This window comes from Streptomyces corchorusii (genome assembly GCF_001514055.1).
In the GTDB taxonomy this organism is placed as follows: Bacteria; Actinomycetota; Actinomycetes; order Streptomycetales; family Streptomycetaceae; genus Streptomyces; species Streptomyces olivaceoviridis.
In genome coordinates, this window is the sequence record NZ_KQ948358.1 from 361,501 (window position 1) to 419,171 (window position 57,671).

Sequence of the window (57,671 nt, forward strand, 5' to 3'; positions counted from 1 at the left end):
GCAGGAGCTCACCGAGTACCTGACGGAGCTGTCGGGCGAGGCCGCGGCCTGGATGCGGCCCAACTTCTTCGCCAACACCCCCGACATCCTGCACGCCTACCTCCAGCACGGCGGACGCCCCGCCTTCGAGGTCCGCGCCGTGCTCGCCGCCACCCTCTCCCCCGCGTGGGGCATCTACTCCGGCTACGAACTGTGCGAGAACACCCCGCTCACACAGGGCGGCGAGGAATACCTGGACTCCGAGAAGTACCAGCTCAAACCCCGCGACTGGGAGGCCGCCGCACGCGAGGGACGGACCATCGCACCGCTCATCACCAAGCTCAACACCATCCGACGGCAGCAGCCGGCCCTGCGACAACTGCGCGATCTGCACTTCCACCACGCCGACAAGGACGCGGTGATCGTCTACTCGAAGCGGAGCGGATCGAACACGGTTCTGGTGGTCGTGAACCTCGACCCGCACCACACCCAGGAGGCCACGGTCTCGTTGGACATGCCGCAACTCGGCCTGGACTGGCACGAGTCCGTGCCGGTGCGCGACGAGCTCACCGGCGAGACCTACTACTGGGGCAGGGCCAACTATGTGCGCCTCGAACCGGGTCACAGGCCCGCGCATGTCTTCACCGTCCTGCGACCGTCCATCCCGCAGACCGGAGGGTCACCCACCATATGATCGTCAATGAGCCTGTTCCGGACACCTTCGAGGACACTCCCGCCAAGGACCGGGACCCGGAGTGGTTCAAACGCGCCGTCTTCTACGAGGTCCTGGTCCGCTCCTTCCAGGACAGCAACGGCGACGGTGTCGGCGACCTGAAGGGCCTGACCGCCAAACTGGACTACCTCCAGTGGCTCGGCGTGGACTGCCTGTGGCTGCCGCCGTTCTTCAAGTCGCCGCTGCGCGACGGCGGTTACGACGTCTCGGACTACACCGCCGTGCTCCCGGAGTTCGGTGACCTCGCCGACTTCGTGGAGTTCGTGGACGCCGCCCACCAGCGCGGCATGCGCGTGATCATCGACTTCGTCATGAACCACACCAGCGACCAGCACCCGTGGTTCCAGGAGTCGAGGCGGGACCCGGACGGTCCGTACGGGGACTACTACGTCTGGGCCGACGACGACAAGCAGTACCAGGACGCCCGGATCATCTTCGTCGACACCGAGGTCTCCAACTGGACGTACGACCCGGTACGCAAGCAGTACTACTGGCACCGCTTCTTCTCGCACCAGCCGGACCTGAACTACGAGAACCCGGCCGTGCAGGAGGAGATCATCTCCGCGCTGAAGTTCTGGCTGGATCTCGGCATCGACGGGTTGCGGCTGGACGCGGTGCCGTACCTGTACCAGCAGGAGGGCACCAACTGCGAGAACCTGCCGGCGACCCACGAGTTCCTGAAGCGGGTGCGCAAGGAGATCGACGCCCAGTACCCCGACAAGGTGCTCCTCGCCGAGGCCAACCAGTGGCCCGAGGACGTCGTCGACTACTTCGGCGACTACCAGGTCGGCGGCGACGAATGCCACATGGCCTTCCACTTCCCCGTCATGCCGCGCATCTTCATGGCCGTACGCCGGGAATCCCGCTACCCGGTCTCCGAGATCCTCGCCAAGACCCCGGCCATCCCCTCGAACTGCCAGTGGGGCATCTTCCTGCGCAACCACGACGAGCTCACCCTCGAAATGGTCACCGACGAGGAACGCGACTACATGTGGGCCGAGTATGCCAAGGACCCGCGGATGCGCGCCAACATCGGCATCCGCCGCCGCCTCGCCCCCCTGCTCGACAACGACCGCAACCAGATCGAGCTGTTCACCGCCCTGCTGCTCTCCCTGCCCGGCTCGCCGATCCTCTACTACGGCGACGAGATCGGCATGGGCGACAACATCTGGCTCGGCGACCGCGACGCCGTGCGCACCCCCATGCAGTGGACCCCCGACCGCAACGCCGGATTCTCGTCCTGTGACCCGGGACGCCTGTTCCTGCCCGCGATCATGGACCCGGTCTACGGCTTCCAGGTCACCAATGTCGAGGCGTCCATGGCCTCACCCTCCAGCCTGCTGCACTGGACCCGCCGCATGATCGAGATCCGCAAGCAGAATCCTGCCTTCGGACTGGGGTCCTACACCGAGCTGCCGTCGTCGAACCCGGCGGTGCTCGCCTTCCTGCGGGAGTACGAGGACGACCTCGTGCTGTGCGTCCACAACTTCTCCCGCTTCGCCCAGCCCACGGAGCTGGACCTGAGCCGGTTCGGCGGGCGGCACCCCGTCGAGCTGTTCGGCGGGGTCCGGTTCCCGGCGATCGGCGAACTGCCGTACCTGCTCACCCTCGCGGGACACGGCTTCTACTGGTTCCGGCTGCGCCGGGAACCCGTATAGCGCGGGCCCGGTTGGGGCGGTGCGGCGTTTCCACCGTCCCACCCGGGGCACGCATCAGTAACACCCCGACGCCCCCCGGGGAAAGGACGTGACGCCCATGGCGGAAACGGTCACCTCTTCCGGCACCACCGGTTCACTCCTCGCCTCGCTCGATCCCCTGCTGCGCGCCTGGCTGCCCCGGCAGCGCTGGTTCGCGGGCAAGGGCCGCCCGGTCACCGGGTTCACCCCCGTGTCCGTCACCGAACTGCTGCCGCCCGACGGCCGGCTGGGCCTCTACCACCTGCTGGTACGCGTCCACCAGCCCACCGTGCCCGGCGCCCCGCCGCACCCCGGCGACTGCTACCAGCTCCTCATAGGCGTGCGCGAGGCGCTGCCGCCCCGGCTGGCGCCCGCGCTGATCGGACATGTGACCGAGGGCCCGCTCGCCGGACGCACGGTGTACGAGGCCCTGTACGACACCCGGCCCGCCGACGTGCTCCTGGAGGCCCTGCGCACCCAGGCCCGCATCGGCGGGCTGCGCTTCGAGCGGGACCCGGCGCAGGAGATCCGGGCCGGGCTCGTGCCCCGGCTGATGACCGCCGAGCAGTCCAACTCGTCCGTCGTCTATGGAGATACGTTCATCCTCAAGCTGTTGCGCCGGGTGGTGCCCGGCGTCAACCCCGATCTGGAGCTCCCCCTCGCCCTGGCCCGCGAGGGCTGCCCGAGGGTGCCCGCGCCGACGGCCTGGCTGCACGCCGAGGTGGCGGCGGACGCCTACGTCCTGGCCGTGCTCCAGCCGTATGTGAGCGGCGCCGCCGACGGCTGGGAGCTGGCGCTGCGCGAACTGGCCAAGGGCGAGGACTTCGCCGCCGAGGCCCGCGCGCTGGGCCGGGCCACCGCCGAGGTCCACACCGCGCTGGCCCGGGCCCTGCCGACGGTCACCCTCGGCCACGCCCAGCTGGAGCTGCTGGTCGACGGCATGACCGAGCGGCTGGCGGCGGCCGCGCAGGCGGTGCCGGCGCTGCGGCCGTACGAGCGCGGGCTGCGCTCGGCGTACGAGGCGCTCGGCACGCTCGCCGCCGAGGGCCGCACCTGGACCGCCCAGCGCGTCCACGGCGATCTGCACCTCGGCCAGTGCCTGCGCTCGCCGTCCGGCGCCTGGTCGCTGATCGACTTCGAGGGCGAACCGGCCCGGCCGCTGGCCGAGCGGCGCATGCCGCAGCCGCCGGTGCGGGACATCGCGGGAATGCTCCGCTCCTTCGACTACGCGGCCCACTCGGCGACCCCGCCCGCCCCCGACTGGGCGCACACCTGCCGGGCCGCCTACTGCTCCGGATACGCGGAGGTCGCCGGCCGCGATCCGCGTACCGACCCGGTGCTGCTGCGGGCCTACGAGACCGACAAGGCGGTCTACGAGGTCGTCTACGAGGCCCGGCACCGGCCCGACTGGCTCCCCGTACCGCTGAACGCGGTGCGCCGCCTCGCCCTGCCCGACCAGGAGGCTCGTCCGTGACCCCCAAGGGACACAAGGAATCCAAGGCCAAGAAGGAAGCAGCGGCCAGGAGGAAGACCGCCGCCCGGAAGCCGCCGGCGCAGGAGGTCCCCGCACAGGCGCCGCCCGCCGCTGACGTCCCGCCGCGGGCACCGGCGCCCGCCGCGCCGGTCCCCGCGCAGGCGGCGGTCCCCCGTGCGGAGGTCGCCGTGTCCCCGGCCGTCGACGCCGGGGACCGCGCACGGCTGCTGCACGGCACCCACCACGATCCGCACTCCGTGCTGGGCGCGCACCCGGTGCCGGGCGGGGTCGCCTTCCGCGCGTTCCGCCCGTACGCGCGGGCGGTCACCGTGGTCTCGGGCGAGCTGCGGGCGGAGCTGCACGACGACGGCGACGGCTTCTTCTCCGCCCTGCTCCCGCTCACCGAGGTCCCCGTCTACCGGCTGCTGGTGACGTACGACGGCGCCGTGCACGAGACCGAGGACGCCTACCGCTTCCTGCCCACCCTCGGCGAGCTGGACCTGCACCTGATCGGCGAGGGCCGGCACGAACAGCTCTGGCAGGCGCTCGGCGCGCACGTCACCACCCACCAGGGCGTCACCGGCACCCGGTTCGCGGTGTGGGCGCCGAACGCGCGGGGCGTGCGGGTCACGGGCGGGTTCAACTTCTGGGACGGCACCGGTTTCCCGATGCGCTCGCTCGGCGGCACCGGGGTCTGGGAGCTGTTCGTGCCGGGGATCGGCGACGGCGAGCTGTACAAGTTCGAGATCACCCGCCCGGACGGCTCGCGCACCCTGCGCGCCGACCCGCTGGCCCGCCGTACCGAGGTCCCGCCCGCCACCTCCTCGATCGTGCACGCCTCGCACCACGAGTGGGGTGACGCGGAGTGGCTGGCGCACCGGGCGGACACCCCGGTGCACGAGGCCCCCTTCTCGGTCTACGAGGTGCACCTGCCGTCCTGGCGGCCGGGGCTGACGTACCGCCGGCTGGCCGAGCAGCTCCCGGCCTATGTCAAGGAGATGGGCTTCACCCACGTCGAGCTGATGCCGGTCGCCGAGCACCCCTTCGGCGGCTCCTGGGGCTACCAGGTCACCGGGTTCTACGCGCCGACGGCCCGGCTCGGCACCCCCGACGACTTCAAGTACCTGGTGGACAAGCTGCACCAGGCGGGCATCGGGGTGCTGATGGACTGGGTGCCGGCGCACTTCCCGCGCGACGAGTGGGCGCTCGCGGAGTTCGACGGGCGTCCGCTGTACGAGCACCACGACCCGCTGCGGGCCGCCCATCCCGACTGGGGCACGCTGGAGTTCGACTTCGGCCGGCGCGAGGTGCGCAACTTCCTCGTCGCGAACGCCGTGTACTGGTGCGAGGAGTTCCACATCGACGGGCTGCGCGTGGACGCCGTCGCCTCGATGCTCTACCTGGACTACTCGCGCGAGCCGGGCCAGTGGACGCCGAACGAGCACGGCGGCCGGGAGAACCTGGACGCGGTGGCCTTCCTCCAGGAGATGAACGCCACCGTGTACCGGCGCTGCCCGGGCGTGGTGACCGTCGCCGAGGAGTCCACGGCCTGGGACGGCGTCACCCGGCCCACCCACCACAAGGGGCCGAGCGGCTTCGGCGGGCTGGGTTTCGGCATGAAGTGGAACATGGGCTGGATGCACGACTCGCTCCAGTACATGAGCCACGATCCCGTGCACCGCGCCTACCACCACCACGAGATGACGTTCTCGATGGTGTACGCGTACAGCGAGAACTACGTCCTGCCGATCTCCCACGACGAGGTCGTCCACGGCAAGCGGTCCCTGGTGTCGAAGATGCCCGGCGACTGGTGGCAGCAACGCGCCAACCTGCGCGCCTACCTGGGCTTCATGTGGGCCCACCCCGGCAAGCAACTCCTGTTCATGGGGCAGGAGTTCGCCCAGGGCGCCGAGTGGTCCGAGGCGCACGGCCCCGACTGGTGGCTGCTGGACCCGGCGTACGGCGCCGAGGCGGACCACCGTGGTGTGCGGGACCTCGTCCGGGACCTGAACGGGGTGTACCGGGCGACCCCGGCGCTGTGGCAGCGGGACACCGACCCGGCGGGCTTCGAGTGGATCACGGGGGACGCGGCGGACGACAACGTCTTCGCGTTCCTGCGCCGCGACGCCGAGGGCACCCCGCTGCTCGCGGTCTCCCACCTGGCTCCGGTGGTCCGCCACGACTACCGCCTCGGGGTGCCGGAGGAGGTGCCGGCCTGGGTGGAGGTCCTCAACACCGACGCGGCCCGCTACGGCGGCGGCGACCTCACCCACCCGGACGTCGTCAAGCCCGAGCCCCAGCCCTGGCACGGCCGCCCGGCGAGCATCCGGCTGACCCTGCCCCCGCTGGCGACGGTGTGGCTGCGCCCGGCCTGACCGGGTGGTGCACGCCCTATAGTGGCCGCACGTCTTCGGCGGAGCACGGGGGGACTGAGGTACGTGCGGCACCACAGAGCACTGACGGCCCTGCTGTGTGCCGTGGCCGTTCTCCTGCTGGGCGGCTGCGGCACCCAGGTGGCGGGGCGGGGCAAAGGAGCGTCCCCCTCGGCGACCGGGCCGGTCCCGTGGACCCTCGGGGAGCCCTCCCGGGTCACCGCCGCCCGGATCGGCGCCGACCACCGCACGCTGAGCATCGACGTGGACGTGCCCAGCGGGGAGCACCCCTGCGTGCGGGACCTGAAGGCGGTCGACACCGACGCCGAGTACGGCGCCGTGCCGGGCAGCGTCCATGTGCAGGTCACCTTCACCTCCCCGTCCGGCGACCGGCGTTCCGGGTGCGTCGAGGAGACGACGGCCACGGCCCGGGTACGGCTGCCCGAGCCGCTGGGCGGGCGGAAGCTGGTGGTCGACAACGGCACGGTCTTCACCGCCGACGGCGCGAAGCCGCCCGCCCTGCGGATGTGCGGGCGGCTCGGCTGCCACCCGCCGGCCACCGGCTGCACCCCCGCCTCCTACGACCAGGCGCTGATCGCGGCCGGCGCGCCCATGCACACCTACCGGGACGCCGAGCACTGCGACGGCAGGTGGCTGGTCCTGGACTTCTCCTGGCGCACCGGCCCGGCGTGCGGCTCCGACGACGGCGACCCCGCCTGCTCCTCCCGGCTGGGCGACCGCTGGTTCTTCCGGGCGGAACCCTCCGGCTGGAAGCCGGTCTTCGAGAGCGCTGCCGGAGGCTGCGGGGCGGTCCGCCGCCAGGTCCCGGAATTCCCGGTCGCCCTGTGCGCGGAGCTGGCCCCCTTGTCCGCCGCGCTGCACCCGAGCCACCCACCGGCGTCGGCGCCGCCGACGGCCGGTGGCAGCTCCGCCCCGACCGCTACGGCGCGGTGACGCCCGTGGCGAGCGCCGTCGGGAGCTCGTCCGTGTAGAGCACCCCGAGCCGCTGGGTGGCCCGGGTCAGGGCGACGTACAGGTCGCTCGTGCCGTAGGCGCCCGGCTCGACCACCAGGACGGAGTCGAATTCCAGGCCCTTGGACTGCCGGGGGTCGAGCAGGACGACCGTGTGCGTCAGGTCGGGCTCGGCGCCGGCCGTGACGCCGTCCAGGCGGGCGGCCAGGGCACGGTGCAGGCCGCGCGGGGCGATCACCGCGAGCCGCCCCTCCGCCGGGGTCAGCTCGGCGACCGCCTTGGCGACCGCGCCGGGCAGGTCGTCGGTCACCCGCCGCACCCAGGGGCGTTCGCCGGTGGAGCGGACGGAGCTCGGCGGTGCGAAGTCCGGGTTCTCGGCGCGGACCACGGCCGCCGCCAGGTCCATGATCTCGGCGGGGGTGCGGTAGTTGACGCCCAGGCGGGTGTGCTCCCAGCGGTCCTCGACGTAGGGCGTGAGGATGTCCGCCCAGGAGCCGACGCCGGCCGCCTCCGCGGTCTGGGCGGGGTCGCCGACCAGGGTCATCGAGCGGGTCGGGCTGCGCCGCATCAGCAGCCGCCAGGCCATCGGCGACAGTTCCTGCGCCTCGTCCACGATGATGTGCCCGAACGCCCAGGTGCGGTCGGCGGCGGCCCGCTCGGCGGCGCTGCGGTGGTCGGCCTCCTCGTGCCGCTCGGCGAACCGCTCGGCGTCGATGATGTGGTGCGCGGCCAGGACCTCGGAGGCGTCCGGGTCGTCGTCCTCCTTGTCCTCGAACTCATAGGTCCGCGAGGCGTAGGAGACGTCCAGGACGCCCTGGGCGTAGGCCACCTGCGTCTCGCGTTCGCGTTCGGCGCGGGCGCGCACCACCCGGTCGTCCTCGCCGAGCAGCTCGGCGGCCTCGTCCAGCAGCGGGACGTCGGCGACGGTCCAGGCGCGGGTCACCGGGCGGCGGATCGCGTCGGCGTCCTCCTTCGGCAGGTGGCCGTCGGGCTCGGCGAGGAAGTCGGCGACCAGCCGCTGCGGGGTGATCCGGGGCCAGAGCCGGTCGATGGCGTCCCAGACCTCGGGGTTCTCGGCGAGTTCGTCGCGGATCTGGGTGATGTCGGAGGCGTCGAGCAGGCTGCTGCCGTCGTAGGGGTCGGTGCCCACGCGCTCGGCGTACAGCTCGGTGAGCGTGTTGAGGATGTGCCCCTCGAAGTACTCGCGGGCGACGTTGTGGGGCAGCTTGGCGGCGCGGGTGCGCTCGCGGGCGACGTTCACCAGGCCGTCGTCCAGCATGAGCACCTCGCGGTCGTGCTCGATCGCGATGACCGGGTCGGGCAGGGCCTGCCGGTCGCGTACGACGGCGGCGAGCACGTCGGCCATGCCGGCGCGGCCCTTGACGGCGGCGGCCTCGGGCGTGTCGGCGGCGGTGGCCTTCACGCCGGGGAACAGCTCGCCGACCGTGGCCAGCAGCACCCCGGTCTCGCCGAGGGAGGGCAGCACCTCGCCGATGTAGCCGAGGAAGGCCGGGTTCGGGCCGACGATGAGGACCGCGCGGCGGGCCAGCAGCTCGCGGTGCTCGTACAGCAGGTAGGCCGCGCGGTGCAGGGCGACCGCGGTCTTGCCGGTGCCGGGGCCGCCCTCCACGACCAGCACGCCCCGGTGCGGTGCCCGGATGATGCGGTCCTGGTCGGCCTGGATGGTCTGCACGATGTCGCTCATCCGGCCGGTGCGGGCCGAGTTCAGCGCGGCCAGCAGGACGGCGTCGCCGCTCGGGTCCTCGTGTCCGGTGCGGGTGGCGTCGCCGAGGTCGAGGATCTCGTCGTGCAGGGAGGTGACGGTCCGGCCCTCGGAGGCGATGTGCCGGCGGCGGCGCAGGCCCATCGGGGTGTGGCCGGTGGCCAGGTAGAAGGGGCGGGCGACGTCGGCCCGCCAGTCGATGAGGACCGGCGTGCGCTCGGCGTCGTCCTCGCGCAGCCCGATGCGGCCGATGTGGTGCTCGGTGCCGTCGGCGAGGTCGATCCGGCCGAAGCAGAGCGAGCCGTCCACGGCGTTCAGCGCGGCGAGCAGCCCGGAGCGCTCGGCGACCAGGATGTCCCGCTCCAGCCGGGCCTGCATGGGCTTGTCGCCCTGGGCGAGCGCGTCGGCGACGGAGGTCTCGGTCTCGCCGCGCAGCACGTCCACGCGCGCGTACAGTCCGTCGATGAATTCCTGCTCGTGCCGGATTTCATCGTCAGGAAAGTCGGTGTTTGACAATTCCGCTCCCGCCCGGATATACTGTGCTCAGTTAATTGCTTCGCGACTCTCCGAAATACAGTACGAATCGAAGTCGCGAATCATTGAATATACGCACAGCAATCCCCCGGGCGCAATTGCTCAGGGGATTTTTGCTGGGCGGGGCCGGTCTACAGCGGTGCGTGCGCCACGCCCGCCGACTCCTCCACCTCCAGCAGCGAGGCGCTGTGCCGTTCCTCGTCGAACTTCCGGCGTCCGCCGCGCAGCCCGAAGAGCCGCTTGGTCAGGGCGATGTAGAGGACCGCGAGGATGTTCAGCACGAGCGTGGCGATCTTCAGCCAGCTGATGTGCTCGGTGAGTTCGTAGATCTCCAGCGGCAGGAAAGCGGCCGTCGCGACCACCGTCAGGTACTCCGCCCAGCGCTTGGCGTACCAGAGGCCGACCGCCTCGACCAGCTCGATCAGCGCGTAGGCCAGCAGCAGCCCGGCGACCAGCACCAGGGTGGAGTGCCGGTAACCGAACGCCTTCTGCACGGAACCGACGACCGGCGAGTGGTCCAGGTCGTAGTGGAAGTGCCGGAAGACCGGCCGGAAGACGTCCAGGTACTCGTCGAACAGGCGGCGCACCGCGTCCTGGCTGTTGCTGAACTTCCACACCGCGACCGCGACCAGCACGATGAACACCCCGCGCACGGCCCGCTCGACGGCGAGGAAACGCAGGACGAACAGGTCCCGGAGCACCTTGCCGCGCGGCACCAGCGGCGCCTCGGCGGCCGGCCCCGAGCCGTGCGGCTCGCCGAGCACGAAGTCACCGCAGCGCAGACACCGCCAGGCCTCCCCGAGCGCGGTCCGCGCGTGCAGCCGGATCCGCAGCCGGGGGTCGTCCGGCGCGTAGGTCACATGGCCCTTGCGCGCGCAGGTCCGCCGGTCCCAGTCGATCTTCATCCCCCATGCCTCCGCACTCGTATGGACACCACCCGTACGGACGCCGTACACGAACGTGCCGTTCCGGTTGATCCGGAACGGCACGGACGGGACAGGAGCCGGTCAGCGGGCCGCGCTGTCCACCAGCTCCTCCTCCTCGGTCGCGGCCTCCGGCGCGCCGGCCTCGCGGCGCGGCAGCAGGACGGCCACCAGGACGGTGCCGATACCGAGGATCACCGCGCCGACCATACTGGTGTGGGCGACCGCGTCGGAGAAGGCGGAGCCCACCGCGTCGGCCATCTGCCGGGCACCGGCGGCCAGCTCACCGGCCTGCTGCTTGAGCTGCGCGGCCTGCTGCGGGTCGCTCGCCTGCTGGGCCCGCGCGGCGGCCTGCTGCGCCTTCTCGCCGATGCCCTGGGCGACGGCGTACCCGGCGCCGACCGAGTCCTGTGCGGTGTCCAGGGCGCTCGCCGGGAGCTTGCTGCCGGCGGTGGCGTCGCTCAGGTGGTCGCCGTAGGAGGTGGCGAGCAGGGAGCCGAGGATCGCGATGCCGAGCGAGCCGCCCAGCTCCAGCGAGGTGTCGTTGACGGCGCCGCCGACGCCCAGCTCGGACTCCGGGAACGCGCCCATGATGGCGTCGGTGCAGGGCGAGAGGGCGAGGCCGATGGCGAGGCCCAGGATGATCAGGGGCGCCACGAAGTCGCCGTAGGCGGAGTTCGCGTCCACCCGGGTGAGCAGGGCGAGGGCGGTCGTACCGCCGACCATGCCCGCGCTCACGGTCCACTTCATGCCGACGCGCGGGGTGAGCCAGCCGGTCAGGGCCGAGCCGACGAAGACGGCGCCGGCGAGCGGCAGCATGCGCACACCGGTCTGAAGGGCGTCGTAGCCGAGGACGAACTGGAGGTGCTGGGTGAGGTAGTAGAAGGCGCCGAAGACGGCGAGGAAGAACAGGGCGACGGCGAGGTTGGAGCCGGCGAACCGGCGGCCGGTGAAGCGGCGCACGTCCAGGATGGGGCGCGGGTGGCGCAGCTCCCACAGCACGAAGGCGACCAGGCCGGTGCCCGCGACCACCGCCGCCGCGACGGCCTTGGTGCCCCAGCCGAAGTGCGGGCCCTCGATGATCATGTAGACGAGCGCGCCGGTCCAGAGCACCGACAGCAGCCCGCCGACGTAGTCGATGCGGTCGTGGTGGCCGGCCCGGGACGGCGGGACGAGGACGAAGGCGGCGACGATCGCGACGGCCGCGACGGGCACGTTGATCAGGAAGGTCGAGGACCAGCCGTGGTCGCGCAGCAGGGCGCCGGCGACGACCGGTCCGGCGGCGATGGCGAGCCCGGCGGTGGCGGTCCACAGCGTGATCGCCTTGGCCCGCTCGGCGCGCGGGAAGGTCGCGGCCAGCAGGGAGAGCGTGGCCGGCATGATCAGCGCGGCGCCGACGCCCATCACGGCGCGGGCCGCGATGACGGTCGCCGCGCTGTCGGCGAGGTACCCGAAGACGGCCCCGCCGCCGAACACCAGCAGACCGAGGACGAGCGCCCCGCGCCGGCTGTACTTGTCGCCGATCGCGCCGAGCAGCAGCATCAGCGCCGCGTAGGGGACGGTGTAGCCGTCGATCACCCACTGGAGGTCGGCGCTGGAGAGCCCCAGGTCCCGGGTCATGTCGGGCGCCGCGACCGTGAGGGCGGTGTTCGCCATCACGATGATCAGCAGGCTGAGGCAGAGCACCAGCAGCGCCCACCACCGCCGGGCGTAGGGGCGGTCCGTCCTCTCGACCGGTTCGGTCATGACGAGTCGCATGGCAGGGGTCGCCTTCCTCGGGTACGCGACAGGACTTGCACAGTGGCGTGCAATTGCACAACCATGTGCAATGTACGACGCTGCACAGCACTGTGCAAGTCGACCGGAAAACGCCCGGCAAACCTCCGGGGAGGCACAATGACCGCTATGACCACGGGTAACACCAGCCGTGCCGATGCCAACCGGCGCCGCATCCTCGACGTCGCCCTCGCCGAACTGCTGCGCGATCCGGACGCCTCGATGGACCAGATCGCGCGCGCGGCAGGGGTCGTACGACGGACGGTCTACGGCCACTTCCCCAGCCGCGAGGCGCTCATCAGCACCCTGGTCGACGGAGCCGTGGAGGCGCTGGCGGACGCGGACGCCCGGGCCGGCGCCCACGTGAGCGACCCGGCGGAGACGGTGGCCCGCTCGGTGCTCGCGCTGTGGCCGGTCGCCGACCGCTACCGGCTGCTGATCGCCCTGGCCCAGCGCACGGTCACCGTGCAGGGCATCCGCGAACGCCTCGCACCCCTGCGCGAGAACAAGATCCGCCTCCTCCAGCGCGGCCTGGACGAAGGCGTCTTCAGCTCCCCGCTGCCCGCGCCGGCCCTCGCGTACGTGCACGAGCAGATGCTGTTCGCGGTGATGGAGGCGGTGAACGACGGACTCCTGGCAGCGCAGGAGGCGGGCCGCTCCGCCACGGTCGCCGTTCTGACCGCGGCGGGCGTACCCGCCTCACGGGCCACCGAGCTGGTGGCCGGGGTGTCCTAGCGAAGAGGGAGTACCGCGGGAAAAGGAGCCGGGCGGCTGAGGCACGGGGGAGCCTCAGCCGCCCGGCGGCGGTACCCGGACGCCCGGCCCCGGTTCAGGCGGGGCCGGACGTCCGGAACTTCGGAGTGGATCAGGCCTTGGCGAGTTCCTTCTCGCCGTCCTCCCGAGGCTCGGGAACCTCCTTCACCCCGGCCCCGCCCTCGTCCAGCAGCGTGGTCTCGTCGAACGGCAGCTCCCCGGCCAGCACCCGCCGTACCCGGACCGTGTCGATCTCCTTGGTCCACGTGCCGACCAGCACCGTCGCGACCGCGTTGCCCGCGAAGTTCGTCAGCGCCCGCGCCTCGCTCATGAACCGGTCGATGCCGACGATCAGCCCGACCCCGTCCACCAGCGCCGGCTTGTGCGACTGGAGACCGCCGGCCAGGGTGGCGAGGCCCGCGCCGCTGACACCGGCCGCGCCCTTCGAGGCCAGCAGCAGGAACAGCAGCAGCGGGATCTGCTCGCCGACCGACATCGGCGTGCCCAGCGCGTCCGCGATGTACAGCGACGCCATGGTCATGTAGATCATCGTGCCGTCGAGGTTGAACGAGTACCCGGTCGGCACGGTGATGCCGACGACCGGCCGGCTGACGCCCAGGTGCTCCATCTTCGCGATCAGCCGCGGCAGCGCGGACTCCGACGACGAGGTCGACAGGATCAGCAGGAACTCGCGGGCAAGGTACTTGAACAGGGAGAAGACGTTCAGACCCGCGACGACCCGGAGCAGCGCGCCCAGCACGACGAAGACGAACAGGAAGCAGGTGACGTAGAAGCCGAGCATCAGCACGGCGAGGCTCTTGAGCGCGTCGACGCCGGCCGAACCGACCACCGCCGCGATGGCACCGAACGCACCGATCGGCGCGGCCCACATCACCATGGACAGGATGCGGAAGACGAGCCGCTGGATGTGCTCGATGCCGCGCAGCACCGGCTGTCCGGCCGAGCCCATGGCCTGGAGCGCGAACCCGGCGAGCAGGGCCACCAGCAGTGTCTGGAGCACCTGGCCCTCGGTGAAGGCGGAGACGAACGTGGTCGGGATGATCGACAGCACGAAGTCGACGGGCGGCAGCGCGTCGGCGGACACCTGGTCGTGTCCGGTCGCCTTGATGGCGTTGGTGAGGTGCAGCCCGTCGCCCGGGTGCAGCACGTTGCCGACCACGAGCCCGATGGCGAGCGCGACGAGCGACATCACGAGGAAGTAGCCGAGGGCGATACCGCCGACGGCGCCGACCTTGGCGGCCTTCCGTACCGATCCGATGCCGAGCACGATCGTGCAGAAGATGATCGGCGAGATCATCATCTTGATCAGGTTCACGAACCCGGTGCCCAGCGGCTTCAGCTCCACCGCGGCATCGGGCCAGATCAGGCCCACGCCGATGCCGAGCGCGACCGCCACGATGACGGCGATGTACAGGTAATGGGTCCGGTCCCGCTTCACGCGGGGTGCGGCAGGTGCCGTATCGGGAGTGCTGGCGGCCACGACTGCCCTCCTTGACGTCTTCGTCGGCGAACTACCGGCGTGCGGCTCACGTCCGGGCGTTTCTGGGGAATGCCGTGACTATCTCCCGGCCTGTGAGGGCGGTCACCCTTCCGTTCATTTAGTTCACGCTTAACCGGGGAGGCACACTGCTGACATGCGCGTCCCCACCCTTCCGCGGCCCCGGAGCCTGGCCGGCCAGCTGTTCGCCATGCAGGCCGTGCTGATAGCGGTGGTCGTGGCCGGGTACGCGCTGTTCACCTACGTCAGCGACCAGCGGCAGGCCGAGGACGCCGCCGCCCGGCAGGCCACGGCGGTGGCCCGGTCGATCGCCGACTCCCCCTCGGTCCGCGAGGCGATCCGCACCCCCGACCCCACGGCCCGGCTGGAGCCGTACGCCCTCCAGGTCATGCGGGACGCCAACGTCGACTTCGTGACGATCATGAACCCGTCCGGCATCCGCTGGACCCACCCCGACCGGAACCAGATCGGCAAACGCTTCCTCGGCAACATCGGCCCCGCCCAGCACGGCCGTACCTTCACCGAGACCTACACCGGCACCCTCGGCGCGTCCGTCCGCGCGGTGACCCCCATCTCGGACAACGGCCGGATCGTCGGCCTGGTGAGCGCCGGCATCAAGGTGGAGACGATCAGCGCCCGGGTCCAGGACCAGGTCGCGGCCCTGCTCGGGGTGGCGGGCGTGGCCCTGCTGCTGGGCGCGGTCGGCACGTACGTGGTCAACGCCCGGCTCCGCCGCCACACCCACGGTATGAACGCCACCGAGCTGAGCCGGATGCACGACTACCACCAGGCGGCGCTGCACGCCGTCCGCGAGGGGCTGCTGATGCTGGACGGCGCCTACCGGGTGGCGCTGATCAACGACGGCGGCCGGGAGCTGCTGGGAGTGGGCCCGGAGGAGGGCGTGGTCGGCCGCTCGGTGGCCGACCTGGGCCTGCCCGCCCCGCTGACGGGCGCCCTGCTGTCCTCGGAGCCCCGCGTGGACGAGGTGCACCTGACGGCGTCCCGGGTGCTGGTCGTGAACACGTCGCCGGTGTCGGGCGGTGAACACCGGGGCACGGTCGTGACACTCCGCGACGTCACCGAACTCCAGTCGCTGATGGGTGAGCTGGACTCGGAGCGGGGCTTCACCCAGGCGCTGCGCTCGCAGGCGCACGAGGCCGCGAACCGCCTGCACACGGTCGTCTCCCTGATCGAACTGGGCCGGGCCGAGGAAGCGGTGGAGTTCGCCACGGCCGAGCTGGAACTGGCGCAGGCCCTGACCGACCAGGTGGTGGCGGCGGTCGGCGAGCCGGTGCTGGCCGCGCTGCTGCTGGGCAAGACCGCGCAGGCGAACGAGCGGGGCGTGGAGCTGGTGGTCTCACCGGACAGCCGGCTGGACGACGGCCTGCTCCCGCAGAGCCTGTCCGCCCGCGACCTGGTGACGATCCTCGGCAACCTGATCGACAACGCCGTGGACGCGGCGCAGGGCAGCGCGCGGGCCCGGGTGACCGTGACGGCGTACGCTACGGCCGCCGAAGTGGTGCTCCGGGTGTCGGACACCGGCCCGGGGGTCGACCCCGCCCATGCCGGCCTGGTGTTCCAGCGGGGGTTCTCCACGAAGCCGGCCGAACCCGGCGGACGGGGGCTCGGGCTGGCCCTGGTCCGGCAGGCGGTGAACCGCCACGAGGGCACGTTGACGGTGGCCGAGGCGGAGGAGGGCGGAGCGGTGTTCGAGGTGCGGTTGCCGTTGCGCACGGCCACGGGCGGTGCCGGATGACCGACGAGCAGCAGCCCATCCGCGTCCTCGTCGTCGAGGACGACCCGGTGGCCGCCGACGCGCACGTGATGTACGTCGGCCGGGTGCCGGGGTTCGTCGCGGTCGGGAAGGCGCACACGGGGGCGGAGGCACGGCGCCTCCTGGACCGCACACCGGTGGACCTCCTGCTGCTGGACCTGCACCTGCCCGACGTCCACGGCCTGCAACTGGCCCGGTCCCTGCGGGCGGCCGGGCACCACGCGGACGTGATAGCGGTGACGTCGGCGCGCGACCTGGCGGTGGTACGGGAAGGCGTCTCCCTGGGCGTCGTCCAGTACGTCCTGAAACCGTTCACGTTCGCCACGTTGCGCGACCGGCTGGTCCGGTACGCCGAGTTCCACGCGGCGGTGGGCGAGGCGAGCGGCCAGGACGAGGTCGACCGCGCCCTGGCGACCCTGCGCGCCCCGACCCCGGCGGCCCTGCCGAAGGGGCTGAGCGGGCCGACGCTGGAACGGGTGACGTCCGCGCTGCGGGAGGCGGCTTCGGAGGGGCTCACGGCGGCCGGGGTCGCCGAGGCGGTGGGCATCTCCCGGATCACCGCACGCCGCTACCTGGAGCACCTGGTGGACGCGGGAAGGGCCGGGCGGAGTCCGCTGTACGGGCAGGTGGGACGACCGGAGCTGGTGTACCGGTGGGTGCCTCAGGGGCGGTGAGGGCGGCGGCTGCGGCGCGGGCTCGGGCGGCTTCTTCGGGGGCGTTGGCTCGGGCGAAGGCGTCGGCGGCCTGGAGGTAGTGGGCGCGGGCCTCGGCTGGGCGGTGGGTCTCGATTCCCAGGTTTTCAAGGGTCGTACGCTTCCATCGCCTGGTCGATCTGGCCTTTCGCTGCCAGTGCGTTGCCGAAGTTGTGCCACGCCTCCGCCTCGCCCCGGCGATCGCCCAGGTCCCGAAGCAGATCGCGTGACCGGACGTGGGCGGCTATGGCCTCGTCGACGCGGCCAGATTCGTGCAGGGCGACGCCGAGGTTGTTCCACGCCATGGCCTGACAACGGCGATTACCGATGGCGTGCGCGGCCTTCTGGGCGGCACTGCCGACGCCGATCGCGTCATCGAAATGGCGACGCCACCGGAGGTAACCGCTCAGGCACAGGGCCAGACGCATGGCCGTATCGACGTGCTTCCCCTCCCGGGCCCGGTGCACGGCGGCCACCAGTCCGGCACGCTCTCTGTCCAGCCACGCGTGCTCAGGCCCCGCACCCAGCGCCCGCAGCAGGGACTGCAACGCCTGGTCCGCCGTGACCGGAGCGTCGTCGTAGCCGTGCAGGTCCACGAAGAGCACGCCCCCCGGGAACCACCCGGCCTCCCGCGCCGCGTACGCCGCCTGCACCGCGAGCGCCGTCTTGCCGATGCCGCCGAGTCCGGAGACGGCGGTGACGAGGACGGCCTGTTCCCCACCGGGGCCGGAGGGATCGAGCGCGGCCCGCAGCCGCCCCAACTCCTCGTCCCGGCCGGTGAATCCGGCAGCCGGCGGCGGCAACGCGTCCAGCGCGGTCGGCGCGGGGCGCCTGCTGCCGGTACTCCGCCTTGCCGATGACCGGCCCGCGGAAGTCCCCGCCCCGGAAGTCGACGACATCGCTCACCCGGCCCCGCCCCCCGCCCCGAACGGCACGGCGTACTGCACCACGCACACCCCCAGCCCCACGACCGCGACCGCCTCCAGCACGGACACGACCACCAGCCCGGCGGGGACGTGACCGCCCACCCAGTACACGACGAGCGCGCTCAACGGCACGACGCAGAAGGCCAGCAGGTCCACCACGCACTGCACGACCTTGCGGGAGACGCGCCGGGCGTCCCCCCGGTGCGCGGTCTCCCAGCGGAAGGCCGCGTCACCCCCGGCCTGCGCCAGCTCCGCGAGCCGGGGTCCCAGGTCCCCCCGCACATACGCCCCGATCGCCGAGATCTTCTGGTCGTTGACGAGGTACGTCCAGCCGAGGACGACGCACACCGGCGGCAGCGCGAGCAGCATCGCCGTCTGTCTGGCCTGGGCCGCCGCGGCGATGACGGCGGCCACCACGGTCAGGGTGACGTACAGCAGGTTGTCCCGGAAGCCGATCCGCGTCTTCTGCTCGTCCTTGACGGTCTGGTACTCGGCGAGCAGCAACTGCCCCACGGTGACGTCTCGTTCCGGCACGTAAGCCCCTTCCCCCGGCAGTACCGGCAGTACCTTATGAGTGTGCAGGAGACTCGACCCACCGTTCTCGTCCTGACCGCGCTGCCCCTCGAATACGCCGCTGTGCGGGCGTACCTCCCGGAGCGGGTCGAACGCGTCCACCCCACGGGAACCCGCGTCGAGACGGGCCGGCTGCCGGACAGCTCCTGGCACCTGGCGATCAGCGAGCTGGGCGTGGGGGCCGAGCGTGCCGCCGCGCTCACGACCCAGCTCATCGACTGGCTGCACCCCGAGGCCGTCCTCTTCGTGGGGGTCGCGGGGAGCCTGAAGGACGGCATCGGGATCGGCGACATCGTGGTGGGCACGCAGATCTACGAGATCCACGGCGGGAAGCAGACGGACGAGGGCTTCAAGGTCCGCCCCAAGGCCCTGCCCAGTTCGCACGCGCTGGAGCAGGCGGCCCGGTCGGCCGCGCGTGACCTGGCGGACGTGCGGGTGCACTTCGCGCCGATCGCCACCGGTGACGTGGTGCTGGCCGACTCCGAGTCCGGCATCGCACGGCACATCGAGAGGCATTACAACGACGCCGGGGCGATCGAGATGGAGGGTTCCGGCGCGGCCAACGCGGCGCACCTCAGCGGGCGTCTGGACGCGCTCGTCGTCCGGGGCGTCAGCGACCGGGCGAACGCGCGCAAGGCCGAGGCGGACGCCGGGGGCTCGCAGCAGCGGGCGGCGGCCCACGCGGCCTCGGTGACGGTGGCGGTGCTGCGCAGACACCTGCCGCGCGGTGGCCGTTCCGCCGACTCCGAGGAGGATCCTCAAGGACGCGGCGGCGGTGACCACATCGACTTCCGGGGCGGCGTCTTCCACGGGACCGTCGTCGGGAAGCGGACCGGAACCCGCTAAGGGACCGGTCCACGGGCCGGCGCCCCGGGCCAGTGCGACCCTCCCGCCCCGCCCCCTCGGCTTCACCGGCCGTACGCAGGCGCTGGACCGCCTGCTGCCGTGTCTCGCGCCCCTCCCGGAGAACGACAGCGCGCCGCCCGTGCTGATCTCCGCCCTGACCGGCATGGGCGGCATCGGCAAGACTGCGCTCGCGCTGGAGGCGGCGCACCGGGCCTGCGCGGCGGGCTGGTTCCCCGGCGGCGCGCTCTTCGTGGATCTGCGCGGGTACGACGACGACCCGGTCACCGCCGACCAGGCGGTGCTGGCGCTGCTGGACGCGCTCGGGGTGCGCGGCCCGGACCTGCCGGCGACGGCGACGGGGCAGTACGACACCTATCGCGCCCTGCTCGCCGCCCGGCGTGAGCGGACGCTGCTGATCCTGGACAACGTCTCGGACCCCGGCCAGTTCCTGCCCCTGCTGCCGGGCACGGACCGCCACCGGGTGCTGGTCACGTCCCGGGAGCGGCCGGACGCGCTGCCGGTGCGGCGGATCGACCTCGACCCGCTCGCCGCGGCGGAGTCCGTCGCCCTGGTGACGCGCGCCCTGCTGGACGCGGACGAACGCGACGACCGTCCGGCCCGGGAGCCGGAGGCGCTGCGTGAGCTGGCGGACCTATGCGGGCACCTGCCCCTGGCCCTTCAGATCGCCGCCGCGATGCTGCGCCGGCGGCACCCGCGCGCCATCGCCTCGCTGGTGCGGGACATCCGGAAGACCACAGACCGCACGCCGCTGCTGGACGGCGGGCCGGTCGGCACCGACCAGTACGGCCGCTCGCTCGTCCTGCGCCCGGTGCTGGAGACGTCGTACCGCCGGCTGCCGCCCGGCCAGGCCCGGTTGCTGCGGCTGCTCGCCCTCGCCCCGGGCACCGAAACGGCCACGTGGACCGTCGCCGCGCTCACCGGTCTCGGCTGGGAGGCCGCGCTGTCCCTGCTGGAGGATCTGGCCGCCACCTGCCTGGTCACCCGGGTCCGCGGCACCGCAGGGGACGCCGACCCCCGGTGGCTGGTGCACGACCTGGTGCGGGCCTTCGCCGCCGGGGTGGTCGCGGCACGTCCGGACCTGCGGGAGGAGGGCGAGGAGGCGCGCGAGCGGGCCCTGGGTTTCTACGTCCTGTGCGCGCACATGGCCGACGCCCGGCTGCGCTGGCTGCCGGGCGAGCCGGAGCCCGAGCTGTTCGCGGACCGGGCCCGGGCTCTGGCCTGGCTGGACCGGGAGCGGACCGCGCTGGTGGCGGCCGTGCGGTGGGCGGCGGAGGACCGGTACGCGCGTCTGTCGGTGCAACTCGCCGAGTATCTGGCGGAGTACCTGGAATGGCGGCGGTACTTCGACGACTGGATCACCGTCGCCAGTGCCGCCCGGGACGCGGCGCACCGCACGGGCGACCGCCGGGCGGAGGGCGTCGGATGGGACTACCTGGGCCTGGCCCTGCGGCACGCGGGCCGTACCGACGAGGCGATCGACGCCCATCTGCGCGCCCTCGGTCTGAGCCGGGCCGAAGGGCACCGCGGCGGTGAGGCGATCCAGTGGGGGCACCTCGCCAACGCGCTGCTCGTCGCGGGCCGCCCCGAGGAGGCGATCGACGCGCACCTGCGGGCCCGCACCCTGCACCAGACCCATGGCCATGCCCAGGCGGAGGCCGACGAGTGGAACAACCTCGCGCTGTCACTGCACGCCGTGGGCCGCACGGAGGAGGCGATCGACGCCCATGTGCGGGCTCGCGACCTCTACCTGGCCCTCGGGGACCGGCACGGCGCGGGCATCGCCTGGAACAACCTCGCCCGCACCTGGGAGGCGGCCGGTCTGACGGCCCAGGCCATCGGGGCGTACGGCAACGCCCTGGAGGTCCAGCGGGAGTTCGGGGACTGGTTCGGCGCCGGCATGACCCTCGGCAACCTGGCCGGTGTCCACGCGGCCACCGGGGACCCGGTCCGGGCCCGCGCCACCTTCCTCGCGGCGGCCGACGCCTACACGCGGGCCGACGCCCCCGCCGAGGCCGCCCGCTGTCAATCCCGCGCAGACACATTGACCTGACTAGACCACTCCTCTTACCTTCACACGGCAGTCATCTCCGCGCCACCCCCACGTGTGCTCAGGAGGTCATGCCCGTGCGCCTCACCGCCGCCCACTCCCACCGCCTCCCCCTCTCCCTCCTCCTCACCGCCGCTCTCGCCGCCACCGCCCTCACCGCCTGCGGCGGCGGTTCCGGCAGCAGTCCGGACACGATCAAGGTGTCGTACAAGCAGTCCACCGACAACTCCGTCAAGGTGATGGACACCTACCTCGCCGGCATCAAGAAGCAGTTCGAGCACAAGTACCCCGGCAAGAAGGTCGAGTTCGTGCCGATCAAGGCCCCGGACTCGGAGTACTACACCAAGCTCCAGCAGATGCTGCGCTCGCCGCGCACCGCCCCGGACCTGGTCTACGAGGACACCTTCCTCATCAACTCCGACATCACCAGCGGGTATCTGAAGCCGCTCGACCCCTACCTCGCCAAGTGGCCGGACTGGGGACAGTTCATCGACACCGCGAAGGCGGCGGCCAAGGGGCAGGACGGGAAGACGTACGGCGTCCCGGACGGGACCGACACCCGCGGGCTCTGGTTCGACAAGCGGGTGTTCGGCAAGGCCGGGCTGCCGACGGACTGGCAGCCGAGGACCTGGGACGACGTCCTCGCCGCCGCCCGCACCATCAAGCGGAAGGTGCCCGGCGTCATCCCGCTCAACGTCTACACCGGCAAGCCGGCCGGTGAGCGGGCCACCATGCAGGGCTTCGAGATGCTGCTGTACGGCACGGGCGACGGTACGCGGGACCCCTTGTACGACAGCGGCAGCAAGAAGTGGATCACGGGATCGCAAGCCTTCAAGGATTCCCTCGGCTTCGTGGAGACGGTCTACAAGGAAAAACTCGGCCCGGACGTCTCCGACGCCCTCGACCCGAACTTCAACACCACCGTCAACGGCGAACTGCTCCCCCAGGGCAAGCTCGGTATCGCCCTCGACGGCTCCTGGCTGCCGTACGCCTGGCTGCCGGGCAGCGGACACGAGTGGCCGGACTGGTCCCGGCGGCTGGGGCTCGCGGCCATGCCGACGCAACACGGGCAGGCGCCCGGCAAGGTGAGCATGTCCGGCGGTTGGACCTGGTCCATCCCGGCCAAGGCGGCCAATCCCGACCTCGCCTTCGACTTCGTCCGGACGATGCAGACGAAGGACAACGCCCGGAAGTGGTACATCGCCAACTCCGGGATCGCCGTCCGCGAGGACGTCGCCGCCGATCCGAAGTACGTCGGCGCCCAGCCCGGCATCAAGTTCTTCACCGACCTGGTGGCGAGCACCCACTACCGGCCCGCGTACCCGGCGTACCCGAAGGTGTCGACCGCCGTGCAGGAGGCCATGGAGGCGGTCACGACCGGTGACCTGTCCGTGGCGAAGGCGGCGGGCGAGTACGACGCCACCGTCGAGGACGTCACCGGCGGCCAAGTGGTCCGCGGGTGAGGCGCCGGAACCCGGCCGTCCGGGTCCTCCCGGTCGCCCCCGCCCTGGTCCTGCTGCTGCTGTTCCTCGCCGGGCCGATCGCCTACTGCGTCTGGATCGCCTTCACCGACCTCCAGCTCACCGGCCAGGCGCACTCCTCCTTCGTGGGCCTCGCCAACTTCCGCCGGGCGTTCCGGGACGACGCGTTCCTGAACGCCGTCCGGCTGACCCTGGTGTTCACGGTGCTGTCCTCGCTCGTCGGGCAGAACACCCTGGGGCTGGCCCTCGCCGCGCTGATGAAGCGTGCGTCGAAGCCCGTCCGCACCCTCACCGGCGCGGTCGTCGTCACCGCCTGGGTGCTGCCGGAGGTCGTCGCCGGGTTCCTGCTCTACGCGTTCTTCCGGCGCGAGGGCACCCTGAACGCGATCCTGGACTGGCTGCACCTGCCCCGGCAGAACTGGCTGTTCACGCTGCCCGTCCTCGCGGTGTCCTTCGCCAACGTCTGGCGCGGGACGGCGTTCTCGATGCTGGTGTACTCCGCCGCGCTGGACGAGATCCCCGCCGAGATCACGGAGGCCGCCGAGGTGGACGGGGCCGGCGGCTGGCGGCGGCTGTGGCACATCACGCTGCCGATGATCCGGCGCTCCATCGGCACCAACCTCATGCTCAACACCCTCCAGACGCTCTCCGTGTTCGGGCTGATCTGGGTGATGACCCGGGGCGGTCCGGGCGACCGGAGCCAGACGCTGCCGCTGTTCATGTACGAACAGGCCTTCCAGAACAGCATGATCGGGTACGGCACCGCGGTCGCCCTGCTCCTGCTGGTCGTCGGCTCCCTGTTCTCCGTCGTCTATCTGCGGCTGCTGCGGACGGAGGTCTGATGGCCCGCGACCGTGCCTCCCGGCGGCTCGTCGCCGATGTCTCGCTGCTGGCGGTGGCCGCCGCCTTCGCGCTGCCCCTCGCCTGGGTGCTGCTGTCCGCCGTGGACCCGCACGCGGGCCTGCGGGTGAAGGTCCCGGGCGGCCTCACCCTGGCCAACTTCCACGCGATCCTGACCCCCGACATCACCTACACCCCGCTGCTGAACAGCCTCGTCCTGTGCGGGGGCGCCACGGCGCTGACCGTAGGCTGCGCCGCCCTCGCCGCGTATCCGCTGTCCCGGTTCCGGTCCCGGCTGAACCGGCCGTTCCTGCTGACGATCCTGTTCGCGACGAGCCTGCCCATCACGGCGATCATGGTGCCGGTGTACGCCCTGTTCGTCCGGGTGAACCTCATCGACACCCTCCAGGGCACGATCCTCTTCTTCGCCGCCTCCCAACTGCCGTTCGCCATCTGGCTGATGAAGAACTTCATGGACGGCGTGCCGACGGAACTGGAGGAGGCGGCCTGGACGGACGGGGCCTCGGCGGCGCAGTCCCTCGTCCGGATCGTGCTGCCGCTGATGGGGCCGGGGCTCGCCGTGGTGACCGTGTTCTCGTTCGTGATGATGTGGGGGAACTTCTTCGTCCCGTTCATGCTGCTGCTCACCCCGGAGCAGATGCCGGCCTCGGTGAGCATCAACGACTTCTTCGGCAACCGGGGCATGGTGGCGTACGGCCAGCTCGCCGCGTTCTCGGTGGTCTACTCGACGCCGGTGGTCCTGCTGTACGTCCTGGTGGCACGGCGGCTGGGCGGCGGCTTCGCGCTCGGCGGCGCGGTCAAGGGGTGAACCGGAAGGGCGGTGCGCCCGTGCCGCCGGCACGGGCGCACCGCTCGTGTCCGCGCACGCCGGACTCGCCGGCCCGCCGCACAGCGCGGTGACCTGAAGGAGCGGACCGCCTAGAAGACCGACTCCGCCTCGTCCATCCGGTCCTTGGGCACCGTCTTCAGCTCGGTGACGGCCTCCGCGAGCGGCACCATCACGATGTCGGTGCCGCGCAGCGCGGTCATCCTGCCGAAATCGCCGCGGTGGGCGGCCTCGACGGCGTGCCAGCCGAAGCGGGTGGCGAGGACGCGGTCGTAGGCGGTGGGGACGCCGCCGCGCTGGACGTGACCGAGGATGACCGGCTTGGCCTCCTTGCCCAGGCGCCGCTCCAGCTCGTACGCCAGCGCGGTGCCGATGCCCTGGAAGCGCTCGTGGCCGTACTGGTCGATGTCGCCCTTGCCGTAGTCCATGGTGCCGTCCATGGGGTGGGCGCCCTCGGCGACGCAGATGACGGCGAACTTCTTGCCGCGGGCGAACCGCTCCTCGACCATTTTGACCAGGTCGGCGGGGTCGAAGGGGCGCTCGGGCAGGCAGATGCCGTGGGCGCCGGCGGCCATGCCGGACTCCAGGGCGATCCAGCCGGCGTGCCGGCCCATGACCTCCACGACCATCACCCGCTGGTGGGACTCGGCCGTGGTCTTCAGGCGGTCCATGGCCTCCGTCGCCACGCCGACGGCCGTGTCGAAGCCGAAGGTGCGGTCGGTGGAGGAGATGTCGTTGTCGATGGTCTTGGGCACGCCGACGACCGGGAGGCCGGCGTCGGAGAGCATCCGGGCCGCGGTCAGGGTGCCCTCGCCGCCGATCGGGATCAGCGCGTCGATGCCGAACTCCTCGACCATGTCGGTGGCCCGCTCGCAGGCCTCGCGCAGCCGGTCGCGCTCCAGCCGGGAGGAGCCGAGGATGGTGCCGCCGCGGGCCAGGATGCCGCTGACCGCGTCCAGGTCGAGGGTGCGGTAGTGGCGGTCGAGGAGACCCCGGTAGCCGTCCTCGAAGCCGATGACCTCGTCGCCGTACTGCGCCACCGCCCGGTGCACGACCGACCGGATCACGGCGTTCAGGCCGGGGCAGTCGCCGCCTGCGGTGAGAACTCCGATGCGCATCGTGCTGTGTCTCCTGCTCGCTGTCGTGTGCCGGTGAGCCGGTGTCGATTGTTTCACGTCCATCGCGCCAATGAGATCCTGACGGGCGCCTTATCCGTCGACAGGGGTATTGTCAAGAGGGTTCTGCTCACCTCGGTGAGCGATTTTTATGCCGAAGTGGCGACGAAGGCGACATGAGGAACGGAGTGGACACGTGACGCGCAGCGTGTACGTGACCGGGATCGACCGCGGTGACGGACGCCAGGTCGTGGAGCTGGGGGTCATGGAACTGCTGACCCGGCAGGTCGACCGGGTGGGCGTGTTCCGTCCGCTCGTCCACGACGGCCCGGATCGCCTGTTCGAGCTACTGCGGGCCCGGTACCGCCTCGCGCAGGACCCGGCGACCGTCTACGGCATGGACTACCACCAGGCGTCCGCGCTCCAGGCCGAGCAGGGCACCGACGAGCTGGTCTCCGCCCTGGTCGACCGCTTCCACCTCGTGGCCCGGGACTACGACGTGGTCCTCGTCCTCGGCACCGACTTCGCCGACACCCAGCTGCCGGACGAGCTGTCGCTGAACGCCCGGCTCGCCAACGAGTTCGGCGCCTCGGTCATCCCGGTGGTCGGGGGCCGCGGGCAGTCCGCCGAGTCCGTGCTGGCCGAGACCCGCAACGCCTACCGCGCCTATGACGGCCTCGGCTGCGACGTGCTCGCCATGGTCGCCAACCGGGTGGCCCGCGAGGACCGCGACGAGATCGCCGAGCGGCTCGCCGACCGGCTGCCGGTGCCGGCGTACGTGGTCCCCGACGAGCCCGCCCTGTCCGCCCCGACGGTCTCCCAGATCGCCCAGGCCCTCGGCGCCAAGGTGCTGCTCGGCGACGACTCCGGGCTCGCCCGGGACGCGCTGGGCTTCGTCTTCGGCGGCGCCATGCTGCCGAACCTCCTCGGCGCCCTGACCCCGGGCTGCCTGGTCATCACCCCCGGCGACCGCGCCGACCTGGTCGTCGGCTCGCTCGCCGCGCACAGCGCCGGCACCCCGCCGATAGCCGGTGTGCTGCTGACCCTGAACGAGGTGCCGAGCGACGAGATCCTCACCCTCGCCGCGCGCCTCGCCCCCGGCACCCCGGTGCTCTCGGTGTCCGGCAACAGCTTCCCCACCGCCGAGCGGCTCTTCTCCCTGGAGGGCAAGCTGAACGCGGCCACCCCGCGCAAGGCGGAGACCGCGCTCGGCCTGTTCGAGCGGTACGCCGACACCGCCGACCTGGCCCGCCGGGTCTCGGCGCCGAGCAGCGACCGGGTCACCCCGATGATGTTCGAGCACAAGCTGCTGGAGCAGGCCCGCTCCGACAAGCGGCGGGTCGTGCTGCCGGAGGGCACCGAGGAGCGGGTGCTGCACGCGGCCGAGGTGCTGCTGCGCCGGGACGTGTGCGACCTGACCCTGCTCGGCCCGGTCGACCAGATCCGCAAGAAGGCCGCCGACCTGGGAATCGACCTCGGCGACACCCAGCTGATCGACCCGGCCACCTCCGAGCTGCGCGACTCCTTCGCCGAGAAGTACGCGGCCCTGCGCGCCCACAAGGGCGTCACGGTGGAGCTGGCCTACGACGTCGTGTCGGACGTGAACTACTTCGGCACCCTGATGGTCGAGGAGGGCCTGGCCGACGGCATGGTGTCGGGCTCGGTGCACTCCACGGCGGCCACCATCCGGCCCGCCTTCGAGATCATCAAGACCAAGCCGGAGGCGTCGATCGTCTCGTCCGTGTTCTTCATGTGCCTGGCCGACAAGGTGCTGGTCTACGGTGACTGCGCGGTCAACCCGGACCCCGACGCCGAGCAGCTCGCGGACATCGCCATCCAGTCGGCGACGACGGCCGCGCGGTTCGGCGTGGAGCCGCGGATCGCGATGCTGTCGTACTCCACGGGCACGTCCGGATCGGGCGCCGACGTCGACAAGGTGCGCGAGGCCACCGAGCTGACCCGCTCGCGCCGGCCCGAGCTGAAGATCGAGGGCCCCATCCAGTACGACGCGGCCGTCGAGCCGTCCGTCGCCGCGACCAAGCTGCCCGGCTCCGAGGTCGCCGGGCAGGCCAGCGTGCTGATCTTCCCCGACCTCAACACCGGCAACAACACCTACAAGGCCGTGCAGCGCTCGGCCGGCGCGATCGCCGTCGGCCCGGTGCTCCAGGGTCTGCGCAAGCCGGTCAACGACCTGTCCCGGGGCGCGCTCGTCCAGGACATCGTCAACACCGTCGCCATCACGGCGATCCAGGCCCAGGGCCCCGCCCGGAACCCCAGCGAGAAGGCGTCCCAGCAGTGACCTCCCCCACCCGTGTCCTCGTCCTCAACTCCGGCTCCTCGTCCCTGAAGTACCAGCTGCTGGACATGCGGGACAGCAGCCGCCTCGCGGTGGGCCTGGTCGAGCGGATCGGCGAGCAGACCTCCCGGATCGAGCACACCTGCCTCACCAGCGGCGACACCCGTGAGCAGACAGGGCCGATCGCCGACCACGACGCCGCCCTCAAGGCGGTCGCCGAGGAGCTGACCCGGGACGGCCTGGGCCTGGACTCCCCCGAGCTGGCCGCGATCGGCCACCGGGTGGTGCACGGCGGGATGTTCTTCACCGAGCCCACCGTCATCGACGACGCGGTGCTCACCGAGATCGAGCGGCTGATCCCGGTCGCCCCGCTGCACAACCCGGCCAATCTCACCGGCATCCGCACCGCGCGGGCACTCCGCCCGGACCTGCCCCAGGTCGCCGTCTTCGACACCGCGTTCCACACGACGATGCCGGAGCGGGCGGCGCGCTACGCGATCGACCCGAAGATCGCCGACCGCCACCGCATCCGCCGCTACGGCTTCCACGGCACCTCGCACGCGTACGTCTCGCGGCAGACCGCGCGGCTGCTGGGCAAGGACCCGTCCGAGGTCAACGTGATCGTGCTGCACCTGGGCAACGGCGCCTCCGCCTCCGCGGTTCAGAAGGGCCGCTGCGTGGACACCTCCATGGGACTGACCCCCTTGGAGGGGCTCGTGATGGGTACGCGATCCGGTGATCTGGATCCGGCCGTCATCTTCCATTTGGCCCGGGTTGGGGATATGTCCATGGACGAGATCGACACTCTTCTCAACAAGAGGAGCGGTCTGTTCGGTCTGTGCGGGGACAACGACATGCGGGAGATCCGCCGCCGGATCGACGAGGGCGACGAAGAGGCCGCGCTCGCCTTCGACATTTACATTCACCGGATCAAGAAGTACATCGGCGCCTATTTCGCCGTGCTCGGCACGGTGGACGCGGTGGCCTTCACCGCCGGGGTCGGCGAGAACGCGGCACCGGTGCGGGAGGCGGCGATCGCGGGGCTGACGGGCCTGGGCCTGGCGGTCGACCCGGAGCGGAACGCCGTACGCGGCGGCGGACCGCGGCTGATTTCGCCGGAGTCCGCCCGGGTGGCGGTCGCGGTGGTGCCGACGGATGAAGAACTGGAGATCGCGACGCAGACCTACGCACTGGTCGGAAAGAACAACTGAATAGCACCTGAGCGGTGTGGCACTCATTTGTATCTTCCGCCAGACGGAATATTCCGTAGCGAAACAAACCGATAGGATCGCCCCATGCGCCGTTCGAAAATCGTCTGTACTCTCGGCCCCGCGGTCGACTCCCACGAGATGCTCGTCGCCATGATCGAGGCGGGCATGAACGTGGCCCGGTTCAACTTCAGCCACGGCACCCACGCCGAGCACCAGGCGCGGTACGACCGCGTCCGGGCCGCCTCCAAGGAGACCGGCCGCCCCATCGGCGTCCTCGCCGACCTCCAGGGCCCGAAGATCCGCCTGGAGACCTTCGCCGAGGGTCCGGTCGAGCTGGAGCGCGGTGACGAGTTCGTCATCACGACCGAGGACGTGCCGGGTGACAAGCACATCTGCGGCACGACGTACAAGGGGCTGCCGGGTGACGTCTCGCGCGGCGACCAGGTCCTGATCAACGACGGCAACGTCGAGCTGAAGGTCCTGGACGTCGAGGGCCCGCGGGTGAAGACGATCGTCATCGAGGGCGGTGTCGTCTCCGACCACAAGGGCATCAACCTGCCCGGCACGGCCGTCAACGTGCCCGCGCTGAGCGAGAAGGACGTCGAGGACCTGCGCTTCGCCCTCCGCATGGGCTGCGACCTGGTCGCGCTGTCCTTCGTCCGGGACGCCAAGGACATCCACGACGTCCACCGCGTCATGGACGAGGAGGGCCGCCGCGTCCCCGTCATCGCCAAGGTGGAGAAGCCGCAGGCGGTGGAGAACATGGAGGACGTCGTGATGGCGTTCGACGGCGTGATGGTCGCCCGCGGTGACCTCGCCGTCGAGTACCCGCTCGAAAAGGTCCCCATGGTGCAGAAGCGCCTGATCGAGCTGTGCCGGCGCAACGCCAAGCCGGTGATCGTCGCGACCCAGATGATGGAGTCGATGATCACCAACTCGCGTCCGACCCGCGCCGAGGCCTCCGACGTCGCCAACGCGATCCTGGACGGCACCGACGCGGTCATGCTGTCGGCCGAGTCCAGCGTGGGCGCGTACCCGGTCGAGACGGTCAAGACCATGTCGAAGATCGTCACCGCGGCCGAGCAGGAGCTGCTCTCCAAGGGCCTCCAGCCCCTCGTCCCCGGCAAGAAGCCACGTACGCAGGGCGGTTCGGTGGCCCGTGCCGCCGCCGAGATCGCCGACTTCCTCGGCGCCAAGGGCCTGGTCGCCTTCACGCAGTCCGGTGACACCGCGCGCCGCCTCTCCCGCTACCGCGCTATCCAGCCGATCATCGCCTTCACCACGGACGAGGGCACCCGCAACCAGCTCACCCTGAGCTGGGGCGTGGAGTCGCACGTCGTGCCGTTCGTGAACACCACCGACGAGATGGTCGACCTGGTGGACCAGGAGGTCGACCGGCTCAGCCGTTTCGAGCGGGGCGACACCCTCATCATCACCGCCGGCTCGCCCCCCGGGGTCCCCGGCACCACCAACATGCTCCGCGTCCACCACCTGGGCACCCAGAGCAACTGACCGATCCGGCAAGGGTCTTGCACGGCACCGAGGGCGCCCCCCGCGACGGGGGGCGCCCTCGGTGTTGTGCGGCTCCCGAACTGGCTTGTACGACCGCTCAGTCGGTCGTGTACACGTGCATGCCGGGCACGTGCAGGTTGCCGCCGAACTGGGCCGCCTGGGTCACCTTGACGTTGGTGAAGTAGATCAGCGGGATGTTCAGCGGGGGCGGGCTGTCGGGGCTGAAGGTCACCGGGATCAGCCCGAACAGGTTGCCCGAGATGCTCTCGGTGTACATCACCGTGTCGCCGCCGGTGATGGTGGACGTCGAGCCCTTGGCCGCCTGGACGTGGTACGTCCTGTTCGCCTGCGTGTCCTTCACGGTCTGGTGCAGGTCACCGATGTCGGTGCCGCCGGAGATGACGTACTTCAGCACCTTCTTGGTGGTGCCGCCCGCCGTCTTCACCTCGACGATGCCCTGGTAGTCGGCGCCCTTGAGGAGCAGGGAGCTGGCGTTCAGGTACCAGGGGTCGTCCGCCACCGGCACCTTGTTGTCGACGCCGCCCTCCTCGTCCGTGGCCACCGGGCAGTCGTCGGCGGAGGCGGACGCGCTCGCGGACGGGTCCGGCGTGGCCGGCCCGGTCGCGTCACCGGCCGCCTCCGTGGCGTCCCCAGCCGTCTTGGAGACGGTGCCGGTGGTGCCGTCGACGGTGTCCTCGACCGTGTCCGTGGTCTTCTTCACCGTGTCCTTGACGGTGTCGGAGGCACCGCCGCCGGAATCCTTGCCACCGCCGGAATCCTTGCCACCGCCGGACGAAGTGCCCGTGGACGAGGTGTCCGTGGTGTCCGTGGTGTCCGCGGCGGACGACTGGGACGCGGACGGTGTCGGGGCCGGCGTCTGCGACGGCGCACCGGAGTCCTTGTCGCCGCCGGTGAGGAGGTCACCGAGCGTGTCGCCGATGGTGTCGAGGACGTTCCCGCCGCCGCTGTGGGGCTGCGACTGCGTCGGCGTGGTGGTGTCGCCGCCGGAGCCCGCACCGGAGTCCGAGCCCGACCCGGAGCCCGACGAGCCGGAATCCGAGGAACCGGAGCCCGACCCGGAGCCGGAGGAACCGGAACCCGAGGAGCCGGAGCCCGGCCCGGAGTCGGAGGACCCCGAGGTCGCGGTCGGCTCGGGCGTGTCCTTGTCGTCGGAACCTGAATCCGACGAAGAGGTACCGCCCGGCTCCTGCGTCTTCCCGCTCCCGGTGGTCTGCGACGGCGACGGTGCGGCCGGCGTGCTCTGGGACGCGGACGGCGACGGTGTGGCCGAGGGGTCCTTGGAGCCGTCGTCCAGCGCCTTCACGCAGTCCTTGTACTCGTCGGCCGTCAGGCTCTTCGCCGACGTCGACGGGGACGGGGACGGGCTGCCGTTGTTGTCGGCGAGGGCGAGCGTGGAGGTGAAGCCCATGCCCATGAGGACCGCCGTGGGCATGGCCACCGAGGCTATCGCCTTGCCGGCCGGCATGTGGAACCTGGTGAACAGCGGCTTTCTGGGGGCCGCGTGGCGGGGCCCGGTTCTCGCGCGGGACCCGTTCGCGTCGGTCCCGCGGGTCACCTCGTCAGCCGGCACTGTGCCTCCCGTTCGCCCCGTTGGCCGGGCTCGTTCCTGACAGGTCGTTCTCCCACGGCGCCTTGTACGGCCCGGCCGGGCCGGCGTCGGCCGCCGGGGTCGTGCCCTGGTGCGGCAGCGGAGCCGTGCCCGGGGCACCGCCCGCGTCCGGGGTGGCCTCGGTCGGCGGCTGCTCCTGCGGAGGCGTACCCGGCGCCCACGCCACGGCCAGCGCCCCGCCGACCAGGGCGAGCAGGAAGCCGATGACGAAGCCGCCGAAGTTGGACACGGGGATGGACACCAGCGCCAGCAGGATCGCGGCGACGCCCGCGAAGGTCCGTACGTGCTTCTGGAACCAGAGGCTGAATCCCAGGACGATGAGCAGCACACCGATGATCAGGGACCCGGCTCCCGCGGTGGTCGCCATGGCCAGCGTCAGGTGTCCGAGCTGCAGGTGGGCGTACGGGAAGTACATGATCGGAAAGCCGCCGAGCATGACGAACAGACCGGCCCAGAACGGCCGCGTGCCCCGCCAGGCGCGGAACTGCAGCCTCCGGCGGGTGAACTGGCCGGGTGCGGCGGCAGGAGTCTCGGCGCTCATGGAAAACAGCTCCCTGGTGCGGCGTTGCTGTGGTGGTGATGTGTGCCGCGTGTGAGGACGCGGCCGGAGTGTGGACGGGCGGGGGCGCCACCGGCCCCCCCGCCCGTCAGCGAGTGCTTAGTAGCACTCCTTGGCACCCGTCGACAGCGACATCTTCAGGCCGCTGAGCTTGAAGGTTCCGGCGGTGGTCGCCCACGCCGTCTGCTTCACGCCGACCAGCGTGGCCTTGTCGGCCTGCTGGGCGAACCCGTACGGGTTGGCCTGCTCGCCGCCGCCCTTCATGCCCGGACCCTTGGAGGCGTCCTTGGCGGCCACACCGATGTCGATGTTCTCGAACGTCGCGTCGGCGTTGAGGTCGGCAACGTCGATGTAGATGTTGTCGGCCTGCACCTTTTCGGCGCCCGCGCCGCCGGCCCGCAGGATCAGGCTGACGTTGCCGAAGATCGGCACGTCGGGCGTGACCACGGACTGGCACAGGTTGGTGATCTCGGCGTGCTTGAACGCCGAGACGGCCACCGGGTGCGCCGTCTTCTTGCCGTCCAGCGTGTAGCCGCTGTCGATGGCGCCGTACTGCGAGAAGCCGGTGCCGACGAGCTCGTCGGCGGACACCTTGAACGACTGGCCGGACACGCTGAACGAGGCGGCGAGAGCGCCCTGCGCGAGCGCGACACCTATACACGCCGTGGCGGCCACGCTGGGCACCATGACCACAGCGAACCGCTTCCATCTGGTCCCGCCACGCACCTGGGACTCCATATTTCCTCCTTCTCGGACGTACATCTCCTGGCCCGGGCTCGCCCCGTATCAGCGGCTCAGCCGGGCAGGGATGGGAGAAGTGCTACGTCCTCGGGAAGGAGAGCGCCCGCGCTCGGCGGCGCGAACAGCGCCCGAATCACCGGCGATCACCCCCGAGCGACAACCACTGGTCGCGCCTGACACGCATCACGCACAACCCTGCTGGACAGGCTTCGCCGGCCGGCGAAGACCCCCCTGCCCTAGACCCGGCGCCACTGCCGCCGGCTCTGCTCGGTGGGGAACCAGAATCTCCCGGTGACCCGACCGGCTGCCGGGGTACGGGAATGGACCGAGCGTCGCCGATCGTGGTGCATTCTCGGCCCGGACACAAGGGGGTTCGTTACTGGCTAGTAACGGCGGGATAACCGGAGAACGACCGACCGGTCTCGGACTGCGACGCTCGGTGGCACCGCAGGGCAGAGCAAAGCCGTTGATCCCTGGACGAATCCAGACAGACCAACGGCCTCGATTTACTCGGAGTAACAGCGGCCGCGATTACCAAGATTTGGTAAAGCGCGGCCGCCGTGACACGTCTCGGCGAACCTTTCACCCCGGCATCACAAGCCGTGGCGTTTAGGGACTGGTCAGAACAGGGCGCGGGCGAGGGCCCTGCGTGCGCCCACCACCCGCGGGTCCTCCTGGCCCACGACCTCGAACAGCTCCAGCAACCGGAGCCGTACCGCCTCGCGGTCGTCACCCGCCGTGCGCTGCACGGTCTCGATGAGCCGCCCGAAGGCGTCCTCGACGTGCCCGCCCACCAGGTCCAGGTCGGCGGCGGCGATCTGCGCCCGCGCGTCCTTCGGCTTCTCGGCGGCTTCCTGACGCACCTTCTGCGGGTCCATGCCCTGCACGCGCTGGAGCAACTCGGCCTGCGCCAGGCCCAGTTTGGCCTCCGGGTGGGCCGGGTCGTCGGCCAGCACGTTCTTGTACGCCTGGACGGCCCCGCCCAGGTCGCCGGCGTCCAGCGCCTGCGCGGCGGCGTTCAGCGCGGCGTCGTACGGCCCTTCGGCCGCCGCGGCCTGCGGGCCACCGCCCGGCTCCGCGTCCGGGTCGACGGTCAGACCGGTCAGCCCGAAGCGCTGCTCCGCGACCGCCACCAACTGGTCGAGGGTCTCCCGGATCTGCTGCTCGCCGGCCACCCCCTGGAAGAGCGGCAGCGCCTGGCCCGCCACGACGGCGAACACGGCCGGGATGCCCTGGATCCCGAACTGCTGCATCAGCATCTGGTTGGCGTCGACGTCGATCTTGGCGAGGAGGAAGCGCCCGTTGTACTCGACGGCCAGCCGCTCCAGGACCGGGCTCAGCTGCTTGCAGGGCTGACACCACTCGGCCCAGAAGTCGATGACGACCGGGACTTCGGCGGAGCGCTGGAGGACATCCCGCTCGAAGCCCGCCTCATCGACGTCGATGACGAGATCGGCCGGGGAGACGGCCCCCGTCCCGCCCTGCCGGGCGGCTTCGGCGCGCGCCTGCTCCGCCTTGGCCTTGGCCTCCTGGGCCGCCTTCACCGCGGCGAGGTCGACGACACCGCTCATGGACATGTTCCGTGGCTGCATGCGTCTATCCTCCCCCGATCCCGCGTCTGATGAAAAAAACGATGTGCGGCGCCGGGTCCCCACCCCACGCCTGGTGGTCGTCGCCCGCGTACGTCCCTCGCGAGCTTTCGCTACGACCCGTAGCGTAATGCCAAGAGGGCACCGCGCGGCACCCCGCCCCGGTGATCTCCCTCACGGCCGCACAGAACCCGCCGGTTATGGTCGGAGGATGCAGAGCCGCACTCCCGCCCGCCGTACCGGGCGCCCGCGCAGCGCCGCCGCGGACACCGCGATCCTGGCCGCGACCCGGGAGGCTCTGGTCGAACTCGGCTGGTCGAAACTCACCCTGGGAGACGTCGCCACGCGGGCCGGGGTTGCGAAGACGACCCTCTACCGCCGCTGGGCGGGCAAGAACGAGCTGGTCGTGGACGCGGTGGCGGAGCTCTTCGACGAGCTGGAGCTGCCCGACCGCGGCAGCCTCGCCGCCGACATCGAGGGCGTCGTCCTCCAGTTCGCGGCCATCCTGGCCCGCCCGGAGGCCAAGAGCGGCCTGATGGCGGTGGTCGCCGAGGCCACCCGCGACGACGCCCTGCGCGAACGCGTCCGCGCCTCCATCGTGGACCGGCAGATGCGGCTGGTCCTGGAGGGCCGCGCCCGTGCCCAGTGCCGCGGCGAGCTCCCCCCGGAACCCGACCCCGGGGAGTCCGCCCGCACGGTGGACCTCATCTTCGACGTGGTCGCGGGCGCGGTGGTCCACCGCACCCTGGTCAGCGGCAAACCGGCGGACGAGGACTGGGTCCGCAGCTTCACGCGGTTGCTGCTGTCGGGCCTCGCGTCCCAGCCCGCCGAGCCGGGTGGCGAGCGGGCGTAGACCGGTGGCCGGGGGGCGCGGAGCCCCCCGGCGGTCGGCCCGGCCAGGGGCGCCTAGAAGCCGGCCGGCTCCGTGTACACCCCCCACTCGTCCCGCAGCACCCCGCAGATCTCCCCCAGCGTCGCCTCGGCCCGCACGGCCTCCAGCATCGGCTCGATCATGTTGGCCCCGGACCGGGCCGCGGCGAGCATCCCGTCCAACGCCCCCCGCACAGCCGCCTCGTCCCGCGCCGCCTTCCGCTCGGCGAGCACCCGCACCTGCTCCCGCTCCACCTCATGGCTGACCCGCAGGATCTCCAGGTCCCCGGTGACGGACCCGGTGTGGACGTTGACGCCGACGACCTTCTTGTCCCCCTTCTCCAGCGCCTGCTGGTACCGGAACGCGGACTCCGCGATCTCCCCGGTGAACCAGCCGTCCTCGATCCCGCGCAGGATGCCGGACGTGATGGGCCCGATCGGGTGCCGCCCGTCCGGGTGAGCCCGCAGCCCCCGCTCCTTGATCTGCTCGAAGATCTTCTCCGCGTCCGCCTCGATCCGGTCCGTCAGCTGCTCGACGTACCAGGAGCCGCCCAGCGGATCGGCCACGTTGGCGACCCCGGTCTCCTCCATCAGCACCTGCTGCGTGCGCAGCGCGATCTCCGCGGCCTGCTCGGAGGGCAGGGCGAGGGTCTCGTCGAGCGCGTTGGTGTGCAGCGAGTTGGTCCCGCCGAGCACGGCCGCCAACGCCTCCACCGCCGTGCGCACCACGTTGTTGTACGGCTGCTGCGCGGTCAGCGAGACACCCGCGGTCTGCGTGTGGAACCGCAGCCACTGCGCCTTCTCGGACTTCGCGCCGTACACGTCCCGCATCCACCGCGCCCAGATCCGGCGCGCCGCCCGGAACTTGGCGATCTCCTCGAAGAAGTCGACGTGCGCGTCGAAGAAGAAGGACAGGCCGGGCGCGAAGACGTCGACGTCGAGACCGCGGCTGAGCCCCAGCTCGACGTACCCGAACCCGTCCGCCAGCGTGTACGCCAGCTCCTGCGCGGCCGTGGACCCGGCCTCCCGGATGTGGTACCCGGAGACGGAGAGCGGCTTGTACGCCGGGATCCCCGCCGCGCAGTGCTCCATCAGGTCGCCGATCAGCCGCAGGTGGGGCTCGGGCTGGAAGAGCCACTCCTTCTGGGCGATGTACTCCTTGAAGATGTCGGTCTGGAGGGTCCCGTTGAGCACGGCCGGGTCGACGCCCTGCCGCTCGGCGGCGACCAGGTACATGCAGAAGACGGGCACGGCGGGCCCGCTGATGGTCATGGAGGTCGTGACGTCCCCCAGCGGGATGTCCTTGAAGAGCACCTCCATGTCGGCGGCCGAGTCGATGGCGACCCCGCAGTGCCCGACCTCGCCGAGGGAGCGGGGGTCGTCGGAGTCCCGCCCCATGAGCGTCGGCATGTCGAAGGCGACGGACAGGCCCCCGCCGCCGGCGGCGAGGATCATCTTGTACCGCTCGTTGGTCTGCTCGGCATTGCCGAACCCGGCGAACTGCCGGATCGTCCAGGTGCGGCCGCGGTAGCCGGTCGGATGGAGCCCGCGCGTGAAGGGGTACTCCCCGGGCCAGCCGATCCGCTCGAATCCCTCGTACGTGTCACCCGGCCGGGGCCCGTACACCGGCTCCACGGGGTCGCCGGAGAGCGTGGTGAAGTCCGCGTCGCGCTTGCGCGCGGCGTCGTAGCGGGCCTGCCAGCGTCGGCGGCCCTCCTCGATGGCGTGAGCGTCCATACCCTCGAATTTACTTGGACGTCCTAGTAAATGTCGATGGCAGACCGCCGCACGGCATCCGTACGGCGGTACCCGCTACGCCTTGGCGACGGCCGGGGTCTCGTCGGCGACCCGGGGCTCCAGCTCGCGGCTGATCTTCCGCTCGACGAAGAACGCTGCGGTCGGGATCGTCCCCGCCAGCAGCACCCAGAGCTGGCGGCCGACCGGCATCTTGGCCTTGGAGCCCAGGTCGAACGCGAAGATCAGGTAGACGACGTACAGCCAGCCGTGGGCGATGGCGACGACCCGGGTGAAGTCGGCGGCACCGTCGACGTCCAGCCCGTACTTCGCGATCATGCTCAGGCAGAGCAGCACCAGCAGCACGCCGGTGGTGTAGGCCATGACGCGGTAGCGGGTCAGCACGCTTTTCTTCATGGAGCGAGCGTAACCACCCGTTCCGGGAGATCTTGCCCCGGGTCACTCGTCGAAGTCGTGTGCCGCGATCCGCAGCGGGCGCAGCAGCGCGAAGATCTCCTGGCACTCCTCGGCGTCGTACACCCCGAGCCCGAAGTCCATGGCCATCAGGTCACGGGTGGCCGCGTCGACCACCTCGCGCCCCTTGTCGGTGATGACGGCCAGCGTGCCGCGCCCGTCGTTGGGGTTGGGCCGCTTGGCGACCAGCCCGGACCTCACCAGCCGGTCCACCGTGTTCGTCACGGACGTGGGGTGCACCATCAACCGCTCACCGATCTTGGACATCGGCAGCTCACCGGCCTTGGAGAAGGTGAGCAGCACCAGCGCCTCGTACCGGGCGAACGTCAGCCCGTACGGCTTGACCACCGCGTCCACCTCGGCGAGCAGGATCTGCTGGGCCCGCATGATCGAGGTGATCGCGGCCATGGACGGCACCTTGCCCCATCGCTGCTTCCAGAGTTCGTCGGCGCGGGCGATGGGGTCGAACGGGAGGCTGAGAGGCTTCGGCACGTCTTCAGACCCTACCGGCCGGTCATATGCCGGTCAGCTCCGTCTCGCCTTTCGGTCCCCTGCCGCTCACGAACGCGTGCCGGCGGCTCCGCGCGGGGCGGCGGACGCGGGGTCACGACAATCCGTCACGCCCGGCGCACCGGTGAGGACACGTCGGCGGGTGAAGCGCACGGGGCGGATGCCAGGGCGGTGCCGGCCGCCGGGGGCGCCGGCGAAGGGGGTGCGGCCTTCGCGGCGGACCCGGTCGAGGCGGAAGGCCCCGCAGTGCGGTTCCGACGGCCCGCAGCCGCGTGTCCCGGACCGGGTACGGGTCGTCTCGGTGCGGGGCGTGGCTGCCGCACACCTGGCGCCCGCGCACCCCGGCCGTCCGAGCGGTCAGCCGCGTCCCCGCCGCCGCAGGTGGTGCCGGACGGCCCGCTGGGCGACCGGGCCCAGGGACTCCACCGCGGCCACGAGCGCGCCGAGCTGCTCCAGGGCGTCCAGCGCCGCGTGCGCCCCCGTCTCGTCCACCCCCTCGTACAGCTCGATGCCGACGAACGACGCGGCCACCGCCCGCGCCAGGCCCGCCGGATCGGCGAACTCGCCGAAGGGGGTCGTCGCCAGCACGCGCCGGAGCACCCGCTCGATCTCGGTGATCCACAGCCGCAGCCCGTCGGCCGTCGCCGGGCCCAGTGCCGCGTGCGTCGGGGCGCCGGCGAGCAGCTGGCCGAGCAGGGCCACATGGCCGCCGGCCCGCTCGTGCTCATGGATCTCGCGGCCGACGGCGAGGAGCTCGGCGAGCGAGTCCACCGCGGCGAGGCGCTCGCGGTACCGGGCCACGGCCTTCTCCGCGCCGTACCGGCAGGCCGCGGCGAGCAGCTCGTCCACCGATCCGAAGTGGTAGAAGACCAGCGCCTGGTTGACCCCGGCCGCCGCCGCCACCGTACGGGCCGACGTCTTGGCGATGCCCTGCTCGGTGAGCGTCCGCAGGGCGCCCTCCAGCAGCTTCGTCTTGGTCTCCTGCGCCTTCGCGGTCTCCGGGCTCACGCGCGCGCCTCCTCCCGCACCGGGCGGAGGCCGGGCCGCACGCCATGGGCGCGGACGTCGGTGTACGACGCCATGAAGGAGCCCTCGTAGCCGAAGAGCGGGCCGAACCAGCGGTTCACCACGCGCACGCGGACGCGGAAGCGGCCGGTCGTCTCGTCGTACGACTCCCGGACCTCGGCCGTCGCGCCGATGAGCTCGGGGACGCGGACGTCCACCGGGCCCTCCCGGAACCGGTGCGCGCCGGAGCGGATGAGCAGGGAGCCGTCGGGCTCGGCGCGGAAGTGCAGGTCGGTCGCCAGGTGCTGGTGGGTGCCGAGGTAGTCGAGGACACGGTCGCCCCGGGGGCCGAGCACCATCTGGGCGTCGAAACGGCGGGCGCGGCCGGGCAGGTGGAAGGTGCGCACGAAGCTCACCGTCTCACGCCCGAAGGTGTCCCTGTAGGGCACGTTCTCGATCACGAAGGGGACGTTCCGGCCGGGTCTCGGGACCAGGATGTTCCGGGTGGCGCCCAGCGCGAGGAACGGTTTCACGAAGGCCGGTCCGTGCCAGATCCGGTCCATCACGCCCCGGCCGGTGCAGGCCTCGCCGCCGGCCAGCCCCACCGAGAAGCGGCGCCGCAGGGCGGGGTGGAGGCGCTGGAACTCCGCTCCCATGGCGGTCTGGAAGATCGAGGTCATCCGTGCTTCTCCAGGGTGCGCAGCAGGCGGGGCGCGCGGGTTCGGGTGGCGGGGGCGCGCAGGCAGCGGCGGGCGGCCGGGGTGCCGGCGAGCGGTGCCTTGAACAGGGCCAGGGAGACGCCGAGCAGGAGCAGGAGCGGGCAGAGGTAGGCCAGCGAGTCCGCGAAGGGGCCGGACGGGCCGGGGAGCGAGCCCCGTCCCAGTCCGGTCAGGCACAGGGCGAGCAGGAGCGCCCGGGCCGTCAGTTCGGCCAGCCAGCGGTACAGGGCCCGCTCGGGGGTGATGCCCCGCTCCAGCCAGAGCCGGAGCCGGTCGAAGGACCAGGCGGTGGCCCAGCCCATGAGCGGGCGGAACAGCAGGCGGTCGGCGAGGGCGCCGGGCGCTCCCCAGCGGGGGCGGTAGTCGTAGCCGGTGAGGAAGCGGACGCCGTGGGCGTCGGGGACGTAGCGCCAGTAGCCGCTGCCCTCGGCGATCAGGGAGAGGGGGTGCGGGGAGGCGAAGCGCAGGGCGGAGGTGCGGGTGCCGTCGGGGCGTTCCTTCTCGCCGGCGGCCACGCCGGTGCCGGAGACCGTGAGGAACGGCAGCACGCGCGTGGCGTACCGGAAGCGCTGCGGCTCGCCCTCCGCGCGCGGGAGGTACTCGATCTCGGTGAAGCGCAGGTCCCAGCGCTGGTGGCGGGCGGGGTCCTGGGTGCGGGCCCAGAGCTCGTCGAGGTCGGCGCGGATGTGCGTCTCTATGTAGAGACCCATGTGTTCCCCCCACGTGAGCCCGCGTTTGAGCGACTGCTCAAATCGTCTGGCGCCGAACGTACACCTTTTTGAGCGACCGCTCAAAGGGTGGGTACGGCAAAACCCCGGCCCTGCGGGACCGGGGTCTCGGGGGTTTCGGGGTCTCGGGGTTTCGGGGTTTCGCCGAGGGGTGGGGCTACTGGGCGAGGTGCCGTTCGACGGTCTCCACCTTGGACGTGAGCCCGTCGGTCACTCCGGGGCGGATGTCGGCCTTGAGGACGAGCGAGACGCGCGGGGCGCGCGCCTCGACGGCGGCGACGGCCCGTTTGACGACGTCCATGACCTCGTCCCACTCGCCCTCGATCGAGGTGAACATGGCGTCGGTGCGGTTGGGCAGGCCCGACTCGCGGACCACGCGCACGGCGTCGGCGACGTACTCCCCCACGTCCTCACCGACGCCGAGGGGCGTCACGGAGAAGGCGACGATCATGCGTTCACGACCCCTTCCTTGCGGGCCCGGGCGGCGATGACGGCGTCCTCGGCCTCGCGGCGCAGCTTGCGCTCGGCGAAGAAGCCTCCGGTCGGCAGCACCGAGAGGACGAAGTAGAGGGCCGCCGTCTTCAGCGGCCACTTGGCGCGGTTCCAGGCGTCCGCCCAGAAGATCACGTAGAGGATGAAGAGGACGCCGTGGACCGCGCCCATCACGGGGACCGCGTTGAAGTCCGTGGTCCGCTTGAGCACCGAGCACAGGAGCAGGATCAGGAAGGACACGGCCTCCGGGGCCGAGACCAGTCGGAGACGGCGGAGGGCGGTGGCGGTCTTGATGTCCACGGGTCACCTTCGGTGGGAGAGTCATTTGTGAACGCACGCACAAGCGTTCCCCCATTGTGGCAAACCGCGCCCTTAGGGGTCCGCTCAGGGTGGGTCTCCACCCATGGGCCCTGTTCCGTCCACCCGCCCGGCCGCTACTTTCGCAGCGTGGCGATGTTCCGGCTCCAGGGGAGCAAGGTCCTCGCCGTCGACATGACCGGGGACGCCGTGAAGGCGAAGAACGGCTCGATGGTCGCGTACGACGGGCAGATGGCCTTCAAGAAGCTGAGCGGTGGCGGCGAGGGGCTGCGCGGGATGGTGACCCGGCGGCTCACCGGTGAGCAGATGACGGTGATGGAGGTGAAGGGACACGGGACCTGCTGGTTCGCGGACCGGGCGTCCGAGATCAACCTGGTGAGCCTCCAGGGCGACAAGCTCTACGTGGAGGCGGGCAACCTGCTGGCCACGGACGCGGGGCTCAGAACGGGCACGACGTTCACGGGGCTGCGCGGGGCCTCGCAGGGCAACGGCCTGTTCACGACGACCGTGGAGGGCCACGGCCAGGCGGCGATCGTCTCGGACGGGCCGGCGGTCGTGTTCCGGGTCAGCCCGCAGTACCCGCTGACCGTCGACCCGGGCGCCTACGTGGCCCATCAGGGCAACGTCCGGCAGTCCTTCCAGTCCGGTGTGACGTTCCGCACGCTGCTCGGGGAGGGCGGCGGCGAGGCCTTCCAGATCCGCTTCGAGGGCGACGGACTGGTGTACGTGCAGCCGAGCGAGCGGAACACGATCGCGGGGGACCTGTGAGATGACCTTCCGAGAGATCAACTCCAAGATGGTCGAGGCGACGGTGGTGCCGGGGCAGCGGCTGTTCAGTCAGCGCGGCGCGATGCTCGCCTACCAGGGGGACGTGTCCTTCACGCCCAACGCCCAGGCCGGACAGGGCGGGCTGATGTCCATGATCGGGCGCCGGGTGGCCGGCGAGGCGACCCCGCTGATGACCGTCGAGGGCAGCGGCACGGTGTTCTTCGGGCACGGCGGCCACCACGTCCATGTGATCACCCTCGCCGGCGACACGCTCTACGTCGAGGCCGACCGGCTGCTCGCCTTCGAGGGCACGCTACGGCAGGGGACGATGTTCATGGGCTCCCAGGGCGGGGTCATGGGCATGGTGCGCGGACAGGTCACGGGGCAGGGTCTGTTCACGACGACTCTCCAGGGACAGGGCGCGGTGGCCGTGATGGCGCACGGCGGCGTCTTCGAGATCCCGGTCACCCCGCAGCGTCCGGTCCATGTCGACCCCCAGGCGTACGTCGCCCACCACGGCGAGGTCCGCAACAGGCTGTCCACCGCGCTCGGCTGGCGCGAGATGGTGGGCCGGGGCTCCGGCGAGGCCTTCCAGCTGGAGCTGAGCGGCAACGGCACGGTGTACGTCCAGGCCTCGGAGGAGAAGCTGTGAGCACCTACGTCACTCCCGGCGCCGGGCCGGTCGTGCACGACCCGATGACGCTGCCCGCCGACGACAACGTGAACAAGTACACCTTCTGCGTGGAGCTCAAGGGCGGGCAGTGGTTCCTCCAGAAGGGGAAGATGATCGCCTACTACGGGACGATCGAGTTCAACGGCATCGGGCACGGGCGACTCGACCGACTTGTCCGTACGTCGTTCCATTCGCCACTGCACGCGAGCGACTGGGTCGTGGCCGAGGGCTCCGGCAAGATGCTGCTGGCCGACCGGGCCTTCGACGTCAACTCCTATGACCTGGACGACGGGAACTTGACCATTCGCGCGGGCAACCTGCTCGCTTTTCAGCCAAGTCTCGCGCTCAAGCAGTCGATCGTGCCGGGTTTTCTGACCCTTATCGGAACCGGGAAGTTCGTGGCGGCATCCAACGGACCGGTGGTGTTCCTGGAACCTCCGATCCGGGTCGACCCCCAGGCGCTCGTCGGGTGGGCCGACTGCCCTTCCCCGTGCCATCACTACGACCACGGGTATCTGACGGGTGTACTGGGCGGTCTACGTGCGATGACGGGCCTCGGCGGGGTGTCCGGGGAGGAGCACCAGTTCGAGTTCGTGGGCGCCGGGACGGTCCTGCTCCAGTCGACGGAGACCCTCATGGCCGACGCGGCCACGGGGGCGGTTCCCCCCGAACCGGGGGTCCCGGGCGGTGGCGGAACGGCACCGGGCGGACACGGTCCGCAATCGTCGGGCGTACCGCGCCTTCCCGGACAGCTGGGGGACCTCCAGCGTCGCTTCGGGCTGTGAGCGGTAGTCTGCGGAGTGTGACGTCGAACGCGTGCGCACTGTCACACCACCCGAAGTAGTTCGCCATTCAACTTCTTAGGTAGACTTCATTCATGGAGACCGAGACGGCCACGCGCTGGCTGACCGATGCGGAGCAGTGCGCTTGGCGCACCCACCTGGAGGTCAACAGGCTGTTGACGTACCAGCTCGAAAAGGATCTGCAACCGTTCGGCCTGACAATGAACGACTACGAGATCCTGGTGAACCTGTCCGAGTCGGAAGACGTGCGGATGCGGATGAGCGACCTCGCCTCCGCGACGATGCAGTCCAAGAGCCGGCTCTCGCACCAGATCACGCGTATGGAGAACGCGAACCTGGTGCGCCGGGAGAACTGCGACACGGACCGGCGAGGGCTGTACGCCGTGCTCACGGATCACGGCCTGGAGACGATGAAGAAGGTCGCGCCGCACCATGTCGCGTCGGTGCGCCGGCACTTCATCGATCTGCTGTCGCAGGACGCGCTGATGGAACTGGACAAGGCGCTGAAGCCCATCGCCGAGCATCTGCGGGGGCAGCGCGGGCGTCCCTGAGCCGGACTCGCCGACCCGGGACGCGCGGTAGCCGGGCGGGGGGTGGGTGCGCTTACCGGCGCCGAACGGGCGCCGCGCCCACCCCTGCCGTCCCGGCGGTGCGACTGCCCGCGGCCACCGCGGCTACCAGGGCGGCTGCACCCGCCAGGGTGAAGCACAGGGGCAGCGGCAAGCGGCCGATCACCAACCCGGCCGCCATCGCCCCGCCCGAGCTTCCCGCGTTCACCGCCATGTTCACCCATGCCCCGGCCTGCGTACGGGCGCTCTCAGGAGCCGATTCGTCGGCCAGGAGGTAGGCCGTCGTCAGGGCCGGGGCGATGAACGCCCCCGCGCAGGCCAGGGTCGCCGCGAGGGTCCCCAGGCCGGGGGCCAGGCCCGCTGCCGCGAGCACGAGACCGAGCCCCGCCGCGAACCGGCACAGCCGGGTCCGGGCACTCGCACGCCACCGCACCACCCCGTTGGCCAGCCCCCCCCAGCGCGCTCCCCGCCGAGAGGGCGCCCAGGACCCAGGGGACCAGGGCGGGGTCGTAGGAACGGTCCGTGGCGAAGGCCATCACCAGCAGTTCCACGGCACTGAGAGCCAGCCCCGTCCCCAGGACGACCACGACCGGGGGCCACAGCCCCCGGAGCGGGGCGACCCGCTCCCGGCCGGGCTCCTCCCCGGCGGGGCCCGCCGAGGCAGGCCCCGGGCCTTGACGGGTCATCGCCGGGGACGTGACGAAGGCGCACGTGCCGCCGGCGTTCAGGGCCGCGCTGAGGAGGATTCCCGCGGCCGGCGGGGCGAAGCCCCCGAGCGTGGCGATCAGGGCCGGGCCGGAGACGTACAGCAGTTCCTCCGCGACGCCGTCCAGACTGTAGGCGCGTCGCAATAGGTCCCGGTCCGTCACCAGTTCGGACCACAGGGCGCGCATCGTCGGGCCCAGCGGGGGCGCGCAGGAGCCCGCGAGGGCGGCCGTGAGCCCGATGGCCGCCGCCGGTGCACCGGGACGCCAGGTCAGCACGGCCAGGATGCTCAGCAGGGCGCCGTACAGCGCGGACATGGGCGGCAGGACCCTGCGCGGGCCGTGGCGGTCGATCAGGGCGGCCCGCAGCGGCGTCAGGAAGACCGTCGTGGCGCCGAAGAGGGAGAGGACGGTGCCCGAGACGGCGTACGACCCGGTGGCGTGGGTGACGGACAGCAGCACCGCCGGCGAGACCGTGCCGTAGGACAGGCGGGCCGTCAGGGCGGCGGTGAAGGTGCGGCGCGCGTGCGGGACGCGCAGGACGGCGGCGTACGAGGGCCGCGAAGGGGGCGTGGACACGCGGGGTTCCTCGGGAAGAGGCGGAAAGAGGGGCACCGAAGGGCGCGGCGGCCGTCAGCCCGACCGCGCGATTCCGGGTGCGCTCTACGCCAAGGAGAGGAACATGCGGGTCAAGGTAGCAGCACGATCACCGTGCCGCCGACCCTCGGCAACCGGCCAAGCCCACGCCGAGCGCATCCGCCGCGCGGCACGGGCGTCCGCCCCGTCGGCAACGATCCGCACGCGTCCCCAGCGCGGCACCGGGGGCCCAGCCCGCCGACGAGGTCCACTCGCGCGCCGCGGCCCTCCACGAGCCCCACAACGAGGAGCCCAGCCCGCGGCACCCAACCGGCCACAGTGCTCACCTCGCCGCCCGCTCTCAGCTCATCCCCGCACCGCAGGCGTCCAGCTCGCCGGCAACGATCCACCCGCGGTGCTCAGCCCCACGACCACCTCGTCCGCCGCACGGCACCGGGGCCCGGCCCGCCGACGACGGTCCACACGCATCCTCAGCTCCACGACCACTTCGTCCACCGCTCGGTACGGGCCCGCCCAGTGCACCGACGACGGTCCACTCGCGACCCTCCGCCCGCCGCAGCTCCGAACAGCTCATCCGCCGTACGGGAGGAGTCCAGCCCGCGACACCCAACCGGCCACAGTGCTCACCCTCGGCTCACCGTCCGCCCCGCCCAGCGCCTACGCGTCCCTACGCACCAGAGGCGTTCGCCCCGCTCGTACCCCTCCCCCACACCTGAGGCGGCGGCCGGTGCGCCGGTGGTGGTTCTTCGCCTCGGTCAGCTCTCCGTCAGTCCCGCGACGAGTTCGTCCGCCGCGCGGTAGGGGTCCAGTTCGCCGGTGACGATGCGTTCGGCGAGGGCGCTGAGGCGGCGGTCGCCGTGCAGGTCGCCGATGCGTTCGCGCAGGGCCGTCACCGCGATGGTCTCCACCTCGCGGGCCGCGCGGGCCTTGCGGCGCTCGGCGAGGGTCCCGCGCTCCTCCATCCAGGCCCGGTGCTTCTCCAGGGCCTCCACGACCTCGTCGACGCCCTCCGCGCGCGCCGCGACCGTCTTCACGATCGGCGGGCGCCAGTCGCCGGGGCCCCGGGCCTCGCCCAGGCCCAGCATGTGGTTCAGTTCGCGGGCGGTGGCGTCGGCGCCGTCCCGGTCGGCCTTGTTGACGACGTACACGTCGCCGATCTCCAGGATTCCGGCCTTCGCCGCCTGGATGCCGTCGCCCATACCGGGGGCCAGGAGGACCACGCTGGTGTCCGCCTGGGAGGCGATCTCCACCTCCGACTGGCCCACACCGACCGTCTCGACCAGGATCACGTCGCAGCCGGCCGCGTCCAGCACCCGGATGGCCTGCGGGGCCGCCCAGGCCAGGCCGCCGAGGTGGCCGCGGGTCGCCATGGAGCGGATGTAGACGCCGGGGTCGGAGGCGTGCTCCGACATCCGGACCCGGTCGCCGAGCAGCGCGCCGCCGGAGAACGGCGAGGAGGGGTCGACGGCCAGGACGCCGACCCGCTTGCCCTGCTTGCGGTACGCGGTGACGAGCGCGGAGGTGGAGGTGGACTTGCCGACGCCCGGCGAGCCCGTCAGACCGACCACGTACGCGTTGCCGGTCAGCGGGGCCAGCGCCGCCATGACCTCCCTCAGCTGCGGGGACGCCCCCTCCACGAGGGAGATCAGCCGGGCCACGGCCCGCGGCCGGCCTTCCCTGGCCTGGGCCACCAGAGAGGAGACGTCCTGCATCACAGCTCCGTTCACTTCACCGACGTACCGGAAATCAGACCTGCCGTACCGGAATCAGACCTACGGTGTCTCAGGCCTTCGGTACCCGCACGATCAGCGCGTCACCCTGGCCACCGCCGCCGCACAGCGCCGCCGCGCCGATGCCGCCGCCGCGCCGCTTGAGCTCCAGCGCCAAGTGGAGCACGAGCCGGGCGCCGGACATGCCGATCGGGTGACCCAGCGCGATCGCGCCGCCGTTGACGTTCACCTTTTCCGTGGAAACGCCGAGGTCCTTCATTGACTGCACGGCGACGGCGGCGAAGGCCTCGTTGATCTCGATGAGGTCCAGGTCGGAGACCTCCAGGCCCTCCTTCTTCAGGGCGTGCAGGATGGCGTTCGACGGCTGGGACTGGAGCGAGTTGTCCGGGCCGGCCACATTGCCGTGCGCGCCGATCTCGGCGAGCCAGGTCAGGCCCAGTTCCTCGGCCTTGGCCTTGCTCATCACGACCACGGCCGCCGCACCGTCCGAGATCTGCGAGGAGGAGCCGGCGGTGATCGTGCCGTCCTTGGCGAAGGCCGGGCGCAGCTTGGCCAGGGACTCGGCGGTGGTGTCGCCGCGGATGCCCTCGTCCTTGCTGAACAGCACCGGCTCGCCCTTGCGCTGCGGGATCTCCACCGGGGTGATCTCGGCCTCGAACAGGCCGTTCTTCTGGGCGGCGGCGGCCCGCTGGTGGGACAGGGCGGCGATCTCGTCCTGCTCGGGGCGCTTGATGCCGAGGCGGGTGTTGTGCTTCTCGGTGGACTCGCCCATCGGGATGTTCTCCCACGGGTCGGTCAGGCCGTCGTAGGCCATCGCGTCGAGCATCTGCACCGCGCCGTACTTGTACCCTTCGCGGGACTTGGGGAGCAGGTGCGGGGCGTTGGTCATGGACTCCTGGCCGCCCGCGACGACGATGTCGAATTCACCCGCGCGGATCAGCTGGTCGGCGAGGGCGATGGCGTCGAGGCCGGAGAGGCACACCTTGTTGACGGTGAGCGCCGGCACGGTCATCGGGATGCCGGCCTTGACGGCGGCCTGGCGGGCCGGGATCTGGCCGGCGCCGGCCTGGAGGACCTGGCCCATGATCACGTACTGCACCTGGTCGCCGCCGATCCCCGCACGGTCGAGGGCGGCCTTGATCGCGAAGCCGCCCAGGTCGGCTCCGGAGAAGGACTTCAGCGAGCCCAGCAGCCGCCCCATGGGCGTCCGGGCGCCCGCGACGATCACCGAGCTGGTCGTTCCAGAAGATCCAGAAGACATGAGGTGCGATCCCCTTCCAGCTGCACACAGCCGAGGAGTGAACGAGGGTTTACTTCGAATGTACTGAGCGGTTGGACACGGCGTCACCGGCCCGCCGGTGTGATCGCGCGCACGTTGCGTAACCACCCGGGGAGCGCTGCACTGAATCCATGCTGACGCGAATCGACCACATCGGGATCGCCTGCCACGACCTCGACGCGACCGTCGAGTTCTACCGGGCCACGTACGGCTTCGAGGTGTTCCACACCGAGGTCAACGAGGAGCAGGGCGTGCGGGAGGCCATGCTCAAGATCAACGACACCTCGGACGGCGGCGCCTCCTACCTCCAGCTCCTCGAACCGGTCCGCGAGGACTCCACGGTCGCCAAGTGGCTCGCGAAGAACGGGGAGGGCGTCCACCACATCGCCTTCGGCACGGCGGACGTCGACGGGGACGCCGCGGACATCCGCGCAAAGGGCGTCCGGGTGCTGTACGACGAGCCACGACGCGGTTCCATGGGGTCGCGGATCACCTTCCTGCACCCCAAGGATTGCCATGGCGTTCTGACAGAACTGGTCACTTCGGCCCCTGTTGAGTCACCTGAGCACTGACCCGCGTACATAAGGGCCGGTAGGGTTGGGGGCGGTCGTCTCCGAAACGGGGACGGCCGCATGCCGGGGTCCGGGTTTCGGGGGACGAGCGTCGGGGCAGCAGCCCGTGCTCCGCCGTCTGTCTGACACCATTCCCCGGGGGCCCCGTTCGGCGGATGGACGGAGCTCGTTGGAGAAGCTGACCAGGGGACGGATGAGACCGCGCAGTGCGGGGCTACGAGAGCCAGGAGCGAGAGCCGGCGGCTGACGTCGACCACCTCTCTCGGTTCGAGGCCGAGATGAAGCGGCTGAGGACCGAGCGCGAGAAGGCGATCCAGCACGCCGAGGACCTCGGCTACCAGGTCGAGGTGCTGCGCGCCAAGCTGCACGAGGCGCGGCGCACCCTCATGACCCGGCCCGCCCACGACGCGGGTGACATCGGGTACCAGGCCGAACAGTTGCTCCGCAACGCCCAGATGCAGGCCGAGCAGCTGCGCCAGGACGCCGAGCGGGAGCTGAGCCAGGCCCGTGCGCAGACCCAGCGCATCCTTCAGGAGCACGCCGAACAGGCGGCGCGGCTCCAGGCGGAGCTGCACCAGGAGGCGGTGACCCGGCGCCAGCAGCTCGACCAGGAGCTGGCCGAGCGCAGGGCCACCGTCGAGTCGCACGTCAACGAGAACGTGGCCTGGGCCGAGCAGCTGCGCGCCCGGACCGAGCAGCAGGCCCGCCGGTTGCTGGAGGAGTCCCGCGCGGAGGCCGAGCAGGCGATGGCCGCCGCCCGCGCGGAGGCCGAACGGCTGACCCGGGAGGCCCGGGAGCGGCTCCAGAGCGAGGCCGAGTCGGCGCGCGCGGAGGCCGAGCAGATCCTGCGCCGGGCCCGCGCGGACGCCGAGCGGCTGCTGAACGCGGCCTCCACGCAGGCGCAGGAGGCCACCGAGCACGCCGAGCAGCTGCGGACGGCCACGGTCACCGAGTCGGACGCGGCGCGCCGGCAGGCCGCCGAGCTGAGCCGGGCCGCCCAGGAGCGGATGGCGGCGGCCGAGGAGGCGCTGCGCAAGGCGCAGGCCGAGGCCGAGAAGGTGGTCACGGAGGCGAAGGAGGCCGCGGCCAAGGCCCTCGCCACCGCCGAGTCCGCCAACGAGACCCGGACGCGCACCGCCAAGGAGCAGGTCGCCCGGCTGGTCGAGGAGGCCACCAAGGAGGCCGAGCAGACCAAGTCCGAGGCCGAGCAGCTGGTCGCGGACGCCCGCGCCGAGGCCGAGAAGATCGTCGCCGAGGCCGCCGAGAAGGCCCGCTCGATCACCGCCGAGGAGACGGCCACCCAGCTGTCCAAGGCGGCCAAGACCGCCGAGGACGTCCTCAACAAGGCGTCCGAGGACGCCCAGAAGACCACCCGGGCCGCGGCCGAGGAGGCCGAGCGGATCCGCTCGGAGGCCGAGGCCGAGGCGGACCGGCTGCGCGCCGAGGCGCACGACATCGCCGAGCAGCTCAAGGGCGCGGCGAAGGACGACACCAAGGAGTACCGCGCCAAGACGGTCGAGCTCCAGGAGGAGGCCCGGCGGCTGCGCGGCGAGGCCGAGCAGCTGCGCGCCGACGCGGTCGCCGAGGGCGAGTCGATCCGCGCCGAGGCCCGCCGGGAGGCGGTGGCGCAGATCGAGGAGGCGGCCAGGTCCGCCGAGGAGCTGCTGGCCAAGGCCAAGGCGGACGCCGACGAGCTGCGGCAGACCGCGACCGCCGACAGCGAGAAGGTCCGCACCGAGGCCATCGAGCGGGCCACCGGTCTGCGCCGGCAGGCCGAGGAGACCCTGGAGCGCACCCGCAAGGAGGCCGAGCGGCTGCGCTCCGAGGCCGCCGAGCAGGCCGAGACGGTCCGGTCGGACGCCGAGAAGGCCGCGCGGGAGCTGCGCGAGGAGACCGAGAAGGCCGTCGAGTCCCGTCGTGCCGAGGCCGCCGACGAGTTGGGCCGGCTTCAGGCCGAGGCGCAGGAGCGGCTGGCGTCGGCCGAGCAGGCGCTGACGGACGCCCGTGCCGAGGCGGCCCGGATCCGCCGGGAGGCCGCCGAGGAGACCGAGCGGCTGCGCGCGGAGTCCGCCGAGCGGATCCGTGCGCTCCAGCAGCAGGCCGAGGCCGAGGCCGAGCGGCTGCGGAACGAGGCCGCGTCCGACGCGTCCGCCTCCCGCGCCGAGGGCGAGGCCATCGCCGTACGGCTGCGGTCCGAGGCCGCCGCCGAGGCCGAGCGGCTGAAGGCGGAGGCGCAGGACACCGCCGACCGGGTGCGCGCGGAGGCGCAGGCCGCCGCCGAGCGCCTCGGCACCGAGGCGTCCGAGACGCTGGCCGCCGCGCAGGAGGAGGCCGCCCGGCGCCGCCGCGAGGCCGAGGAACTCCTCGGCGCCGCGCGCGAGGAGGCCGACCAGGAGCGGCAGCGGGCCCGCGAGCAGAGCGAGGAGCTGCTGGCCTCGGCGCGCAAGCGCGTGGAGGAGGCGCAGGCCGAGGCCACCCGCCTGGTGGAGGAGGCCGACCGGCGCGCCACCGAGATGGTCGCCGCCGCCGAGCAGCACGCGCAGCAGGTGCGGGACTCCGTCGCCGGGCTGCACGAGCAGGCGCAGGAGGAGATCGCCGGGCTGCGCTCGGCCGCCGAGCACGCGGCGGACCGTACCCGCCGGGAGGCCGAGGAGGAGGCGGACCGGGTCCGCGCCGACGCCTACGCCGAGCGGGAGCGGGCGAGCGAGGACGCCTCCCGGATCCGGCGCGAGGCGAACGAGGAGTCCGAGGCCGCGAAGGCGCTGGCCGAGCGGACGATGGCGGAGGCCATCGCGGAGGCCGAGCGGCTGCGCACGGACGCGGGCGAGTACGCCCAGCGGGTGCGCACCGAGGCGTCGGACGCGCTGGCCGAGGCCGACCAGGCGGCGGCCCGCACCCGGGCGGACGCCCGCGAGGACGCCAACCGCATCCGCTCCGACGCGGCCACCCAGGCCGACACCCTCATCACCGAGGCCCGCAACGAGGCCGAACGGCTCCAGACCGAGACGCTCGCCGAGGCCGAGCGGCTCCAGACGGAGACCGCCGCGGAGGCCGTGCGCGTCCGCACGGAGGCGGCGGAGACGCTCACCGAGGCCACCGAGGCGGCGGCCCGCACCCGGGCCGACGCCCGCAAGGACGCCAACCGCATCCGCTCCGACGCGGCCACCCAGGCCGACACCCTCATCACCGAGGCCCGCAACGAGGCCGAACGGCTCCAGACCGAGACGCTCGCCGAGGCCGAGCGGGTGCGCACGGAGGCGCTGAGCGAGGCGGACCGGGTCCGCGCCGAGGCGCTCGCGAGCGCCGAGCAGCTGCTCGGGGAGGCCACCGACGAGGCCGAGCGGCTGCGGGCCGAGGCGGCCGAGACCGTCGGCTCGGCGCAGACGCACGCGGAGCGGCTGCGGGCCGAGGCCGAGCGGGCGAAGGCGGAGGCGCGGGCGGAGGCCGAACGGCTCGTCAACTCCGCGCGCCAGGAGGCCGAGCGGACCCTGGACGAGGCCCGCAAGGACGCCAACAAACGGCGTTCGGAGGCGGCCGAGCAGGTCGACAAGCTCATCACGGAGACCACGGCCGAGGCCGACAAGCTGCTCACCGAGGCGCAGCAGCAGGCGCTGAAGGCCACCGCGGACGCCGAGTCGCAGGCCGACACGATGGTCGGCGCGGCCCGCAGCGAGGCCGACCGGATCGTCTCCGAGGCCACCATCGAGGGCAACTCCCTGGTGGAGAAGGCCCGGACGGACGCGGACGAGCTGCTGGTCGGCGCCCGCCGGGACGCCACCGCGATCCGGCAGCGCGCGGAGGAGCTGCGCGACCGCATCACCGCCGAGATCGAGGAGCTGCACGAGCGGGCCCGTCGCGAGGCCGCCGAGACGATGAAGGCCACCGGCGACCGCTGCGACGCGCTCATCAAGGCCGCCGAGGAGCAGCTGGCGAAGGCCGAGGCGAAGGCCAAGGAGCTGGTGTCGGACGCCAACTCCGAGGCGGGCAAGGTGCGGATCGCCGCGGTCAAGAAGGCGGAGGGGCTGCTCAAGGAGGCCGAGCAGAAGAAGGCCAGCCTCGTCAAGGAGGCCGAGGAGCTGAAGGCGGAGGCGATCCGCGAGGCCCGGCGCACGGTCGAGGAGGGCAAGCGGGAGCTGGAGATCCTGGTGCGCCGGCGCGAGGACATCAACGCCGAGATCTCCCGGGTCCAGGACGTGCTGGAGGCGCTGGAGTCCTTCGAGGCCCCGGCGGCCGGCAAGGACAACGGAGTCAAGGCGGGCGCCACGGTGGGTGCCCCCCGTTCGGGTGGCAAGTCGTCAGACAGCTAGCGTACGAGGTACGTTCGGGTGTCTCCTGGGGGCTTTGCCCGACTCCCTGGCAAGCCGTCCGACGGTCAGCCACCCAAATGGGGTGCCATTCTCCAGATCAAAACCGTATCTGCTCGATGACACACCGCTTCGGCCCCTAGGATTCCCCTTATCACCTCACTCACCGGTCTCATTCGACAGGAACCCCATGAGCGACACTTCCCCCTACGGCTTCGAGCTTGTGCGGCGTGGATACGACCGCGCTCAGGTGGACGAACGTATCTCCAAGCTCGTCTCCGACCGTGACAGCGCTCTCGCCCGCATCACCGCCCTGGAGAAGCGCATCGAGGAACTGCACCTCGAAACGCAGAACGCCCAGGCCCAGATCACGGACGCCGAGCCGTCGTACGCGGGTCTCGGCGCGCGGGTCGAGAAGATCCTGCGCCTGGCCGAGGAAGAGGCCAAGGAGCTGCGTGAGGAGGCCCGGCGGGCAGCCGAGCAGCACCGCGACCTCGCCGAGTCGGCGGCCCAGCAGGTCCGCAACGACGCCGAGTCGTACGCGGCCGAGCGCAAGGCCAAGGCCGAGGACGAGGGCGTCCGGATCGTCGAGAAGGCCAAGTCCGACGCGGCCCAGCTCCGTGCCGAGGCCCAGAAGGACGCGCAGTCCAAGCGCGAGGAGGCGGACGCCCTCTTCGAGGAGACCCGCGCCAAGGCCGCGCAGGCCGCCGCCGACTTCGAGACGAACCTGGCCAAGCGCCGCGAGCAGTCCGAGCGCGACCTGGCCTCGCGTCAGCAGAAGGCCGAGAAGCGCCTGGCCGAGATCGAGCACCGGGCCGAGCAGCTCCGCCTGGAGGCGGAGAAGCTGCGCACCGACGCCGAGCGCCGCGCCCGTCAGACGGTGGAGACCGCCCAGCGCCAGGCCGAGGACATCGTGGCCGACGCCAACGCCAAGGCCGACCGGATCCGTTCGGAATCCGAGCGCGAGCTGGCGGCGCTCACCAACCGCCGCGACAGCATCAACGCCCAGCTGACGAACGTCCGCGAGATGCTCGCCACGCTGACCGGTGCCGCGGTGGCCGCGGCCGGCACGTCGACCGACGACGAGCCGATCTCCCGGGGCGTTCCGGCGCAGCAGTCCCGGTAGGTCCGGGCAGTCGTACGACCCTGAGGGGCGGTGGGACCTGGTCCCGCCGCCCCTTCGGCATCGCTAGCGCAGGCCGTACAGGGGCGGTTCCTTCGTGCCGTCGCCGTTGACGACGATCCAGGTGCCGTCCGCGCGCAGCAGTCGGGTGTGCCCGGCCAGCCGGTTGGTGGTGACCGTGACGCCGTCGTCCTCGCCGATCCGGTCCCCGTCGGCGGTGTCGAAGGTCCACAGCCGGCCGTTCGGGCCGAGTACGGCGACCCGGTCGGGGCCGGTGGACACCAGCCCGGCGATCCCGTCCACCCCGGCGCGCCACAGCCGCCGCCCGTCGCCGAGGGAGTAGGCCGAGACGTGGTCGGCGTCGTAGCCGCCCGGTTTCTGGGTGGCGACGACGAGGGTGTTCCCGACGACCGTCGCCGGCAGGGCGGGCCGTGCCCTGAAGTCGTCGCCGCCGACCTCGCGGAGCATCAGGTCCTCGTCGTCGGCGGAGAGCGGGACGCTCACCGGGTCGCCGTCGCCGTCGGGGTAGGCGAGGACGGCCGCGACACCGCGCTCGTCGCGCTCCGCCAGCAGCAGGGTGAACGGTTCGGCGGAGAGCACCATGGCCGTGTCGACGGGGCTCTCCACGGGCAGTGCCCGGCTGCCGCGCTGCCTGCCGGTGGCGTCGTCCAGGGTCACCACCCGTGCGCTGCCCTTGTCCTCGTCCTCGCAGGCGACCACGACCCGGGCGGTGCCGCCGGTGGCGGAGACGACGTTCGGCGCGCATGTCACGTCGCTCTTCGCCCCGCGCAGATCGGCGCTCCAGCGCGGGCGGCCGTCGGTGAGGCCGTACGCGCGCACCCCGGTGTCGGTGAGCGCCAGGGCCACGCCGCCGTCGGCCGCGAGCAGGCTGTCGCTGCCGGAGGTGAACGCGGAGACGCCCTCGGTCTTCCGCTCCCACAGCGTGCGGCCGGTGCGGGTGTCGACGCCCCACACGGTGTCACAGGGCTTCTCGTAGCGGGCGAAGGCGACCAGGCCGACGCCGTCGGCGACGTCCTCGCTCATCGCGCACACCGACTCGCGCACCGGCGCCCGCAGGGTCCAGCGGCGGTCGCCGTCGTGGGCGTCGTAGGCGACCAGCGCGTCGCCGCGTACCCGGACCACGGTCGAGCCGTGCCCGCCCGTGGTCCACACGCCCTCGGCCCGGACGCTCGACGGCCGGTCCTTCTCGGTCTGCCAGGCGAGGTCGAGCACCGGTCCGCGCATCCACAGGTACGCCTGCCACCCGGGCCACAGGGCGAGCAGCACGCCGGTGACGGCGAGGACGGCGGGCAGGACCTTGCCGGGGCGCCGGTCGGTGAATTTCCCGATGGTGAGCAGCAGGGCGATGTAGCCGCCGAAGGTCAGCGCGAACGCCAGGAGGAGGGTGGGTGCGGTGCCCTCCGGGCAGGGCCGGTACCGGCCGCCGCAGGAGCCGCCCGGGACGGACGTCCAGCCCAGGACGTGGAACTCCACCGCGAGCCCGGCCGCCGCACCGGCGGCCACCACCGCGAGGCCCGCCCGCGCTCCGCGCCACCCCGCGCGCGGTCTGCCGTCCTGGACCACTGTCTCCCCCACCGTGTCCCGCCCCCGGCGCCCCCCGCGCCGTTCAAGGGGGCTGGAGCATACCGCGCCCGCTCAAGTGGCAGCCGTCCCGAGCCCGTCCTAGCGTGGCCGCATGATCGAGCTGGACGGGCTGACGAAGCGGTACGGCGAGAAGGTGGCGGTCGACCACCTCACCTTCGCCGTCCGGCCGGGCATCGTGACGGGGTTCCTCGGGCCCAACGGCGCCGGGAAGTCCACGACCATGCGGATGATCCTCGGGCTCGACCGCCCCACCGCGGGCGACGTCCGGATCGACGGCACGCACTACGACCGGCTGAAGGACCCGCTGACGTACATCGGCGCGCTGCTGGACGCCAAGGCGGTGCACGGCGGCCGGAGCGCCTGGAACCACCTGCTGTGCCTCGCGCAGAGCAACGGCATCCCGGAGCGCCGGGTGGCGGAGGTCCTGGAGACGGTCGGGCTGACCGCCGTGGCCCGGAAGAAGGCCAAGGGGTTCTCGTACGGCATGGGGCAGCGGCTCGGGATCGCCGCCGCGCTGCTCGGGGACCCGCGGATCCTGATGTTCGACGAGCCGGTCAACGGCCTCGACCCGGAGGGCATCCACTGGATCCGGAACCTGATGAAGTCGCTGGCCGCGGAGGGCCGGACGGTGTTCGTGTCGAGCCATCTGATGAGCGAGATGGCGCTGACGGCCGATCACCTGGTGGTCATCGGGCAGGGGCGGCTGCTCGCGGACACCTCCATGGCCGACTTCATCCGGACGAACTCGCGGTCGTACGTGCGGATCCGCTCCCCGCAGCGCGAGCGGCTGCTCGACGTGCTGCACCAGGCCGGGATCACCGTCGTGGCGGCGGGCGGCGGGGCGCTGGAGGTGGAGGGCGGCAAGGCGGAGCAGATCGGTGAGCTGGCCGCGCGGTACGGGCTCGTGCTGCACGAGCTGAGCCCGCGGCAGGCATCGCTGGAGGAGGCGTTCATGCGACT

General features: G+C 71.9%; 47 protein-coding genes and 1 pseudogene (1 of these 48 running past the window's edge). 25 read left to right on the forward strand and 23 right to left on the reverse strand.

What is annotated here, in order from left to right:
- From AQJ11_RS22680 to AQJ11_RS22700, 5 genes and pseudogenes are all read left to right on the forward strand, one after another.
- Positions 1–673: pseudogene (locus AQJ11_RS22680) on the forward strand (alpha-1,4-glucan--maltose-1-phosphate maltosyltransferase); the annotation flags it as partial.
- Positions 670–2,370, forward strand: a complete 1,701-nt coding sequence (treS, locus tag AQJ11_RS22685) for a maltose alpha-D-glucosyltransferase (protein ID WP_059264182.1) — start codon at positions 670–672, stop codon at positions 2,368–2,370. The pseudogene AQJ11_RS22680 and the gene treS, both read left to right, overlap by 4 nt.
- A gap of 97 nt (positions 2,371–2,467) precedes the next feature.
- The gene (locus tag AQJ11_RS22690; RefSeq protein WP_208616587.1) at positions 2,468–3,862 is read left to right on the forward strand and encodes a maltokinase N-terminal cap-like domain-containing protein; all 1,395 of its coding nucleotides are present in this window, start codon (positions 2,468–2,470) and stop codon (positions 3,860–3,862) included.
- Positions 3,859–6,237 carry a 1,4-alpha-glucan branching enzyme gene (gene glgB, locus AQJ11_RS22695; protein ID WP_079082381.1) on the forward strand — a complete coding sequence of 793 codons (2,379 nt, stop codon included), beginning with the start codon at positions 3,859–3,861 and terminating at the stop codon, positions 6,235–6,237. The genes AQJ11_RS22690 and glgB overlap by 4 nt, the downstream gene beginning before the upstream one ends.
- A 63-nt stretch (positions 6,238–6,300) precedes the next feature.
- A complete protein-coding gene (locus AQJ11_RS22700) occupies positions 6,301–7,188 on the forward strand; it encodes a hypothetical protein (RefSeq protein ID WP_244218320.1) in 888 nt (295 codons plus the stop codon).
- Here the strand turns inward: AQJ11_RS22700 and AQJ11_RS22705 are convergent.
- The 3 genes from AQJ11_RS22705 to AQJ11_RS22715 all read right to left on the reverse strand — a co-directional run bounded on the left by AQJ11_RS22705 (position 7,175) and on the right by AQJ11_RS22715 (position 12,144).
- Complete coding sequence (locus AQJ11_RS22705) at positions 7,175–9,415, reverse strand: HelD family protein (protein WP_208616592.1); 2,241 nt, start codon at positions 9,413–9,415, stop codon at positions 7,175–7,177. The two genes, AQJ11_RS22700 and AQJ11_RS22705, sit on opposite strands and share 14 nt — an antisense overlap.
- Before the next feature lie 179 nt (positions 9,416–9,594).
- Entirely contained in the window at positions 9,595–10,368 is a 774-nt protein-coding gene (locus tag AQJ11_RS22710) for a DUF2127 domain-containing protein (protein WP_059264185.1), read from the reverse strand.
- 102 nt (positions 10,369–10,470) lie between these two features.
- On the reverse strand, positions 10,471–12,144 hold the full coding sequence (locus AQJ11_RS22715; RefSeq protein ID WP_059264186.1) for an MFS transporter: 1,674 nt from the start codon (positions 12,142–12,144) through the stop codon (positions 10,471–10,473).
- 138 nt (positions 12,145–12,282) lie between these two features.
- Between AQJ11_RS22715 and AQJ11_RS22720 the strand changes: the two genes are divergently transcribed.
- Complete coding sequence (locus AQJ11_RS22720; RefSeq protein ID WP_014675073.1) at positions 12,283–12,897, forward strand: TetR/AcrR family transcriptional regulator; 615 nt, start codon at positions 12,283–12,285, stop codon at positions 12,895–12,897.
- 130 nt (positions 12,898–13,027) lie between these two features.
- Here AQJ11_RS22720 and AQJ11_RS22725 read toward each other — a convergent pair whose 3' ends face one another.
- The gene (locus AQJ11_RS22725) at positions 13,028–14,416 is read right to left on the reverse strand and encodes a C4-dicarboxylate transporter DctA (RefSeq protein ID WP_014675072.1); all 1,389 of its coding nucleotides are present in this window, start codon (positions 14,414–14,416) and stop codon (positions 13,028–13,030) included.
- 154 nt (positions 14,417–14,570) lie between these two features.
- Here AQJ11_RS22725 and AQJ11_RS22730 point away from each other — a divergent pair, with 154 nt between their 5' ends.
- Together AQJ11_RS22730 and AQJ11_RS22735 are read left to right on the forward strand one after the other, a co-directional pair.
- The gene (locus tag AQJ11_RS22730) at positions 14,571–16,190 is read left to right on the forward strand and encodes a sensor histidine kinase (protein ID WP_014675071.1); all 1,620 of its coding nucleotides are present in this window, start codon (positions 14,571–14,573) and stop codon (positions 16,188–16,190) included.
- Positions 16,187–16,882, forward strand: a complete 696-nt coding sequence (locus tag AQJ11_RS22735) for a response regulator (protein WP_014675070.1) — start codon at positions 16,187–16,189, stop codon at positions 16,880–16,882. The genes AQJ11_RS22730 and AQJ11_RS22735 overlap by 4 nt, the downstream gene beginning before the upstream one ends.
- A gap of 125 nt (positions 16,883–17,007) precedes the next feature.
- Here the strand turns inward: AQJ11_RS22735 and AQJ11_RS22740 are convergent, their stop codons facing one another.
- Positions 17,008–17,703 carry a tetratricopeptide repeat protein gene (locus AQJ11_RS22740; RefSeq protein ID WP_079082382.1) on the reverse strand — a complete coding sequence of 232 codons (696 nt, stop codon included), beginning with the start codon at positions 17,701–17,703 and terminating at the stop codon, positions 17,008–17,010.
- A gap of 99 nt (positions 17,704–17,802) precedes the next feature.
- Positions 17,803–18,360 (reverse strand): hypothetical protein, encoded by a 558-nt coding sequence (locus AQJ11_RS22745; RefSeq protein ID WP_014675068.1) that lies wholly within the window; start codon positions 18,358–18,360, stop codon positions 17,803–17,805.
- Between the two features lie 36 nt (positions 18,361–18,396).
- On the opposite strand from AQJ11_RS22745, the gene AQJ11_RS22750 reads away from it, so the two are divergent.
- The 5 genes from AQJ11_RS22750 (at position 18,397) to AQJ11_RS22770 (ending at position 24,463) form a co-directional block, all read left to right on the forward strand.
- Complete coding sequence (locus AQJ11_RS22750; RefSeq protein ID WP_107120862.1) at positions 18,397–19,245, forward strand: 5'-methylthioadenosine/S-adenosylhomocysteine nucleosidase family protein; 849 nt, start codon at positions 18,397–18,399, stop codon at positions 19,243–19,245.
- A 163-nt stretch (positions 19,246–19,408) separates the two neighbouring features.
- A complete protein-coding gene (locus AQJ11_RS22755; RefSeq protein WP_059264263.1) occupies positions 19,409–21,316 on the forward strand; it encodes a tetratricopeptide repeat protein in 1,908 nt (635 codons plus the stop codon).
- Positions 21,317–21,384: 68 nt separating this feature from the next.
- On the forward strand, positions 21,385–22,776 hold the full coding sequence (locus AQJ11_RS22760; RefSeq protein ID WP_175252273.1) for an extracellular solute-binding protein: 1,392 nt from the start codon (positions 21,385–21,387) through the stop codon (positions 22,774–22,776).
- Positions 22,773–23,636 (forward strand): carbohydrate ABC transporter permease, encoded by an 864-nt coding sequence (locus AQJ11_RS22765; protein WP_059264187.1) that lies wholly within the window; start codon positions 22,773–22,775, stop codon positions 23,634–23,636. Before AQJ11_RS22760 ends, AQJ11_RS22765 begins: the two co-directional genes overlap by 4 nt.
- Entirely contained in the window at positions 23,636–24,463 is an 828-nt protein-coding gene (locus AQJ11_RS22770; protein WP_059264188.1) for a carbohydrate ABC transporter permease, read from the forward strand. Before AQJ11_RS22765 ends, AQJ11_RS22770 begins: the two co-directional genes overlap by 1 nt.
- A 110-nt stretch (positions 24,464–24,573) precedes the next feature.
- Here AQJ11_RS22770 and AQJ11_RS22775 read toward each other — a convergent pair whose 3' ends face one another.
- Positions 24,574–25,599, reverse strand: coding sequence for an ATP-dependent 6-phosphofructokinase (locus AQJ11_RS22775; RefSeq protein WP_014675062.1), 1,026 nt, complete (start codon positions 25,597–25,599; stop codon positions 24,574–24,576).
- Positions 25,600–25,792: 193 nt separating this feature from the next.
- Here AQJ11_RS22775 and pta point away from each other — a divergent pair, with 193 nt between their 5' ends.
- The 3 genes from pta to pyk all read left to right on the forward strand — a co-directional run bounded on the left by pta (position 25,793) and on the right by pyk (position 30,615).
- A complete protein-coding gene (pta, locus tag AQJ11_RS22780; protein ID WP_059264189.1) occupies positions 25,793–27,895 on the forward strand; it encodes a phosphate acetyltransferase in 2,103 nt (700 codons plus the stop codon).
- Positions 27,892–29,103: an acetate kinase gene (locus AQJ11_RS22785; RefSeq protein ID WP_014675060.1), complete on the forward strand. Its 1,212-nt coding sequence runs from the start codon at positions 27,892–27,894 to the stop codon at positions 29,101–29,103. Before pta ends, AQJ11_RS22785 begins: the two co-directional genes overlap by 4 nt.
- An 84-nt stretch (positions 29,104–29,187) precedes the next feature.
- Positions 29,188–30,615: a pyruvate kinase gene (pyk, locus tag AQJ11_RS22790; protein WP_014675059.1), complete on the forward strand. Its 1,428-nt coding sequence runs from the start codon at positions 29,188–29,190 to the stop codon at positions 30,613–30,615.
- A 97-nt stretch (positions 30,616–30,712) separates the two neighbouring features.
- Here pyk and AQJ11_RS22795 read toward each other — a convergent pair whose 3' ends face one another.
- The 4 genes from AQJ11_RS22795 to AQJ11_RS22810 all read right to left on the reverse strand — a co-directional run bounded on the left by AQJ11_RS22795 (position 30,713) and on the right by AQJ11_RS22810 (position 35,137).
- On the reverse strand, positions 30,713–32,206 hold the full coding sequence (locus AQJ11_RS22795; protein ID WP_208616588.1) for a hypothetical protein: 1,494 nt from the start codon (positions 32,204–32,206) through the stop codon (positions 30,713–30,715).
- Positions 32,196–32,786 carry a DUF6114 domain-containing protein gene (locus AQJ11_RS22800; protein WP_014675057.1) on the reverse strand — a complete coding sequence of 197 codons (591 nt, stop codon included), beginning with the start codon at positions 32,784–32,786 and terminating at the stop codon, positions 32,196–32,198. Before AQJ11_RS22800 ends, AQJ11_RS22795 begins: the two co-directional genes overlap by 11 nt.
- Before the next feature lie 117 nt (positions 32,787–32,903).
- Positions 32,904–33,542 carry a DUF6230 family protein gene (locus tag AQJ11_RS22805; RefSeq protein ID WP_015493344.1) on the reverse strand — a complete coding sequence of 213 codons (639 nt, stop codon included), beginning with the start codon at positions 33,540–33,542 and terminating at the stop codon, positions 32,904–32,906.
- A 623-nt stretch (positions 33,543–34,165) separates the two neighbouring features.
- Positions 34,166–35,137 (reverse strand): tetratricopeptide repeat protein, encoded by a 972-nt coding sequence (locus tag AQJ11_RS22810; RefSeq protein ID WP_059264190.1) that lies wholly within the window; start codon positions 35,135–35,137, stop codon positions 34,166–34,168.
- 208 nt (positions 35,138–35,345) lie between these two features.
- On the opposite strand from AQJ11_RS22810, the gene AQJ11_RS22815 reads away from it, so the two are divergent.
- Positions 35,346–35,987 carry a TetR/AcrR family transcriptional regulator gene (locus AQJ11_RS22815; RefSeq protein ID WP_058081934.1) on the forward strand — a complete coding sequence of 214 codons (642 nt, stop codon included), beginning with the start codon at positions 35,346–35,348 and terminating at the stop codon, positions 35,985–35,987.
- A 53-nt stretch (positions 35,988–36,040) separates the two neighbouring features.
- On the opposite strand, the gene icmA is transcribed toward AQJ11_RS22815, so the two are convergent.
- The 8 genes from icmA to AQJ11_RS22855 form a co-directional block, all read right to left on the reverse strand.
- Entirely contained in the window at positions 36,041–37,741 is a 1,701-nt protein-coding gene (icmA, locus tag AQJ11_RS22820) for a coenzyme B12-dependent isobutyryl-CoA mutase large subunit (RefSeq protein ID WP_014675053.1), read from the reverse strand.
- A gap of 75 nt (positions 37,742–37,816) precedes the next feature.
- Positions 37,817–38,155 (reverse strand): DUF3817 domain-containing protein, encoded by a 339-nt coding sequence (locus AQJ11_RS22825; protein ID WP_041665507.1) that lies wholly within the window; start codon positions 38,153–38,155, stop codon positions 37,817–37,819.
- 42 nt (positions 38,156–38,197) lie between these two features.
- The gene (locus AQJ11_RS22830; protein ID WP_014675051.1) at positions 38,198–38,704 is read right to left on the reverse strand and encodes a MarR family winged helix-turn-helix transcriptional regulator; all 507 of its coding nucleotides are present in this window, start codon (positions 38,702–38,704) and stop codon (positions 38,198–38,200) included.
- Positions 38,705–39,079: 375 nt separating this feature from the next.
- Entirely contained in the window at positions 39,080–39,730 is a 651-nt protein-coding gene (locus AQJ11_RS22835) for a TetR/AcrR family transcriptional regulator (protein ID WP_014675050.1), read from the reverse strand.
- Positions 39,727–40,407: a DUF4166 domain-containing protein gene (locus AQJ11_RS22840; protein ID WP_059264191.1), complete on the reverse strand. Its 681-nt coding sequence runs from the start codon at positions 40,405–40,407 to the stop codon at positions 39,727–39,729. The genes AQJ11_RS22835 and AQJ11_RS22840 overlap by 4 nt, the downstream gene beginning before the upstream one ends.
- The gene (locus AQJ11_RS22845; protein ID WP_059264192.1) at positions 40,404–41,156 is read right to left on the reverse strand and encodes a hypothetical protein; all 753 of its coding nucleotides are present in this window, start codon (positions 41,154–41,156) and stop codon (positions 40,404–40,406) included. Before AQJ11_RS22845 ends, AQJ11_RS22840 begins: the two co-directional genes overlap by 4 nt.
- Positions 41,157–41,331: 175 nt before the next feature.
- Positions 41,332–41,625, reverse strand: a complete 294-nt coding sequence (locus tag AQJ11_RS22850; protein ID WP_014675047.1) for an MTH1187 family thiamine-binding protein — start codon at positions 41,623–41,625, stop codon at positions 41,332–41,334.
- On the reverse strand, positions 41,622–41,966 hold the full coding sequence (locus AQJ11_RS22855; protein WP_014675046.1) for a DUF3817 domain-containing protein: 345 nt from the start codon (positions 41,964–41,966) through the stop codon (positions 41,622–41,624). Before AQJ11_RS22855 ends, AQJ11_RS22850 begins: the two co-directional genes overlap by 4 nt.
- Positions 41,967–42,119: 153 nt before the next feature.
- Between AQJ11_RS22855 and AQJ11_RS22860 the strand changes: the two genes are divergently transcribed.
- The 4 genes from AQJ11_RS22860 (at position 42,120) to AQJ11_RS22875 (ending at position 44,779) form a co-directional block, all read left to right on the forward strand.
- On the forward strand, positions 42,120–42,752 hold the full coding sequence (locus AQJ11_RS22860) for an AIM24 family protein (protein WP_059264193.1): 633 nt from the start codon (positions 42,120–42,122) through the stop codon (positions 42,750–42,752).
- A 1-nt stretch (position 42,753) separates the two neighbouring features.
- Entirely contained in the window at positions 42,754–43,404 is a 651-nt protein-coding gene (locus AQJ11_RS22865) for an AIM24 family protein (RefSeq protein ID WP_059264194.1), read from the forward strand.
- Positions 43,401–44,210, forward strand: a complete 810-nt coding sequence (locus tag AQJ11_RS22870) for an AIM24 family protein (protein WP_059264195.1) — start codon at positions 43,401–43,403, stop codon at positions 44,208–44,210. The genes AQJ11_RS22865 and AQJ11_RS22870 overlap by 4 nt, the downstream gene beginning before the upstream one ends.
- Before the next feature lie 92 nt (positions 44,211–44,302).
- Complete coding sequence (locus tag AQJ11_RS22875) at positions 44,303–44,779, forward strand: MarR family winged helix-turn-helix transcriptional regulator (protein ID WP_014675042.1); 477 nt, start codon at positions 44,303–44,305, stop codon at positions 44,777–44,779.
- A gap of 266 nt (positions 44,780–45,045) precedes the next feature.
- Here the strand turns inward: AQJ11_RS22875 and AQJ11_RS22880 are convergent, their stop codons facing one another.
- The 3 genes from AQJ11_RS22880 to AQJ11_RS22890 all read right to left on the reverse strand — a co-directional run bounded on the left by AQJ11_RS22880 (position 45,046) and on the right by AQJ11_RS22890 (position 49,089).
- On the reverse strand, positions 45,046–46,080 hold the full coding sequence (locus AQJ11_RS22880; RefSeq protein WP_341846289.1) for an MFS transporter: 1,035 nt from the start codon (positions 46,078–46,080) through the stop codon (positions 45,046–45,048).
- A gap of 773 nt (positions 46,081–46,853) precedes the next feature.
- Positions 46,854–47,810 carry a methylmalonyl Co-A mutase-associated GTPase MeaB gene (meaB, locus tag AQJ11_RS22885; RefSeq protein WP_014675040.1) on the reverse strand — a complete coding sequence of 319 codons (957 nt, stop codon included), beginning with the start codon at positions 47,808–47,810 and terminating at the stop codon, positions 46,854–46,856.
- A gap of 70 nt (positions 47,811–47,880) precedes the next feature.
- Positions 47,881–49,089, reverse strand: a complete 1,209-nt coding sequence (locus AQJ11_RS22890) for an acetyl-CoA C-acetyltransferase (protein ID WP_167360871.1) — start codon at positions 49,087–49,089, stop codon at positions 47,881–47,883.
- 149 nt (positions 49,090–49,238) lie between these two features.
- Here AQJ11_RS22890 and mce point away from each other — a divergent pair, with 149 nt between their 5' ends.
- The 3 genes from mce (at position 49,239) to AQJ11_RS22905 (ending at position 55,109) form a co-directional block, all read left to right on the forward strand.
- Complete coding sequence (gene mce / locus AQJ11_RS22895; protein WP_014675038.1) at positions 49,239–49,679, forward strand: methylmalonyl-CoA epimerase; 441 nt, start codon at positions 49,239–49,241, stop codon at positions 49,677–49,679.
- 206 nt (positions 49,680–49,885) lie between these two features.
- The gene (gene scy, locus AQJ11_RS22900; RefSeq protein ID WP_059264196.1) at positions 49,886–53,986 is read left to right on the forward strand and encodes a polarized growth protein Scy; all 4,101 of its coding nucleotides are present in this window, start codon (positions 49,886–49,888) and stop codon (positions 53,984–53,986) included.
- A 187-nt stretch (positions 53,987–54,173) separates the two neighbouring features.
- The gene (locus tag AQJ11_RS22905) at positions 54,174–55,109 is read left to right on the forward strand and encodes a coiled-coil domain-containing protein (protein WP_014675036.1); all 936 of its coding nucleotides are present in this window, start codon (positions 54,174–54,176) and stop codon (positions 55,107–55,109) included.
- 63 nt (positions 55,110–55,172) lie between these two features.
- Here AQJ11_RS22905 and AQJ11_RS22910 read toward each other — a convergent pair whose 3' ends face one another.
- Positions 55,173–56,702 (reverse strand): outer membrane protein assembly factor BamB family protein, encoded by a 1,530-nt coding sequence (locus AQJ11_RS22910; RefSeq protein ID WP_279616951.1) that lies wholly within the window; start codon positions 56,700–56,702, stop codon positions 55,173–55,175.
- A gap of 100 nt (positions 56,703–56,802) precedes the next feature.
- On the opposite strand from AQJ11_RS22910, the gene AQJ11_RS22915 reads away from it, so the two are divergent.
- Positions 56,803–57,671: the 5' portion of an ABC transporter ATP-binding protein gene (locus tag AQJ11_RS22915; protein WP_014675034.1), read on the forward strand. The gene runs 85 nt beyond the window's last position; only the first 869 of its 954 coding nucleotides appear in the window; its start codon is at positions 56,803–56,805; its stop codon lies off the right edge, out of view.

Bases quoted from the DNA above. Each gene is read 5' to 3' on its own strand.
- treS (WP_059264182.1), top strand. From the start codon at position 670: ATGATCGTCAATGAGCCTGTTCCGGACACCTTCGAGGACACTCCCGCC.
- AQJ11_RS22690 (WP_208616587.1), top strand. From the start codon at position 2,468: ATGGCGGAAACGGTCACCTCTTCCGGCACCACCGGTTCACTCCTCGCC.
- AQJ11_RS22710 (WP_059264185.1), bottom strand. From the start codon at position 10,368: ATGAAGATCGACTGGGACCGGCGGACCTGCGCGCGCAAGGGCCATGTG.
- AQJ11_RS22715 (WP_059264186.1), bottom strand. From the start codon at position 12,144: ATGCGACTCGTCATGACCGAACCGGTCGAGAGGACGGACCGCCCCTAC.
- AQJ11_RS22720 (WP_014675073.1), top strand. From the start codon at position 12,283: ATGACCGCTATGACCACGGGTAACACCAGCCGTGCCGATGCCAACCGG.
- AQJ11_RS22730 (WP_014675071.1), top strand. From the start codon at position 14,571: ATGCGCGTCCCCACCCTTCCGCGGCCCCGGAGCCTGGCCGGCCAGCTG.
- AQJ11_RS22735 (WP_014675070.1), top strand. From the start codon at position 16,187: ATGACCGACGAGCAGCAGCCCATCCGCGTCCTCGTCGTCGAGGACGAC.
- AQJ11_RS22750 (WP_107120862.1), top strand. From the start codon at position 18,397: ATGAGTGTGCAGGAGACTCGACCCACCGTTCTCGTCCTGACCGCGCTG.
- AQJ11_RS22755 (WP_059264263.1), top strand. From the start codon at position 19,409: ATGGGCGGCATCGGCAAGACTGCGCTCGCGCTGGAGGCGGCGCACCGG.
- AQJ11_RS22760 (WP_175252273.1), top strand. From the start codon at position 21,385: ATGCCCGTGCGCCTCACCGCCGCCCACTCCCACCGCCTCCCCCTCTCC.
- AQJ11_RS22770 (WP_059264188.1), top strand. From the start codon at position 23,636: ATGGCCCGCGACCGTGCCTCCCGGCGGCTCGTCGCCGATGTCTCGCTG.
- AQJ11_RS22775 (WP_014675062.1), bottom strand. From the start codon at position 25,599: ATGCGCATCGGAGTTCTCACCGCAGGCGGCGACTGCCCCGGCCTGAAC.
- pyk (WP_014675059.1), top strand. From the start codon at position 29,188: ATGCGCCGTTCGAAAATCGTCTGTACTCTCGGCCCCGCGGTCGACTCC.
- AQJ11_RS22800 (WP_014675057.1), bottom strand. From the start codon at position 32,786: ATGAGCGCCGAGACTCCTGCCGCCGCACCCGGCCAGTTCACCCGCCGG.
- AQJ11_RS22805 (WP_015493344.1), bottom strand. From the start codon at position 33,542: ATGGAGTCCCAGGTGCGTGGCGGGACCAGATGGAAGCGGTTCGCTGTG.
- AQJ11_RS22810 (WP_059264190.1), bottom strand. From the start codon at position 35,137: ATGCAGCCACGGAACATGTCCATGAGCGGTGTCGTCGACCTCGCCGCG.
- AQJ11_RS22815 (WP_058081934.1), top strand. From the start codon at position 35,346: ATGCAGAGCCGCACTCCCGCCCGCCGTACCGGGCGCCCGCGCAGCGCC.
- icmA (WP_014675053.1), bottom strand. From the start codon at position 37,741: ATGGACGCTCACGCCATCGAGGAGGGCCGCCGACGCTGGCAGGCCCGC.
- AQJ11_RS22825 (WP_041665507.1), bottom strand. From the start codon at position 38,155: ATGAAGAAAAGCGTGCTGACCCGCTACCGCGTCATGGCCTACACCACC.
- AQJ11_RS22840 (WP_059264191.1), bottom strand. From the start codon at position 40,407: ATGACCTCGATCTTCCAGACCGCCATGGGAGCGGAGTTCCAGCGCCTC.
- AQJ11_RS22845 (WP_059264192.1), bottom strand. From the start codon at position 41,156: ATGGGTCTCTACATAGAGACGCACATCCGCGCCGACCTCGACGAGCTC.
- AQJ11_RS22850 (WP_014675047.1), bottom strand. From the start codon at position 41,625: ATGATCGTCGCCTTCTCCGTGACGCCCCTCGGCGTCGGTGAGGACGTG.
- AQJ11_RS22860 (WP_059264193.1), top strand. From the start codon at position 42,120: ATGTTCCGGCTCCAGGGGAGCAAGGTCCTCGCCGTCGACATGACCGGG.
- AQJ11_RS22865 (WP_059264194.1), top strand. From the start codon at position 42,754: ATGACCTTCCGAGAGATCAACTCCAAGATGGTCGAGGCGACGGTGGTG.
- AQJ11_RS22875 (WP_014675042.1), top strand. From the start codon at position 44,303: ATGGAGACCGAGACGGCCACGCGCTGGCTGACCGATGCGGAGCAGTGC.
- meaB (WP_014675040.1), bottom strand. From the start codon at position 47,810: ATGCAGGACGTCTCCTCTCTGGTGGCCCAGGCCAGGGAAGGCCGGCCG.
- AQJ11_RS22890 (WP_167360871.1), bottom strand. From the start codon at position 49,089: ATGTCTTCTGGATCTTCTGGAACGACCAGCTCGGTGATCGTCGCGGGC.
- mce (WP_014675038.1), top strand. From the start codon at position 49,239: ATGCTGACGCGAATCGACCACATCGGGATCGCCTGCCACGACCTCGAC.
- AQJ11_RS22905 (WP_014675036.1), top strand. From the start codon at position 54,174: ATGAGCGACACTTCCCCCTACGGCTTCGAGCTTGTGCGGCGTGGATAC.